The following is a 54,796-nucleotide window of genomic DNA, read 5'->3' as shown; positions in this document are numbered from 1 at the left end:
GCCCATCGCGTGCCAGCGGGCGAGCCGGTCGGAGCCCACGCCGCGCTCCAGCGCGGGGATCCGGGCCATCAACGCGAGCAGCACCGTCATCCCGTACGCGGCCAGCAGGCCGGTGATGCGGCCGGCCCCGGTGAGCCACTCCCCGAGGCCCGCGACGCGCGGAGTGCCGGACCACCACAGGCCCAGCACGGCCGCCGCGCCCACGGCGACGACCGGCAGGACCGCGCCAGGACGGACCCGCACGACTCCGCGCCCCGAAACCCCAGCCCCGGCTCCGGCTCCAGCCTCGACGCGTCCGGTCGAAGCGATGCTCACGATCGTGCCCCCTTTTGCGCGGTGTCCCTTCTCGATCGCGAGCCACACTGCCAGCCAAACTTCTCGTTTCCCTCTGAACCAGGCATATCTCAGCCGCTCAGAGGGTTCTCATAGGCGAGACAGATGGTCCGCACAGCGGACAGGGGGATCCTGACAGCACCATGCGACCGAGTGCCCGTGAACTTCCCGAACTGCGCCGCGTGGACGGCACGCCCGTCCGCGTGCTCGTCGTCGAGGACGAACCCGACCTCGCCGAGGTGCTCGGCACCGTGCTGCGCGAGGAGGGCTGGCAGGTCCGCACCGTGGGCGGCGGCGCCGCCGCCGTGACCGTGGCCCGCGAGTTCCGGCCCGACGCGGTGCTGCTCGACATCATGCTGCCCGACCTGGACGGCCTGGAGGTGCTGCGCCGCCTGCGGATCGACGCCCCGCGGGTGTGCGTGTTGTTCCTGACCGCCAAGGACGCCGTGGAGGACCGGATCGCCGGGATCACCGCGGGCGGCGACGACTACGTCACCAAGCCGTTCAGCCTGGCCGAGGTCCTCGCCCGGCTGCGCGGCCTGCTGCGCCGGGCCGGCATGACCCACACCGCGGAGGGGAACCGGCTGGTCGTCGGCGACCTGACCATGGACGAGAGCGCCCGGGAGGTGACCCGCGCTGGAGAGCTGGTGGAGCTCACCCCGACCGAGTTCGAACTGCTGCGCCTGCTCCTGCGCAACCCGCGCCGGGTGCTCAGCAAGGCCCAGATCCTGGAGCAGGTCTGGTCCTACGACTTCGGCGGCCAGGCGCACGTGGTGGAGCTCTACATCAGCTACCTGCGCAAGAAGATCGACGCCGGACGCCCGCCGCTGATCCACACGGTGCGGGGCGTGGGATACGTACTCAAACCATCATGAGACCTCGTACTCTCCGCGGCCGGCTGATGGCCGGGGTGCTGGTCCTGCTCGCGCTGGCCTGCGCCACGATCGGCGTGGGCACCTCCGTCGAGCTGGAACGCTTCCTGGTGGACCGGCTGGACCAGCAGTTGTCCATGGTGCCCGGCCGGTTTGCCGTCACCCTGGAACACCGCCGGGAGGAGAGGGGCGAGCAGCGCGAGCACGGCGACAGCCGCGGCCAGTCGATCGGCACCCTCGGCGTGCGCATGGTGAACGGCCAGGTGACCGACGCCGCCGTGGTCCGGTCCCGCAGCGCGGCCGTCACCAGGCTCAGCCTGTCCGGGCAGGACGTCGCCGTCCTGGCCGCCGTCCCGGTGGACGGGCGCGGCCAGGTGGTCGAGCTGTCCGAGCTGGACGACTACCGGGTCATGGCGACCCGCGGCAAGGACGGCGACGTGCTCGTCGACGGGCTCCCGATGGAGGGGGTCGAGGCCACGGTGCGCCGGTTGATGGTCGCCGAGCTGGTGGTGTTCGCCGTGGTGATGGCGGCGGCGGGGACGGCCGGGGCGTTGTGGGTGCGGTTGTCCCTGCGGCCGTTGCAGCGGATGGCCGCCACGGCGCAGCGGGTCAGCACGCTCCCGCTGTCCAGCGGCGAGGTGGCACTGCCCGACCGCGTGCCGGTCGAGGACCGGCGCACGGAGCTCGGCCGGCTGAGCGCCGCCTTCAACCGCATGCTCGGCCACGTGGGCGACGCGCTCACCCGGCGGCACGCCAGCGAGCAGCGGATGCGGACGTTCGCCGCCGACGCCGGCCACGAGCTGCGTACCCCCCTGGCCACCATCCGGGCCCACACGGAGCTGGCCCGCCGCCGTTCCGCGGAGCTGCCGCCCGAGGTCGGTCACTCCCTGGAACGCATCGAGGCCGAGTCGGCGCGGATGAGCACGCTGGTCGACGACCTGCTGTTGCTGGCCAGGATCGACGCGGGCCGGACGCTGGCCCGCGAGGAGGTGGATCTGACCCGCGCGGCCATCGACGCCACCGGCGACGCCCGGGTCTCGGCCCCCGGACATCTCTGGCGGCTGGAGCTGCCGGAGGAGCCGGTGACCGTGACCGGTGACGCCGCGCGGCTGTACCAGGTGGTGGTCAACCTGGTCGGCAACGCCGCACTGCACACGCCCGCGGGGACCACGGTGACGGTGTCGGTGCGCGTCCTGCCGGGGGAGGTGGAGCTGACGGTGACCGACGACGGGCCGGGCGTCCCCGAGGAGATCCAGGGGGAGCTGTTCGAACGGTTCGTCCGCGCCGACAAGGCCCGCTCGCGGGCCCTGGGCGGCAGCGGCCTCGGGCTGGCCATCGTCAGGGCCGTGGCCGGGGCCCACGGGGGAGCCGTGTCCGTCCGGAGCCGGCCAGGCCGTACGGCCTTCCGCGTCACCCTTCCCGCCTCCGCGAGCGGACCACCGGACCGTCCGGCAGTGTGAACGCCGCCCCGCCAGGCGTCGTCGCGGAGCTCGGCGGCGGGGGCCGCCAGGGGGCAGCGCGTCCGGGCCGAGGAGGGGAGCGGCCACGCCGTCACGATCCTGGAGTCCCTGGCTCGTTCGTGAACGACGGGCCCTGTCGCGCGGCCGGTCAGCTCTCCAGCCAGGTCAGGTCCGACAGGAGATCCTGCAGCTCGTTGACGAGCCGTGCGGAGTGGAACCCGTCCGCGGCGGCGTGGTGGATCTGTAGCGCGAGGGGGAGCAGGACCCGGCCGTCCCGCTCGGTGTACCGGCCGAGGGTGAAGATCGGGGCGAGGTGGTCCCAGCTCCCGCCGATGTTGAGGTTGAACCCGGTGAAGGACGCCCACGGCAGGCTCGACACGTCGAACGTGTTGTCCGGCGGCGCTCCCTGCGGGAAGAACTCCGTGGCACCGCTGTGCTCCGCGAGCAGGGGAGCGGCGACGTCGTGGAACGCGCCGAAGCCGGGGTCGTACGGTGCCCACACGCACGCGAACGTCTCACGTTCGGGGTTGAAGACCGTGAAGGCCGGATGCGCCACGGGCCGGACGGCCGGCCCGCCCGACGCGGTGAGGCACATCCTGAACTCGTCGTGCCGGTTGACGACCGTGGCGAGCGCCCAGACCTGCGCGATGTAGGACTTGCGCCGCGACCGGCTCAGCGCCGCCGTGAACGCGGTGACGTCGAGCTCCACCGTGATCGAGTACGTGCACGGGACCTGGCGGTAGTGCTCGAAGTGCTGCCGGCGCGGCCACGTGTCGAGATCGATCGGGGTCGGAGCGTCCATCCGCACATCATGCCAGCCCCCGAGCCCCGGCCCGTCCCGCCCTCCAACGAGGCTATGACGGGGACGGGGTCGCGCACCGGGTGGCGAGACCGTCGAGGAGGCAGCCGAGGCCGAACGCGAAGCGCCGCTCGCTCTCGCGTTCGACGTCGATCTCGCCCGTGGCGGCCATCCGGCCGGCCAGCGTCGGGTGGCGCTCGGCGACCTGGCGCAGGTACTCGGCCGCTCGTTCGTCCCAGCCGGACCCGGTCCCGCTCATGCGGGCCAGCGTGTCGCGCCAGGCGACCTCCGCGATGACCGCGCCGACCACGTGGTCGTTGACGGCGGCCATGGCGGCGTCGAGGTCGGAGCCGGCGAATCCGGCACGCTCCAGCAGGCACAGCCCGGTCTCGGCCAGGGCGAGCGCGTTCGGGCCGAGGTTGGGCCTGACGGTCAGCTCGGACAGGGCCCACCGGTGGCGCAGCAGCATGGCGCGGTTGCTGCGGGCCAGCGCCGCCAGGCCGTCCCGCCAGCCGGACGTGCCGGGCCCGGCGCTCACCTCGGCCAGCACGCGGTCGAGGGCCAGCTCCAGCAGGTCGTCCTTGGTGTGGACGTACCAGTACAGCGACCCGGCGGTCACCCCCAGCTCGGTGGCGACGCGCCGCATCGACAGGCCACGGTGACCCTCGGCGTCGAGGACGGCGACCGCCACGCCGACGATCCGCTCGCGGGTGAGCCGGCGGTCGCGCGGCGGTCGCTCGGGACGCAGCCACACGGACCCGCCGGAGGACTCTGACGACGGCACGCGATCACCCTACCCGCCTTGACGTCGCCTTCCGATTCCTTATACAACGTTCAAGACTGTTAAACACTGTTCAAGGAGGAAGCGCATGTTCCGCGCGAACGGCCCGCTGCCGGGCGACGTGCACGTGACCGCGCTCGGCCCCGAGTCCGGGCCGCCGGTGGTCTTCGTGCACGGCTCCACGAGCTGGGGCGACGACCCGGTGCACGGGTTCGCGGCGCAACGCCCGCTGGCCGCCCGGTTCCGGCTGCTCCTGATGGACCGCCGGGGCTACGGCGACAGCCCGGACGCCGGCGACAGGTTCCCCGGCGACTACCTGGCCGACGCCGACGACGTCGCCGAACTCCTCGGCGCCGGCGCGCACCTGGTCGGCCACTCCTACGGCGCCGTCGGAGCCATGATCGCGGCGGCGCGCAGGCCGGAGGCGGTGCGCTCGCTCACCCTGGTCGAGCCGGGCTGCTACCAGGCGGCCGCCGACCACCCCGCCGTGGCCGAGGCGCTGCGCGCCAACCGCGCCGCCTACGCCGACCTGCCCGACCTGACGCCCGAGGAGTGGCTGCGGGCCGCCGCCGCCTCGACCGGCACGCCGGAGCCGGGGACGGGCGACCGGCGATTGCGCGCCGCCGCCACGGCACTGCGCGAACGCGTCTGCTGGGAGGCGGGCCTCCCGCTGCCCGCGCTGCGGGCGGCGGCCTTCCCCAAGCTGGTCCTCTCGGGCACCTGGGAGGGCGCCCCCGGGCCGTACCGGGAGCGCGGCGGCGTCCCTCTCATGGCCTGCGCGCGGGTCACGGCCGAGCGGATCGGCGCCCGCCACGAGCAGGTGCCCGGCAGCGCCCACTACCCGCACGTCGAGGCGCCGGAGCGGCTGAACGCGCTGCTCACCGCCCTCTGGTCCGGCGCCTGAACGGGCGACCGTCCCGGGTCATGACTGCGGCGGCAGGCCCTCGGTGTGCAGGGAGATCGCCCCCGGGGCGGGGAGGCGACGCCCTACGATCGGGTGATGACCGTCCCCGAGCTGATCCGCATCGTGACGCGCTCCTCTCCCATGGCGCTCGCCCAGGTCGAACGCGTACGGCGCGAACTCGCCGAACGTCACCCCGGCATCCGCACCGAGGTCGTCCCGGTCACCACGTCCGGTGACCGGTGGCAGGGCTCGCTGTCGGCGCTGGGCGGCAAGGGCGCGTTCACCAAGGAGGTCGACGAGGCGCTCCTGGCGGGCCGGGCCGACCTGGCCGTGCACTGCATGAAGGACGTGCCCGCCGACCGCCCGCTTCCGGCCGGGACCGTGTTCGCGGCCTTCCTCAAGCGGGACGACCTGCGCGACGCGCTCGTGCACCCCGGCGGCGTCACGCTGGACGCGCTGCCCGAGGGCACGCGGATCGGCACGTCGTCGGTGCGGCGCGTCGCCCAGCTCGCCTCCTCGCATCCGCACCTGCGGTGTGTGCCGATGCGCGGCAACGCCAACCGGCGCCTGGAGAAGCTGGACGCGGGCGAGGCCGACGCGCTGCTGCTGGCGGTGGCCGGGCTGGAGCGGATCGGCCGCCAGGACCGCATCACCGAGGCGCTGTCGCTGGAGACGATGTGCCCGCCGATCGGGGCCGGCGTCCTCGCCCTGCAGTGCCGCGAGGACGACCCGGCGACCGCCGACGCCGTCGCCGGCCTGGGGCACGCCGACACGTGGCGGGAGATCACGGCGGAGCGGATGCTGCTGCACGTGCTCCAGGGCCACTGCAACTCTCCCATCGCCGGTCACGCCCGTGCCGAGCGCGACGGCCGGCTGTCGTTGCGTGCCCGGGTCTTCTCCCCGGACGGCAAGCGCGTGCTGGACGCCCACGAGTGGGCCGGCCCGCTCGATCCGGCGACACTGGGCACCTCCGTCGCGGTCGCGCTGCTCCGCCAGGGCGCCCGCGAACTGATCGACACCATCCCGCACTAGATGAATGAGTCCAAGGGTTGTGGCGCGGACTATCCACTCGTCTAGCGCCAGGGGTTCGGGGGCGGCCGCCCGTTCTACACCGCGCTCGGCGGCAGCGCCGACGCCTAAAGGGATGAGGCTGAGCGGTCCGTCGCGGTGTCAGGGCTGGGTCGCGGACGAGGTTGTCCGTGCAGCGCCGGGAGCCGGGCGACCCATACCCAGGCGCCGACCGATCCGGCTCATCGCCTGGGACATGCGGGACGGGAAGGCATCGGGGGCGGGGATGGTCACCGGCCGCACCCGTCCGTTGTGGATGGCGGAGATCCGCCAGCCCTGTTCGGTGCGGACGACCACGAGGGTCTGCCGAGACAGGCGGCGCTTGGGCAACTTGGAGCGCCAGGGCATCAGTACCGATGCCATGCCGTGAACGATGGCAACGTCCGCGGTGATGTGGCGGATCGACTCCAGGTCGCCGACGAGCGCCGAGCCGGCCAATACGCCGCGGAAGAGCCGGTCGTGGTTGTCCTGGAGGGCCGGCCGGCCGGTCGCGTGGGTGCCGTCATAGGAGACGTAGTCGGCATCGGTGGTGAAGCAGGCGCCGAAGGCGACGGCGTCGTTGGCGGTCCACGCCTGCATGAACCGGTCGAACAACTGCGTGATCTGTTCGTCGCTGGTGGGCATGGCAGCCTCCTTGAGCTATAATTTCGACTATCGAATATTACGATAACAGAAAGATTCGAATGTCGAAAGATGATGACATGCGCGAAGTCGCCGTGCGCATGAGAACGCTTCAGCAGAGCTTCGACGCCTTCGACGAAGCAGCCGCGGCCGCGCTGGGGCTGAACCGCACCGACCTGCGCTGCCTGGATCTGATCCTGGCCCAAGAGCCCATGTCAGCCGGAGAACTCACCACTGCGGCCAAGCTCAGCCCGGCCGCGACGACGACCGCCATCGACCGCCTCGAACGAGCGGGCTACGTCACCCGCAGCCGCCATGCCGCCAACCGGCGGCGGGTTCTGGTCACCGCCACCGAGGCCGCCCGAACTGCCGAGAACGAGGTGTACGGACCCGTCGGCGAGGCCGGGATGCTGGCGCTCCGACGCTACGACGAGCAGCAAATCGCCGTGATCATCGACTTCCTGGAGACGGCCCGCCAGGTCCAGGAAGAACAGACAACGCGCCTCAAAGGTCTACCGGCCGGTGGATGAACGCAGGCATGACCCTGTCCTCGCCCCGGCAGGCACCGGCCCTGCGGTTGACCGTCCGGGCCCCACTCGTTGTTGGCGAATTGGCTGCGCAGGCGGGGCGAGGGCGTCCAAAGTCAGTTTGTGACGACCGAATTGGACACCCTCGCTACGGCACTGTACGTCAAGACCGACGACCTGTTGAAAGCTTCGCCACAGCTCACACCCTGGCGGCCGAAGATCGGGATCTCCCCGAGGCTCAGCGATGCCGAGCTGGTCACCCTCGCAGTGATGCAGGCCCTGCTCGGGTTCACCTTCGAGGCCCGCTGGCTGCGCCACGCCCATGCCCACCTGCGACACCTGTTCCCGTACCTGCCCCAGCAGAGCGGCTACAACAAGCGCCTGCGCCGAGCAGCCGGCCTCATCCGGCATGTCGTCCGGGCACTGGCCATGGACACCACGCTGTGGAGCGACGACGTCTGGGTGATCGACTCCACCCCCGTCGAATGCGGACGCTCCCGGGAGACCGCCAACCGCTCCGACCTGGCCGGATGGGCCCAGTACGGCTACTGCGCCAGCCACTCACGCTACTTCTGGGGCCTGCGCCTGCACCTGGTCTGCACCCTCGGCGGACTGCCGGTCGCCTTCGCACTGACCGGCGCCAAAGCCAACGAACAGCAGACGCCGGCCGACAACCACAGCGTGATCGTCGAGTTCCTGGTGGACGACGTGGACCGCGTGTACGAGAACCTGACCGGCTTCGTCACCGACTTCGTCAACGAGCCCACCACCATGCCCTGGGGCAACCGGTCGCTGCTGTTCCGCGACCCCGACGGCAATCTCGTCAACTTCTTCACCCCGGTCACCCCGGCCGCCGTGGCCAGGTCCGCCCGCTGATCAGTCGGGGTCAGGAGGCGGGGTCAGGGGGGCGGGGTCAGGCGGCGGGGGTGCGGCGGCGGGACTGCCAGGAGACGTGGGCGTCGTGGACCCTGGTCCACAGGGCCTCGCGTTCGGCGCCGCCGACGTCGTCGAGGGGCAGCCCGAACACCTCCTCCAAGGCCCCGTACCACTCCCGGCGCGTGGACAGCTCCCGCTCGGTCCTGCCCTCCGCGCCGATCCGGCGCAGCATGCACCCCACCAGGCAGTCGGCCCCGGTCGCGTCGCGCCGCAGCACGACGGCGGCCCGCACCAGGCGGGACTCGGGCGACGTGCACAGGTACGGATGCCACTCCACGAAGTCCCCGGGCGCGGCGGGCGCCCGCTCGACGTCCAGCCCGGCGATCGATCCGCGCGGGTCGTGGTCGAACCGCCACCCGCCCGGCTCCACGTCCGAGGCGGACAGCCGGAACTCGAACGGCCCCTGGCGGTAGGTCCCCGCCCGCAGCGGCAGCGGCTCGTGCAGCCCGTCCCCGAGCCCGATGTCCACCAGCCAGTCCTGCCCGTCGAGCGCGACGGTGAGGGCCAGGTGCGGGGCGAACGACGCCGGAGAGGCGGGCGCCCGTACGGCGGCCTGCACCCCGGCCCGATGCCAGGTGACGTCGTAGCCGAGCGCGGTCAGCAACGTGGCGAACGCCCCGTTGAGCTGCACGCAGTAGCCGCCGCGCCCGCGCAGCACCCGCTCGACCGACTCGCGCGGGTCCACGGTCGTCGGCCGCCCGAGCTGGACCTCCAGCGTCTCGTACGGCACCCGCTCCACGTGCGCGCGATGCAGTGCGCGCAGCGCCGGGAGCGACGGCTCGCCGGGGTCGCCGACGTCCAGCCGGTCGAGATAGGCGTTCAGGACACGGTCGCGAGTTCGCCGCATGGGCCCTCCCTTCGGTCGCCGCGTCCATCGTGGTCCGCCGCGCGGGCGGCCCGCACCTCGCGGATTGCTCACCGGACGACGGGCCGGGGACGGCGGGACCGCGTACCGCGCAATCCACGAGATGCGGCGGCGCGGGGCGGCGACCGACGATGACCACGATGACGCTGCCCTGAGCGTTTCACCGGGAGGAGACGACCAGATGCGCAACCAGACTGTCGCACCGGAGCGGGTGAGCGCCCGATGGGAGGATCACCTGCCCGACCTGCTGGACAAGCTGGGATTGCCGGCAGAAGGGGCGATCCAGGTGGGCGCGCACCGAGGTCAGGAGGTGGAGGCCCTCACCAGGTGCGGGTTCCGCCGCCTGGTCATGATGGAGCCCAACGGCGACCACCTGCCCGCGCTGCGCGAGCAGCTCCGGCTGCACCACCTGTCCGCCGGGCTGCCCGAGCCCGAGCTCGGCCACCTGGCCCGCGAGGTCGTGGCGGCGTGCGCCGGCCGGGAACGCGGGCAGGCCACGCTCAACGTCACCCCCTACGACAAGCAGTCCAGCATGCTGCCCCCGCTGCTGCCCATGGCCGTCGTCCGGCAGGACGTCGTCCCGGTGATCCCCGTCAGCGAGGTGCAGCACGGCTGCAACGTGCTGGTGGTGGACGCCCAGGGCGCCGAGCTGGAGGTGCTGGCCGGGACCGACCTGAGCCGGCTGCGGCTGGCCGTCATCGAGGGCAGCGAGACGGCCCGCTACAGCGGCGGCTCGACCCTCGACAGCATCGCCGAGCACATGACGGCGCACGGCTGGCGCGAGGTGGCGTCCTGGCCGCACGTGCGTCCCGGCGTCGTGGACGTCGCCTGGCTGGCCCCCTGGCCCACCCCGTTCTGATGGACCGCCCGTCGGACGGGGGCCTGGCGTGCGAGCGCCGCGGCGCGGTGGCCGTCCTGCGGCTCGACCGGCCCCACATGCGCAACGCGCTCGGGTCCGGACTGGTCGCGGCGCTCGGCTCCGCGCTGGCCGCGCTGGACGACGATCCCGGGGTGCGCGCCGCAGTGCTGACGGGCGCGCCTCCGGGGTTCTGCGCGGGTTCGGACCTGAAGGAGCTGGCCGGGATGACGCGTGAGGGCATGGTGCGGCACGAGGCCGACACCGGGCGCGTGGCCAGGGGCGTCCAGCATCTCGGCATCCCCGTGGTGGCCGCCGTCGAGGGCTTCGCGCTCGGCGGCGGTTTCCTGCTGGCCACCGGCTGCGACGTGGTGGTCACCGCCGAGGACGCCCGCTGGCACCTGCCGGAGGTGCGGCTCGGCTGGGTGCCGCCGTGGGGCATCCAGAGCCTGGCCGCCCGGGTCGGGCCGGTCGCCGCGCGCCGGCTGGTCTGGGGCGCCCGTCCGCTGACCGGCCGCGAGCTGCACGCGCTCGGCGGCGCCGACGAGCTGACCGCGCCCGGGGAGGCCCTGGCCTGCGCGCTGGAGGTGGCGGCGGGGCTCGCCGCCCTGCCTGCGCACGCCGTCGCCTCCGCCAAGCGGGCGCTGGCCGACTCGGTGGGCGGGCCCGCCGAGACGCTCGACGCGCGTACCGCTTGGATGTTCGGCGCCGACTGCGCCTCCGCCACGGCCCGCGAGAGCCTGTCCCGCTTCGGAGCCCGCCCATGACCGGCCCGGGCAAGGTGTGCGGGGTGGCCGAGGCCGTCGCGCTCATCGAGGACCACCAGGCCGTCGCCAGCACCGGCGTCATCGGCTGGCTCACCCCCGACGCCCTGCTGGCCGCGCTCGGCGAGCGCTTCGCCACCACCGGGGGCCCGCGCGAGCTGACCTTCTACTTCCCCTGCGCCACCGGGGACGCCGTCGGCATCGGCGGCATGGACCACGTGGCCAGGAAGGGACTGATGCGCCGCATCGTGTCCGCCTCCTTCGTCAACCCCCGCCACCCCGTGACCGGCGCCCGCCCCGCCCTGACCGAGCTGATCCAGAACGACCTCGTCGAGGCGTACAGCTGGCCGATGGGCGCGGCCATGCACTGGCTGCGCGAGGTGGCCCGGCGCGGGCCCGGCTACCTGACGCGCGTCGGCCTCGGCACATACGCCGACCCCCGGCACGGCGGCGGCAAGTTCACCGGCCTGGCCCGGGACGACCTGGTGGAGCTGGTCGAGCTGGGCGGCGAGGAGTACCTGTTCTACCCCTCCTGGCCGCTGCACGCCGGCCTGGTCCGGGCCGGCGCCGCCGACCCCGACGGCAACCTGTCCTTCGAGGACCAGCCGCTGTTCTCCAGCGCGCTGGCGATCGCCCTGGCGGTGAAGGCGTGCGGCGGCACCGTGATCGCGCAGGTGTCGCGGATCGTGCCCGCCGGGTCGTCGCCCGCGCGGGAGATGCGCGTGCCCGGGGCGCTCGTCGACCGGGTCGTCGTCGTCCCCGACGCGCCCATGACCACCGGCGTACGGCACGACCCCGGCTACCTGCGGCACGTGCCCGACGTCGTCGCGCGGGTGCCGCGGCTGCCGTCCGGCCCGGACAAGGTGATCGCCCGCCGGGTCGCCAGGGAGGTCCGGCCGGGGGAGACCTCGATCTTCGGGTTCGGCGCGTCGTCCGACGCCGTCCTGGCCATGGCCGAGGACGGCCTGCTGGACGACGGCCGCCTGGCCGAGCACCTGTTCACCACCGAGCACGGCTCCTTCGGCGGCATCGTGATGAGCGGCTGGCAGTTCTCGGCGAACTACTCGCCGCGGGCGCTGCTCGACGGGCCCTCGCAGTTCGACTTCATCGACGGCGGCGGCTGCCCGTTCGCCGCGCTCGCCTTCGCCGAGATCGACGCCGAGGGCAACGTGAACGTGAGCCGGTTCGGCGCGGCCAACCCGGGCGCCGGCGGGTTCGTGGACATCGCGCACAACGCCACGCGGCTGGTCTTCGCCGGCACGCTGACCACCGACGGCCTGCGCGTGAGCTGCACCGACGGCGAGCTGCGGGTCCTGGCCGAAGGGCGGGTGCGCAAACTGGTGCCGCGGGCCGGGCACATCACGTACCGGCTGGGGGAGGGCGTGCGGCGCGGGCAGTGGGCCCGCGTGGTCACCGAGCGGGCCGTCTTCGACGTCGTCCCCGGCGGGCTGGAGCTCGTGGAGCTCGCGCCCGGCGTGGACCTGCGGCGCGACGTGCTCGACCAGATCGGCTTCCCGGTCCGCCTCTCCCCGTCGCTCGTCCCCATGGACCCGTCCCTCTTCCGCCCCTGACCCCTGCCCGGCTCACGCCTCCGCCTCCGCTCAGGCCGCCCGCCGTACCGCGGCGCCCTCGCCGGCCGTCAGGGCGCGGACCTCCGCGGCGAGCCGGTCCATGGCCGCGTGGAGCTGCGCGTCCGACAGGTACGGCGCCGGCCCCAGCCGCAGGAACTCCCCCCGGCTGTCGGCCTGCACCCCCCGCGCCGCCAGCCCCGCCCGCAGCCGCCCCGCGTACGGCGAGCGCAGCGCGAGGAACCCGCCGAACTCCTCGGGCGCGGCGTCCAGGTCCCGGCTGATCACCCGCGCGGGCGCGCCGAGCTCGTCGAAGCGCGCCGCCAGCAGCCCGCGCTGCCGCAGCGACACCGCCCGCAGCACCTCCGGCGTCAGCCCCTGCCCGGCGAAGAAGTCGAACACGCGGGCCGCCCGGTAGTGGCTCACCGGGTCGTAGGTCGCCCCCGCGAAGCGGGCCGCCCCCGACGGATAGCCGACCCGCCCGCCCGCCCGCGGGTCCTCGGCCAGCTCGGCGAACTCCGAGTACCACCCGGTCACCACCGGCCGCAGCCGGTCGGCGTGCCCCGGCAGCCGCAGCACGCAGTTGCCCTCGCCGAGCTGGAGGTACTTGTACCCGCCGGCCACCACCCAGGCCGAGTCGAGCCCCGCGGTCGAGAAGGGCACCACGCCCAGCGCGTGGTAGGCGTCCACCAGCAGCTCGCAGCCCCGGTGGCGGCAGGCGGCGGCGAGCTCGTCCAGCCCCGGCACGATCCTGGACGTCTCGAACAGCACCGCCGAGACCAGGACCGCGGCCGTGCGGTCGTCGGCCGCCTCCGCCAGCCGCGCGGCCAGCGTGCCCGCCGGCTCCGGCGGGACGACCACCACCTCCACGCCCTCCTCGGCCAGCCGGGCGAGCTGCCGCCGCAGCGTGTGGAACTCGCCGCCGGAGGTCACCAGCCGGGGCCGGCCGCGCAGGTCCAGCGCCGACAGGAAGCGCAGCACCAGCTCGTGCGTGCTGGACCCGAGGGCCAGCTCGGCGTACGGGTCGCCGAGGAAGAGGCGGAACCCCTCCCTGACCCGGTCGGCCTTCTCGAAGGCGGCGGCCCACTTGTCGTCCACGTCCCTGGCGGCGTCGTCGAACGCCTCGATCTGCCCGGCCAGCGCCACGTCCGGCCACGCCTGGTGGGAGTGGCCGGTGAGCAGCAGCCGGTCCGGCGCCCGGAAGGCCGAGTAGTGCGGCGCCAGGCGCCCGGAGATGTCGTTCATGCCCGGCTCCTGACCGCCCACAGGTCGGGGAACGACGGCGCCAGGGAGGCGCGCAGGTACGCCCCGCCGCTGGAACCGCCGGTGCCCGGACGGGCGCCGATGGTGCGCTCGACCATCTTCAGATGCCGGTACCGCCACTCCTGGAGGCATTCGTCCAGGTCCACCAGCCGCTCGCAGAGCTGGGCCGCGCCGGTGTCGTCCCGGTAGACCCGCAGCAGCAGGTCCTGCACCGGCTCCGACGGCTCCAGCGGCAGCCGGACGTCGCGGTGCAGCCGGTCCTGCGGCACCTCGTAGCCGCGCAGGTACAGGTAGGTGAGCAGCGAGTCGTACAGCGTGGGCCTGGCCATCGCGGCCTCGATCCGGGCCCGGGCCGGGGTGCCCTCGGCCTGGCCGAGCAGCATGCGCTCGTCACGCCGGCCCAGCACCGCCTCGATCTCGCGGAACTGCGCCGACTGGAAGCCGCTGCTGGTGCCCAGCTTGCCGCGGAAGGCGGCGAACTGGAACGGCGTCATCGTCTCCATGACGTCCATCTGGGACACCGCGAGTCTCATCAGCTTCAACGACCGGTGCAAAGTTCGCATGGCGTGCGCGGTGAATCCGCCGGCGAGTTCGAGCTGCAGCTCGGCGAATTCGTGCAGCAATTGTTTGAACCACAGCTCGTACACCTGGTGGACGATGATGAACAGGGTCTCGTCGTGGCTCTCGGAAACCGGCCGCTGCGCCGTGAGGATCTCCTCCAGCGCCAGGTAGGACGAGTACGTCAGGACAGTGTCTTCTCTCATGGCCTCAACGATGCGCGCCCGCCGGAAAGGGGACCAGGCGATTCCCGGGCAGCTACCTGCCCCGCCGGGACCGCTTCCTGCAATTCGCCGGGATCGCATGACGGAAGATGTGGAAAAGGCCGTCCGGCGGCACGCGTGACTTCAGCACGACACGAGATGCGGCCGCCCGCGACCCCGCGTGACGATGGCGCCGAGGGGGTGCCGAGCCCCATCAGCGAGCGAACTGCGAGGAAACATGCCATGACCTCACCGGAGATCATCAAGAGGAGCGGCGCCGGCAAACGGGCCCCTCGGCTCGACGGGCTGCGCGGATATCTGGCACTGGGCGTGATCGTCGTGCACGTCGCCTTCGCCGCCGGCGTCATCGGCTTCTACGACAAACCGTCCGTCGGCATCTGGCCCGTGCTGATCCAGGGCCTCAACGTGCTGCTGCCGCCCTTCTTCGTGATGTCCGGCCTGCTGCTGTACCGGCCGTTCGCCAGGGCGACGATCGTCGGCACGCCGCGCCCGGAGCTCAAGGGCTACCTGATCAAGCGCATGCTGCGGATCCTGCCCGCGTACTGGCTGGTGGCCGTGGCGGCGCTGCTGCTGCTCAACCTCAAGAGCGTGGACGGCCTGTGGTACGTGCTCAGCCCCCTGCTGCTCATGCACTACTACGTGCCGGGCCCCGAGGCGGGCTACGCCGGGCTGGAGCCCACCTGGACCGTGCCCGCCGAGGTCACCTTCTACCTGGCGCTGCCGATCCTGGCCTGGATCTTCGACCGGTACGCCAGGAAGGCGGCCGACCCCGGCGCCAAGGCCCGCCGCCTGCTGGTCCCGCTGGGCGTCTTCGTGCTCGTCGGGCTGGCCTGGACGGCGTACACGCACCTGGAGTCGATGGGCCCCTTCCCTTATGAGTACTTCTGGGTGATCGGCTTCACCGGTTTCCTGGCCATCGGCATGGGCCTGGCGATCCTGTCGGCGTACGCGGAGGCCAAGGACACCACGCCCGCCTTCTACCGTCTGGTGGCCCGGCGGCCGCTGCTGTTCTGGCTGGGCGCGGCCGTCGTCTACGTGATCAACTGCATCCGGCCGTTCGGCAAGCCCGGCATGGCCGACTACGCCACGGTGCCCGAGGCCATGGCCGAGATGGTGCTGTTCCTGATCTTCGCGCTGCTGGTCATCGCCCCGGTGGTGGTGCCCGGCGTGCACTCGAAGGTGATCGACGCGGTGCTCACCAACCGCCCGATGCGCTTCTTCGGCCGCATCTCCTACGGCGTCTACCTGTGGCACTTCATCCTGCAGTACCTCTGGCTCCAGAACGGCAGCGTCTTCGGCGCGGCCCCGGTGCCGATGCCGGTGGTGATGGGCAAGTCCGGCTTCTGGGAGCTGCTGGCGGTCGTGCTCGTCGGCACGGTGGCCGTCGCGACGGTCAGCTACTACCTGGTCGAGCTGCCCGCGATGCGGCTGCGCGAACGCCTGGTGGCCCGGCGCGCCGAGGCCGAGCCACGCCGGACGGCCGAGAGCCCGCGGGTCCCGGTCTGACGGCTGCGGTGGATCAGGGGCGAAACCGGATGACCAGGTCGGCCGGGGTGACCGCCTCCTTGGCGCGCGCGTCGATCGCTCCCGAACAGACGGCGAGGGCGAGCCCGGCGGCGGCCAGCACGGCGCCGACGGCATTGGGACCGGTGTAGCCGAACCCGGCGCTGATCACCAGCCCGCCGAGGAAGGCGCCGAGCGCGTTGGCGACGTTGAACGCCGACAGGTTCAGCGCGGAGGCGAGGGTGGGGGCGCCGGCGGCCTTGTCCAGGATGCGCATCTGCAGAGCGGGGACGGTCGCGAAGCCGAACAACCCCAGCAGGAACAGCGTGCAGGCAGCCAGAACCCTGCTGTGCGCCGTCACCACGAACAGGCTCAGCACGACGGTGAGCCCGGCGAGGAACACGTACAGGCTGGGCATGAGCCGCCGTCCGGCGAAGTGGCCGGACAGCAGGTTGCCCGCGGCCATGCCCAGCCCGAAGACGACCAGCAGCGCCGTCATGCTGGAGCCGCTGAAACCCGCGACCCGGGTCATCATCGGGGCGACGTAGGTGAAGGAGGCGAAGACACCGCCGAAACCGGCCGTCGTCACGGCCATCGCGAGCCAGACCTGCGGCCGGCGCAGGGCCGACAACTCCGAGCGCGGCCCGGCCTCGGCCTCGGGACGCAGCCGGCGGGGCACCAGCGCCGCGATGCCCACGAGCGACAGCGCGCCGAGCGCGGCGACGGCCCAGAACGTGGCCCGCCAGCCAGCGGCCTGCCCCAGCCAGGTCACCAGCGGCACCCCGGCCACGTTCGCCAGGGTGAACCCGCCGAACATGATCGACATCGCCCGTCCGCGCCGTTCCGGCGGAACGAGCCCGGCCGCCACCACCGCCCCCACCCCGAACAGCGCGCCCTGCGGGACACCCGCGACCACCCTGGCCACCATCAGCGTGCCGTAGCCGGGCGCGACCGCCGACAGGACGCTGCCCGCCGTCAGCAGCGCCGCGACGATCAGCAGGGTCGTGCGGCGCGGCAGGCGGGCCGAGAGCGCGGTCAGCAACGGCGCGCCCACGATCACGCCGACGGCGTACCCGCTGATCAGCACGCCGGCGGCCGGGATCGACACCCCGACCCCCGCGGCGACCTGCGGCAGCAGGCCCATGATGGCGAACTCCGAGGTTCCGACGGCGAAACCCGCGACGGCCAGGGCCAACAGAGCCAGCGGCATGGCATTGCGCTCCTCATCTCATCGGGACGAACGCCTCCAGCCTGGCCGCCGGGCCCGTCGAACAGTGAGTGGCAGAAACGCCCATGTGGGATAGTTTTCCGCCATGCGCAGTGTGGGGATCCTGGTCACCGAGCACGTCCGCGTCTTCGACTACGCCGTGGCCGCCGAAGTCTGGGGCCTGGACCGGACCGATCGCGGCGTCCCGGCGTTCGACCTGCGCACGTGCGGGCCGCGCGGCCCCGCGCTGCCCATGGGCCCGGGCGTGACCTGCGTCCCCGATCACGGCCTGGACGGCCTGGACGAGTGCGACCTGGTGGTCGTTCCCGGCGTCCAGGACCCGGCCCGGCCCGTCCACCCGGACGTGGTCGCCGCGCTTCGCGCCGCACACGGTCGGGGCGCGACCGTCGCGTCCCTGTGCTCGGGCGCGTTCCTGCTGGCCGCCGCGGGCCTGCTGGACGGCCGCAAGGCCACCGCTCACTGGCTCGACGCCGAGCAGCTCGCACGCCGCCATCCCGAGGTGACCGTCGACCCCGACGTCCTGTTCGTCGGAGACGGCACCGTGTGGACCTCCGCGGGCGTGGCCGCGGGCATCGACCTGTGCCTGCACCTGGTCCGCCGCGACCACGGCGCCGCCGCCGCGGCCGAGATCGCCCGCACCATGGTCACCGCGCCGTTCCGGCCGGGCGGCCAGGCGCAGTTCATCACCCGGCCCGTCCCGACCGGCCGGGGCACGTCCGACAGCCTGACGGGGCTGCGCGAACGCATGCTCGACGATCTGGCCCATCCCTGGACCGTCCCGGAGCTGGCGAACCTGGCTCACATGTCCGAACGCAGCTTCGCCCGCCGCTTCGTCCAGACCACCGGCGACACCCCCTTGCAATGGCTGCTGACCCAGCGCGTCCTGGCCGCCCAGCACCTGCTGGAGGTCAGCGATCTGCCCATCGCCGCCATCGCCGGCCGCTGCGGATTCAGCACTCCGCTGACCCTGCGCCACCACTTCACCCGCCACGTCGGCCTGCCGCCCCGCGACTACCGCCTGGCCTTCGGCAGGCGCCCCGAGGCGGAACAGGACAGACCCAAGGCGGAACAGGACAGAACGGCGAGGTAGCCGACCCGGGCCGGCCACCGCGAGAGGGCGGCCAGGACGTCACGACATCAGGCCGGAGTGCTAGCCCGCCCGGGTCATGGTGGCCTCGTAGCCGCCGCCCGGCCACTCCCAGCGTCCGCTGATGGTCCGGCCGTCCTCGCTGAACGCGCCGCTGAACCCGGCCGGCGAGCCCTCCGCGCCGAACCAGATGTCGAGCTCGCGCCCGTCCAGCTTCCACACGTAGACGAAGGAGTTGCCGGTGCTGTCGAAGTAGTGCGACCGCAGCGCGCCGCTCTCGGGATCGTGGCCGATGTACTCCACGCCGGTCATCGTGCCGCCGCCGTGGCTCATCTCGACGCGCTGGATCAGGAAGAAGCCGCCGTCCATCCACTCGAAGACGAGCCGGCCGCCGGTCGCCTCGCCGGTGCCGAAGTCCTTGCCCGTCATCTCCCACGTCCCGACCAGCGGTTGCAGGGTCTGGAGCGAGGGGTCGGGGGTGGGGAGCCGGTTCTGCGGGTTCGCTGTCTCGGTCATGTTCCCTCCACGGGACAGGTCGATGCCCGGTACGCCGATCGCGTACCGGGCGGGGGTGAGCTCACTTGGCGCCGAAGAACGCCCTGACCCGGGACCAGCGGCCCCAGACGACCAGCGCCAGGATGACCAGCAGGACGGCCTCGATCACGGGGACGCCGCCCAGCACGATCGCGTTGGTGCCGGCCGCGCCGATCATCAGGCCGATCAGCGCGAGCGCGGCCACGCCGCTCAGGCGCGGGATCAGCAGCCCGATCGCGCCGGCGATCTCCAGCACGCCGACCACGTAGCGGAACCACTGGCCGGCGCCGATGTCCTCGAACATGGTGACCATGGTCGGGTCGCCGGCGAGCTTGAGCACGCCGCCCAGGCCGACCTGGAACGCCAGAAGGACCTGGGCGACCCAGAGGGCGATGTTGACGCCGCGGCCGGTGGACCGGCCGACGGCGGTCGTGCTGTTCGTGGTGCTCATGCAGTCCTCCCTGAGGAACTAGTTGACGATCTCCATCTGGCCCATCATCCCGATGGCCGAGTGCTCCAACATGTGACAGTGGTAGACGTATCGCCCCAGGTAGTCGCCGAAGCTGGCCTGGAAGCGCACGGTCTCGCCCGGCTGGATGAGCACCGTGTCCTTCCATCCCGCCTCGCCCGGCTGCGGCGGCGTGCCGTCGCGGTCCAGGATGCGGAACTGGGCGAGGTGGGTGTGGAAGTTGTGCGGGACGCCGAAGCCCGACCCGCCGACGTCGGTGTCGGAGTTGGTGACCTCCCAGATCTCGCTGGATCCCCGCCTGACCTGCATGTCCACCCGGTTGGCGTCGAACGCCCGGTTGTTGATCAGGGCCTGGATGTTGACCGGGTCCAGGCTGAGGGTGAGCTGCCGGGTCTGCGCGGCCGCGGCCAGCGGGACCATCGCGCGCAACTGGTTGGGGACGCGGCTGCGGTCGACGGCCCGCCGTACGACGTCGAAGCGGAGCACGGACCCGCTCACGTCCTCAAGGGTCACCTGCGTGCCCAGCGGGAACGCGCCGAAGTCGATCACGACCTCGGCCCGCTCGCCCGAGGAGAGCACCAGCTTGGACGTCGGCACCGGCGCCGCCAGCATCCCGCAGTCCGTGGCGATCTGCGTCATCTGGGCGCCGTTGCTCAGGGACAGCTCGAAGATCCGGTGCGTGGAGCCGTTGAGCAGGCGCAATCGGTACTTGCGGGCCGCGACCCTGAAGTACGGCTGCGCCTTGCCGTTGGCCATCAGCGTCGGCCGGTTGTAGGGGTCGGCCGGGTCGAAGACGAGCCCGCCCTGGTCGTCGAAGAGCGCGTCGCGCAGCAGGATGGGCACGTCGTAGGCCCCGGACGGCAGGCCGAGCTGCTGCTCGTCGGCGCCCTCGACCAGGTAGAAGCCGTGCATGCCGCGGTAGACGTGCTCGGCCTCCATGTGGTGGGTGTGGTCGTGGTACCACAGGGTGGCGCCGGCCTGGGCGTTCGGGTAGTCGTAGGTCTTCGACTTGCCGTCGGCGATCAGGTCCATCGGGTAGCCGTCGCTGGCGGCCGGCACGCGGCCGCCGTGCAGGTGCACGTTCGCCTCGTGGCCGAGCTTGTTGTCGAAGGTGACCAGCGCCCTGCGGCCCTGCCGGGCGCGGATGGTGGGGGCGGTGAACTGGCCGCCGTACGTCAGTACGGGCGTGCTCACGCCGGGCAGGATCTCGGTGGTCGCCTGCTGGATGGACAACCGGTAGAAGTCGATGCCCGGCAGGGTGGCCACGGGGGCCAGCACCGGGGGCACCGGCATGGCGACGCTGAAGGGCGCCGCGGTGGCGCCGGTGCGGACCGCGGGGACCCGGCCCCCGTGGTCGTGCATGCGCATCATGTGCTGTGGCTGCGCCTGCTGCTCCGGCTCGCTGAACAGCCCCCGGGTCACCGGGGTAAGCGCGGCGCCTCCTGCCAGGCCACCGAGAACGATCAAGCGCCGTCGGCTTAACATACGGGAACTCCCATCGCCATGTCCGAGCGTGGCATCGCCCGCCGGCACGGTCTTCTTCTGAAGTGCTCACTTCACGGGCGGATGCCGTGGGAGCGGTGCCGCCGCCCGGGAGGCGGCGGTGGTTCAGCCCACGGACAGGCGTCGCGGGGTGCGCCCGTCCAGGCAGTCGGCGTTGTACGCGTCGAGCAGGCCCTGCGCCCGCTCCGACGCCTCGGTGAAGCAGTCGTGGGGGTCGGCGCCGTCCAGCACCCGGGCCATGGCCCCGGTCATCAGGTCCTGGATCCCGGCGAAGTCCCCCAGCACCGCGCCCAGCGCCGCGGGGGAGCCGTCGGCCGCGCGGAGCTGGGCGGTGGCGGCCCGGTGCACCGGGTGCCGCTCGAACCAGCCCTCCTCCTCCAGCAGGCCGGCCGCGGCCCGGGTGACCGGCAGGAACCCGGCCGCCCGGTGCCACTGCGCCGCGTTGCCCGCGCTCAGCAGATGCTGGACGAACGCCAGCGCGCCGTCCCGCCGCTCCGGCGGCAGCCCGTCGGTCAGCCACAGCGCCTGGCCGGAGACCAGGTGCCCGGCGCGCGGCAGGCTCTCGTTGTGCGGCAGCGGGCTCGCCGTCACCTCGAACCCGGCCTCCCGCCCGCGCTCGGCGATCATGCCGGCCACCACGGAGGACGCGACCGTGAACGCCACCCGCCGCTCCAGGAACGCCCCCAGCGCCGGACCCCAGTCACCGGGCTCGCCCGCGCGCAGGTAGTGGCCCTCGTCGTGTAGGCGCCGCCACCAGGAGGCGTAGGCCAGCGACTCCTTGGAGGCGAGGTCCACCCGTCCGGCCCGGCCGGAGCGGCCGTTGTCCCGGTCGGCCAGCAGGCCGCCCTGCCCGGCGACGGCCTGCTGGAACAGCCAGCCGTGGTTGGCCCAGGAGACGCCGTGCGGCGGCCCGCCGGGCAGCGCCCGCACCGCGGCGCAGGCGCGCTCCAGCTCCTCCCAGGTCGTCGGCGGCGCGTCGATCCCGGCCGCGCGCAGCAGGGTGGCGTTGCCGAGCAGCACCGCCGTGGTCGCCGTCGCGGGCGCGGCGACGAGTTCGCCGCGGTAGGTGTAGTGGCCGCGTACGGCCGGTTCGAGGTCGGCGAGCACGACCGGCTCGCCGAGGATCTCCGCGCGGCCGGCGACGGCGCGCTCGATCGGCGTGAACAGCGGCACGCCGGAGCGCGACCGGGTGTCGAGCGCCAGCCGGGTGGCCGTGGCGTAGTACTCCGCCAGGTCCGGCGGCTCGCCGCGGCCGGCCGCGGCGGCTACCTCGGCGGGCAGCTCGCGGAAGCCGTGCCCGGTGATCTCGATCCGGAGGTCCGGGTGCGCGGCCTCGAAGTCGGCGGCCATCCTCCTGATCGGGCCCAGGTAGTCCGGCAGGGGATGCTCGGCGATCCAGACGCTGATGACCGTTCTCATTCGCCTCATGATGAGCGCGGCCACCCCGCCGCACATCTTGTGAAATGCGGTGTTTCGTCAGCTCAGACAGCAATTCAAAGGATGTGGGCCCCTCGACGTGAATGTGACCCTGACTCCGAGTCGCAGAGCGGCGAAACGGAGGAGCACGGTGATCAATACTCATGACGAGTTCGACGTTGTCGTGATCGGCGGAGGCCCTGGCGGCTCGGGTACGGCGGGACTGCTGGCCCAGCGCGGGCACCGGGTTCTGGTGCTGGAGCGGGAGAAGTTCCCGCGCTACCACATCGGCGAGTCGCTGATCACGGGATCCATGCCCACGCTGGAGGAGCTGGGACTGAAGGACAGGCTCGACCAGATGGGGTTCGTCAAGAAGTACGGCGGCACCCTGCTGTGGGGCAAGAACCAGGGCACCTGGGACTTCCGCTTCGCCGAGGCGTCCAACTACGAGTACGCCTACCAGGTCCGCCGCGCCGACTTCGACTCCCTCCTGCTGGCCAGGGCCAGGGAGCTGGGCGCGTCGGTGCTGGAGGAGGCCACGGTCAAGGACCTGGTGTTCGACGGCGACCGCGTCACCGGCGTCGTGTACACGGTGAAGGGCGACACCGAGCAGCGCACCGCCCGCTGCCGCCTGCTGATCGACGCCACCGGGCAGCAGCACCTGCTGGCCCGCCGCTTCGACCTCATCGAGTACCACGACGACCTGCGCAACATCGCGGTCTGGTCGTACTGGCAGGGCTGCAAGCGCTACGGCGGCACGCGCTTCGGCGACACCGTCACCGAGAACCGCCCCGCGGGCTGGTTCTGGTTCATCCCCCTGCACGACGGCACGGTGAGCGTCGGCTACGTCACGCCCATCGAGGAGTACAAGAAGTCCGGCAAGAGCCTGGAGGACCTGTACGCCTCCGAGCTGGCCGCCGCCGAGGAGGTCAGGGCCCTGACCGAGGGCGCCACCCGGGTCAGCGGCTTCCGCAGCATCCGCGACTGGTCCTACACCTGCACCAGCTTCCACGGCCCCGGCTGGGCCCTGGTGGGCGACGCGGCGGCCTTCATCGACCCGCTGCTGTCCACGGGCGTCGGCCTGGCGCTGCGCGGCGCCCACGGGCTGGCCGGCGCGGTGGACGAGATCCTGAACGACCCGGCCTCGGAGGAGGCCGTGCTGGCGCGCTACGAGAAGGACTACCGCGAGTTCCTGGACTCCCTGCTGGACTTCGTCCGCTTCTTCTACGACCGCACCAAGCACAAGGAGGAGTACTGGGACAGGGCGCAGAAGACGCTCGACCCCAGCAAGCTCCGCCCCCGCAAGATCGACTTCGCCACGATGCTCTCGGGCGTCTCCGGCATCCACGCCATCTTCCACGACGACTGAGGAACCCGTTGATGTCGCCTACAACTGTGCACGGACACGTCGCCGAGCAGGCCAGGCGCACGCCCGACGCGGTCGCGGTGTCGGCGGGCCCGGTGCGGCTGACCTTCCGGGAGCTCGACGAGCGGGCCAACCGCCTCGCCCACCGCCTGCGCGGGCTCGGCGCCGGCCCCGAGACGCCGGTCGCGGTGCTGATGGAGCGCTCGGCCGAGCTGGTCGTCACGCTCCTCGCGATCCTCAAGACGGGCGGCTGCTACCTGCCCGTCCACAGCGCCTACCCGGCCGACCGCCGGCAGTGGATCGTCGACTCGTCCGGGACGCCCGTCCTGGTCGCCGACCGCGCCAAGGCGGCCGAGGGCCTGCCGTCGGCCCCGGCGGTCCTGCTCGCCGACGACGACCCGGCCACGTCCACAGAACCGGCCACTGATCCCGGCGTCGTCACCGACCCCGGCGACCTGGCCTACGTCATCTACACCTCGGGCTCGACCGGACACCCCAAGGGCGTGGCGGTCACCCACCGGGACGTGCTCGGCCTGGCCCTCGACCCCTGCTGGGACACCGGCGCCCACGAGCGCGTCCTGATGGTCGCGCCGTACGCGTTCAACGTCTCGACGTACGAGCTGTGGGTGCCGCTGCTGCACGGCGGCACGACCGTCGTGGCGCCGCCCGGCGAGCCGGACCTCGACACCCTGCGCCGGCTGATCCGCGAGGAGCGGATCACCGGGCTGCACCTGACCGCGGGGCTGTTCCGGGTCGTGGCCGAGGAGGGGGCGGACTGCCTGGCCGGCGTCCGCGAGGTGCTCACCGGTGGCGACGTCATCGTCCCCGCCGCCGTGCGCCAGGTGCTGGCCGCCTGCCCCGGCACGACCGTGCGGGCCATGTACGGCGCCACCGAGGTGACCCTGTTCTCCACCCACGCGCCCCTGACCGCCGGGACCGAGCTGGGCACGAGCGTGCCGGTCGGCGGCCCGATGCGGGACGTGCGGCTCTACGTGCTCGACGACCGCCTCAGCCCGGTCCCCGGCGACCTGGAGGGCGAGCTGTACATCGCGGGCAGGGGAGTGGCGCGGGGCTACTACGGCCGTCCGGACCTGACCGCCGAGCGGTTCGTCGCCGACCCGTTCGGCGGGCCCGGCGAGCGCATGTACCGCACCGGCGACCTGGTCCGGCGCAACGACGACGGGCAGATCGAGTTCATCGGGCGGGCCGGCGACCAGGTCAAGATCCTGGGCTTCCGGGTGGAGCTGGCCGAGGTGGAGGCCGTGCTGGCCGCCTATCCCGGGCTGGCGCACGTCGCCGTCGTGGCCGGGCAGTCGAGGCAGGGCGACAAACGCCTGGTCGCCTACGTCGTCCCCGCCGCCGACGCCCCCGACCCGGCCGCGCTGCGCGCCCACGTCAAGACGTCGCTGCCGGACTACATGGTGCCCACGGCGTTCGTCGTGCTGGACGCGCTGCCCCTGACCGCCAACGGCAAGGTGGACCGCGCCGCCCTGCCCGACCCCGACAACGAGCCCGGCTCGGCCTACCGCGCGCCGCGGAACCCCCGCCAGGAGGTCCTGTGCACGGTGTTCGCCGAGGTGTTCGGCGTCGAGCGGGTCGGCGTGGACGACAGCATCTTCGACCTGGACGTCCAGTCGCTGCTGGCGATGCGGCTGGTCAGCCGCATCCGCGCGGCGCTGGGCGTGAACCTGTCCATCGGCGACCTGTTCGACGCGGCGACCGTGGCCGGCCTGGACGAATGGCTAGAGGCCGGCGCGCGCACCCAGTGAGAGGGACGAGATGAGCAACCCATTCGACGACCGGGACGCGGCCTTCCGCGTGCTGGTGAACCAGGAGGGCCGGCACTGCCTGTGGCCCGCCTTCGCCGACGTGCCCGCGGGGTGGGAGGTCGCCTTCGGCCCGGCCGTCCGCGACGCCTGCGTGCAGTACGTCACCACCCACTGGACGGACCTGCGCCCGCGCGGTCTCGCCGTCCGGACGGACGCCGGATAGCCCATGACCGACACGATGATCTTCGACGACCTGCGCCTGGACCACATCGGCTTCTACGTCGGCGACCTGGAGACCGAGACCGCCCGGCTGAGCGACACCCTGGGCCTGACGGCGTACGCCGTGGCCGAGGACGACGGGGCCCGCTCGGCCGCCCTGGGCGCCAACCGGATCAGGCTCGTGCTCACCCAGCCGCTCACCGCGGACCACCCCGGCGCCGGATACCTCGACCGGCACGGCGACGGCGTGTGCGACGTCGCGCTGGGCGTGCCCGACGCCGCGGGCGCCTACCACGAGGCGGTGCGGCGCGGCGCCCGCCCGGTCTCGGCCCCCGCCGGACGCGACGGCGTCGTCACGGCCGCGATCCACGGCTTCGGCGACGTGCTGCACACGTTCGTGCAGCGGCCGGCCGGGGCGGGTGAGCGCGTTCTGCCGGGCTTCCGGAGCACCGCCACGCGGCCGGCCGGCTCCGGCCCCGGGCTGCTGGAGGTGGACCACCTGGCCGTGTGCGTCCCGGCCGGGGAGCTCGACGCCACCGTCGAGTGGTACCGGCGGGTGCTCGGCTTCGAGTTCACCTTCGCCGAGCGCATCGCCGTCGGCTCGCAGGCCATGACCACCAAGGTCGTCCGCAGCCGCGGCGGCGAGGTGACGTTCACGCTCATCGAGCCGGACGTGACCAGGACACCCGGCCACATCGACGAGTTCCTGCGCGATCACGGCGGCGCGGGCGTGCAGCACCTGGCGCTGTCGGCCGCCGACATCGTGGCCGCCGTGCAGTCCACCGCCGACCGCGGGGTGGAGTACCTGACCGCCCCCGACGCCTACTACGGCCTGCTCGCCGAACGGGTCAGGCCGGTGAAGTACCGGCTGGAGGACCTCGGACGGCTCAACATTCTGGTCGACGAGGACCACGACGGGCAGCTCTACCAGATCTTCGCCCGTTCGACCCACCCCCGCGACACCTTCTTCTTCGAACTCATCGAGCGACTGGGCGCCCGCTCCTTCGGCAGCGGCAACATCAGCGCCCTCTACCGGGCCGTGGAGCTCCAGCGCAGCGGCCAACGCGATGCCCGCACGGAGGCGGCAGCATGACCATTTCACCGCCGGCGATCCGGTACCCCCTGTCCTACACCCAGCACTTCCTTCGCCTGTTCGACCAGGGCGACGCCCAGGGGCCCTTCAGTGCCCGCTACAACATCGTCGTCGGCTGGCGCCTGCGTGGCCGCATCGACGTCGACACCCTCCAGCTCGCCATGGACGACGTGGCCGACCGGCACGACGCACTCAACATGACGATCACCCGGGGGGAGGGGGAGGCGTACCAGGTGCGGCAGCCGTCCGCGCCCGCCCGGCTGCTCGTGGTGGACCTGCCGGCCACCGCCCCCGAGGAGCGCGCGCCGCGGGCCGAGGAGCTGCTGACCGAGGTCGAGGCCGGCTCCTACAGCCTCCAGGAGCTGCCGCACCTGCGCGCCATCCTCGGCCGGTTCGACGACGAGGACGCGGTGCTCGCGCTGATCGTGCACCACACCGCGGGCGACGGCTGGTCCATGCAGCTCCTCATCCGCGACATCGTCACCCGCTACGCCGAGCGCCGCGGCCACGCCGTGCCGCCGCTGCCGGAGCCCCGGCCCTATCACGAGTACGCCGGCCGGCAGCAGGAGCAGGCCGGCAGCGCCGAGACCCAGGCCGCCCGCGACTTTTGGGGCGAGCGGCTGCGCGGCGCGCGCATGCTGGCCGTCCCCACCGACCACGCGCGGTCGGCCGGGCTGGCCAAGGTCTGCCCGGTCCACCGGTTCTCCCTGCCCAAGGACGTCTCCACGCGGGTGATCGGCTACGCCAGGACGATGCGCAGCTCGCCGTTCATGGTGCTGCTGGCCGCCTACAACGTGCTGCTCAGCCGGATCACCGGGGCCACCGACCTGGTCGTCCCGGTGATCAGCTCCGGACGCGGGCAGCCGGAGTTCCAGGAGACCGTGGGCCCGTTCTTCAACTTCCTGCCACTGCGCACCGGCCTGGACGGCTGCGCCACCTTCCGGCAGGTCGTCGAGCGCTCCCGCAGGACCTGCATGGACTCCTACGCCAACGAGATCCCGTTCCTGCAGATCGTGGCCGAGGCGCCCGAGCTGATGGCCGACGCCGCGCTGGAGAGCAAGGCGCTGTGCGCCCTCCAGGTCTGGCAGTTCGCCACCGGCATGGACGGCGAGCGCGTCGGCGACCTGGAGATCGCCGAGGTCCGCGAGCGCCTGCTGGACCAGCCCAACGGCACCGACATCCCCGACGGCGCGCTGCTCACCTTCGACATCGCCCCCTCCGGCGAGATCTTCGGCAACTTCGCCTACAACAGCAACCTGTTCCTGGAGAGCACGATCGCGACGATGGTGGCCGACTTCGGCGAGATCCTGCGCGCCGGCCTGGCCGCCCCCGACTCCCCCCTGGAGTGACCGCCATGCGCGTGATGTTCACGGTCTTCCCCGCGACGGCGCACTTCCTGCCGATCGTGCCCTACGCCTGGGCGTTGCAGGCGGCCGGGCACCAGGTGGTGGTGGCGGCCCCGCCGGGCGTCGACACCGGGGTCTCGGTGCCCGACTTCCACCGGTCGGTGAACGCGGCCGGGCTGACCGCGGTCTCCTGCGGCGCGCCCGAGCCGCTGTCCGTGCACGACCGCGGCTACCCGGGGTTCGCCGGGCTGATCCCCACGATCGAGGAGTCCGAGCGTCTGGTCGCCGCGCTCGGCCTCACCGAGGCCGAACGTCCGCCCTGGGATGTCTTCTACCATTTCGCGCTGCTCACCATGCGTAACTACCATCCGCCGGCGCCCCGCCAGGACGTCCAGGCCGTCGTCGAGTTCGCCCGTGAGTGGCGGCCCGACCTCGTCCTGTGGGACCCGTGGTTCCCGTGCGGCGCGGTGGCGGCCCGGGTCAGCGGCGCCGCCCACGCCCGTACGCTGCTGGCGCCCGACTACACCGCCTGGGCCGCGGAGAAGTTCGCCGGCAGCGGCGAGGAGAACCCCATGACCGGGGTGATCGGCCCGCTGGCCGACCGGTACGGCGTGACGGTCGACGACAACCTGCTGCTCGGCGACTGGACGGTGGACCCGTTCCCGCCCGGGATGAGCCTGCCCACCGGCGTGCGCCGCCTGCCCGTCCGGTACGTCCCCTACACCGGGGCGAGCGTCGTCCCCGAGTGGCTGCGGCGACCGCCGGACCGGCCGCGGGTGGCGATCTCGCTGGGCGTGTCGATGCGCACGTTCTTCAAGGGCGACTGGGGCCGCACCGCCAAGCTCATGGAGGCCGTGGACGGCCTGGACGCCGAGGTCGTCGCCACCCTGGACGCCAACCAGCTCCTCGACCTGGACGGCCCCCTCCCGGCCAACGTGCGCGTGTTCGACTACGTGCCGCTCGACCAGCTCCTGCCGACCTGTTCGGCGATCGTCCACCACGGCTCGATCGGCACCTTCGCGGCCGCCTCGGCCATGAACGTCCCGCAGATCGTCTGCGACACCGACGAGCACAACCGGCTCGTCGGCACCCCCGTCGAGGACGGCATCGACTGGCGGCTCCAGTGCCAGAAGCAGCTCACCTCGACCCGCACCTCCCGGTACGTCACCACGCGCGGCGCCGGCGTGCGGATCAACCACCAGACGCAGTCCGCGGCCGAGATCCGCGACGAGCTGCTGCGCGTGCTGAAGGACCCCTCGTTCACCAAGGGCGCGGCCGCCATCCACGAGGAGTGGCTGGCCACGCCGAGCCCGACCGACATCGTCGCGGAGCTGGAGCGGCTGACCGCCGCCGCCCGGTAGCCGTCGACCCCTCAGACAGGAGGCGGACAGTTGCGGATCCTGGTCACCGGCGGTGCCGGTTTCATCGGCTCGGAGTTCGTCAGAGCCACGCTGCGCGACTCGCCGGGCACGCGGGTCACCGTCCTGGACAAGCTCACCTATTCCGGCAACCTGGAGAACCTCGCCCCGGTGGCCGGCCACCCGGGGCTGCGTTTCGTGCAGGGCGACACCGCCGACCCGCTGGTGGCCGACGAGGTGGTGGCCGGGCAGGACGCGATCGTGCACTTCGCCGCCGAGACGCACGTCGACCGGTCGATCGTCAGCGCCACCGGCTTCGTGCGCTCCAACGTGCTGGGCACCCAGACCCTGCTGGAGGCGGCCCTGCGGCACGGCGTCGGCCGCTTCGTGCACGTCTCCACCGACGAGGTGTACGGCTCCATCGCCGAGGGCTCGTGGACCGAGGAGACGCCGCTCGCGCCGAACGTGCCGTACGCGGCGTCCAAGGCCGGCTCGGACCTGCTCGCGCTGGCCTTCCACCGCACGCTCGGCCTGGACGTCGTGATCACCCGCTGCACCAACAACTACGGCCACTACCAGTTCCCCGAGAAGGTCATCCCGCTGTTCGTCACCAACCTGCTCGAAGGCCGCCGGGTCCCCCTGTACGGCGACGGCGGCAACCGGCGCGACTGGCTGCACGTCTCCGACCACTGCCGGGCCATCCGCATGGTCCTCGACCGCGGCCGGGCCGGCGAGGTCTACCACATCGGCGGCGGCAGCGAGCTGAGCAACCTGGAGCTGACCGCCCGCCTGCTGGAGGCGTGCGGGGCGGGCTGGGACATGGTCGAGCACGTCCCCGACCGGCCGGGGCACGACCTGCGCTACTCCCTCGACATCTCCAAGATCGAGCGGGAGCTGGGCTACGCGCCGGCGGTCGACTTCGAGACCGGGCTGGCCGCGACCGTCGCGTGGTACCGGGACAACCGGTCCTGGTGGGAACCGCTCAAGCACCGCGAGCTCGCCGTGGCCGCCCACTGAAGAGCATGAGGAGAAGCCATGCAGGACATTGTCCGACGTCTTGACACGTGCCGGGTCTGCGGGCGCGACGACTGGCTGGAGGTCACCTCCTTCGGGTCGGTGCCCCTGGCCAACGGCTTCCTCGACCCCGCCGACCTCCCGGCCGAGGAGCCCGCCTACCCCGTGGACGTGATCGTGTGCCGCAACTGCCGGCTGATGGCCATCCGGCACGTGATCCGGCCCGACGTGCTGTTCCGCCACTACGTGTACGTCACCTCCGAGTCCGACCAGATGACCGGCCACATGCGGCGCATCGTCGGCTGGTGCACCCGCCGGGCCGGGCTCGCGCCGGGCGAGCTGGTCGTCGAGCTGGGCAGCAACGTCGGCCTGCAGCTCGCGCTCTTCCAGGAGCAGGGGCAGCGCGTCGTCGGCGTGGACCCGGCCGAGAACCTGGCCGAGATCGCCAACGCCCGCGGCGTGCGCACGCTGCCCGAGTTCTTCGGCGCCGACCAGGGCCGCCGCATCCACGCCGAGCAGGGCGAGGCCAAGCTGGTGCTCGGCCGCCAGTGCTTCGCCCACATCGACGACGTGCACAACGTGCTGGACGGCGCCACCGCCGTGCTGGCCCCCGACGGGCTGGTCGCGATCGAGGTCCCGTACCTGCTGGACCTGCTGGAGGAGAACCAGTTCGACACGATCTACCACGAGCACCTGTCGTACTACTCGGTCACCACGCTGACCCATCTGTTCGCGCGGCACGGCCTGCGCATCGTGGACGTCGAGCGGGCGGCCGTGCACGGCGGCTCGATCGTCGTCTTCGCCGCCAGGGACGGATCGGCCCACCCCACCCGCCCCTCGGTGAACCGGCTGCTGTCGCTGGAGCGGCAGAGCGGCCTCGACACCGACGACGCCTACCTGGCGTTCGCCGCCCGCGCCCACCAGGTCATCAAGGAGATCGGCGACCTCGTCCGCGACCTGGCCGGCCGCGGCCTGACCGTCGCCGGGTACGGCGCGCCCTCCAAGGGCACCACCCTGCTGCAGTTCTGCGAGCTCGGCCCCGCCGAGGTGCGCTTCTGCAGCGACACCACCAGCCTCAAGCACGGCAGGCTGCTGCCCGGCACCCGCATCCCGTGCCGCTCGCCCGAGCAGGCCCGCGACCAGCAGCCCGACTACTACCTGCTGCTCGCCTGGAACTACGCCGACGAGATCATCGGCAAGGAGCGGGACTTCCTGCGCCGCGGCGGCAAGTTCATCATCCCCATCCCCCAGCCGAGGGTCGTGACGGCCGAGCCCGTCCCGGCGGTGGCCTGAAGGAGATCTGCATGGAATACGGATCCGACCACGCCGAGTACTACGACCGCGTCTTCCGCAGCCGCGGCAAGAGCTTCGAGGGTGAGGCCCGGGAGCTGGCCGACATCGTCAAGGGCCGGTCGCCCCAGGCGTCCTCGCTGCTGGACGTGGCCTGCGGCACCGGCGCCCACCTGGAGACGTTCGTCAAGATCTTCGACCGCGTCGAAGGGGTCGAGCTGTCGCCGGACATGCGGGAGGTGGCCGCCCGGCGGCTGCCCGGCGTGCCGCTGCACGCCGGCGACATGCGCGACTTCGACCTCGGACGCACCTTCGACGCCGTGACCTGCATGGGCAACGCCGTCGGCGAGCTGGGCTCCTACGACGAGCTGGTGGAGGCCGTCGGCCGCATGGCGGCCCACCTGGCGCCCGGCGGCGTCCTGGTCGTCGAGCCCTGGTACTTCCCGGAGAACTTCCTCGACGGGCACGTCGGCGGCCACACGCTGGTGGAGGAGGGGCTCGTCATCTCCCGCATGACGCACTCGCGCAGGGAGGGCGACAAGAGCCGGCTGGAGGTGCGCTTCAGGGTCGCCGACGCCTCGGGGTTCAAGGAGTTCGCCGAGGTCCTCTACTCCAGCCTGTTCACCTGCGACCAGTACCTGGAGGCGTTCGCCAAGGCGGGCTGCCGGGCCGAGTTCCGGCCCGCGTTCAAGCTGGCCGACGGCCGGCCCAACAGTCCCGGGCTGTTCGTCGGCGTGCGCGAGGAGGGGGCCGGCGATGGCCTTCGGTGACCCGCTCGTCGTCGGCCGGCCGAACGCGGGGGAGCGGGCGCGCCTGCTGGAACGGCTCGGCGGCGTGCTCGACCGGCTCTGGCTGACCAACAACGGGCCGCTGGTGCGCGAGTTCGAGGCGCGCCTGGCCGACCTGACCGGCGCCCGGCACGCCGTGGCCACCTGCAACGCCACCACCGGCATCCAGATCGCGGCCAGGGCCGCCGGGCTGCGGCCGGGCGACGAGGTGATCGTCCCCTCCTTCACGTGGGTGGCCACCGCCCACGCGCTGGAGTGGATCGGCATCGTCCCGGTCTTCTGCGACTCCGACGAGATCACCGGCAACGCCGACCCCGACCACGTCGAACGCCTGATCGGCCCGAGGACCCGCGGCATCCTCGGCGTGCACGTCTTCGGCTACCCCTGCGACGTCGACGCGCTGACCCGCCTGGCCCGCGCGCACGGGCTCGTCCTGCTGTTCGACGCGGCCCACGCGCTCGGCTGCACCTACCGGGGCAGACCGATCGGGACGTCCGGGGACGCCGAGATCTTCAGCTTCCACGCCACCAAGTTCGTCAACAGCGTCGAGGGCGGCGCGATCGTCACCGACGACGACGAGCTGGCCGCGCGGGTCAGGGAGCTGCGCAACCAGGGCATCGACGCGTCCGGGCACATCTCCGGGGCCGGCACGGTGGCCCGGATGAGCGAGTTCCACGCGGCCATGGGGCTGACCTCGCTGGAGGCCATCGACACCGTCGTCGAGGCCAACCGGCGCAACCAGCGGGTCTACGAGGAACAGCTCGCCGGGCTGCCGGGCGTCGTGGTGCGCGGCCAGGCGCCCGGCGAGCGGGCCAACTTCCAGTACCTGGTCATCGAGGTGGACGAGGCCGTCGCCGGCGTCTCGCGGGACGCGGTGCTGGAGGCGCTGCTCGTGGAGAACGTGCACGCGCGCCGGTACTTCTCGCCCATCTGCCACCAGGTCGAGCCGTACCGGTCGGACCCGGCCCGGCACTTCCCGCTGCCCTTGCCGCGCGCCGAGGGGCTGGCCGCCCGCGTCCTGTCCCTGCCGACCGGGCCCACGGTGGACGCGGGCCACATCGCCGGCATCTGCCGCGTCGTCCGGGAGACCGTGCACGCGGCCGAGCGCCGGCTCGTCGCCTGAACCAGCGACGAGGGCGCCTCCTTCGCGGGGGGCGCCCTCGTCTCCGGTCAGGCCGTGCGCTCCTGCGCGAGGTCCGGGGTGGTCTCCGGGTGGGCGGTGACGCGGCGGCGTACGGCCAGGCCGAACAGGGCGACCAGCAGGCCGCACGCGCCCGACAGCGCGAAGGGCGCGGCGGGACGCCACAGGTCGTAGAGCCAGCCGCCGACGCCGGAGATGACGAAGATCCCGATCGCGCCGCAGAGCGTCTGGACGCCGAAGCTGGACCCCCGGTAGCGGGCCGGCACCTGCTGGGCCAGCAGCGGGCCCGCCGTGGTGATGACGCCGATCTCGCCCAGCCCGATGGCCGCCGCCACCAGCATCATCCCCGGCCCGAGCGGGTCGCCGACCAGCAGCGTCGACAGGTACGCGGCCGCCGCCAGCGCCTGGGCCAGGATCACCACGTCCTGCCGGCGCATCCGGTCGCCGAGCCAGCCGAACAGCGGCGCGCCCACCACGATCACCATGTACGCGATGCCGACGATCGCGCCGCTCTTGGCCAGGGCCTCGGTGGCGGACATGCCGCGCACGGCCTTGGCGTGGTCCACGATCCACAACGACAGGAAGCTCGCCACCAGCGCCAGGTCGGCCCTGGCCACGAAGGACGCCGCGTACGACAACGCCACGCCGGGGTCGCGGGCCAGCCGCACGCCCTCGCCGACCAGCCGCGCCAGCCCGACGCGCTGCTCGACCGGCGCGGCCGGGCCGGACGCGAGCGTGCCGCGCAGGGCCAGCGCGCCCAGCAGGACCAGGCCGGCGACCACCAGGAAGCCCACCCGGGCCGCCGTGGACGGGTCCATGCCGCCGTTCTCCAGCATGTTCGGCAGGCGGACCAGCACCAGCACCGCGATCACCGCGCCGATGCCGCTGAACAGGCCGAGCCAGCCGTAGGCCTTGCCGCGCGCGTGGTCGCGCACGTAGTCGGCGGTGATCGCGGACATGGTGACGTTCAGGGCGGCGATCCCGAGGGCGAACAGGACCCGCAGCGCGACCAGGACGGCGACGTTCCCCGCGAACGGGTAGAGCGCCGCGCCGGCCGCGCACAGCAGCAGCCCCGCCACGGCGACCGGCCGCCGGCCGATGCGGTCGGCGAGCGCGCCGTACCAGACCAGGCTCAGGATGAGCGCCGCCTCGGCGGCGATCTGCAGGTAGCCGGTCGTCCGGCCGAGCTCGTCGCCGGACAGCCCCAGCGCGTCGGTGAGCAGGTACGGCTGGGCGGCCGGCAGGAACGTGATGACCGCCGTGCCCAGGAGGCCGAGCCCCATGCATGCCCAGAGGTTGGTCCTGCTGATGCCCGTCGAGGCGTCGAGACCTAACATGGCAGAGATCATCCCAACGTCAGCCCTAGATCGTCTAGGTTTGGGGCATGATGAGTGACCGAGTCCCGCCGGGCGTCAGCGCCGCGGTGCCCAACGTGGCGCGGATGTACGACTACTACCTCGGCGGGAAGGACAACTTCGCGTCCGACCGGGACGCCGCGGAGAAGGTGCTGTCGATCATCCCCGAGATCAGGGGCGATGCGCGCAACAGCCGGGCCTTCCTGCAGCGCGCCGTACGCCACCTGCGGCAGGAGGGCGTCGACCAGTTCCTCGACATCGGGTCGGGGCTGCCGACCGCCGGCCACGTCCACGAGGTGATCGAGGACGCGAAGATCGTCTACGTAGACAACGACTCGGTCGTGCTGACCCACTCGCGCGCCCTGCTCGGCCGTTCGCCCGACGTCACCGTCCAGGAGGGCGACCTGCGGCGGCCGGAGGCCGTCATGGAGCGGGCGGCCGAGGTACTGGACTTCTCCCGGCCGATCGCGCTGCTCGTGGTGTCGCTGCTGCACTTCGTCACCGACGACGAGGACCCGGTGGGCATCGTCCACCGCTACCGCGACCTGCTGCCGGCGGGCAGCCACATCGTCCTGACGCACGTCGCCCCGGACACCATGCCGACCAAGGCCGACGACGTCAGCGCCGTCTACCGCAACGCGACCTCGCCGTTCACGGCCCGCAGGCGGTCGGTGTTCGCCTCCCTCCTGGACGGCTTCGACCTCCTGGAGCCGGGCATCGTCAACACCCGCGAGTGGCGTCCCGACCCGGACACCGACCCGTCCCCGATCGACGGCGACTACCACCTGTGCGCGGTGGGCCGCAAGCGATCCTGACTCCCGCGAGGCTTCCGTCCCCCACAACTCCGTTTCGAACATGTGATCTAAAAGCCGTGGGCTTCCGCCGTCGGTCGTGCTTACGATCGACGGCCGGACCCACTGGTGCAGCGGCACCTCGGTGCAGTCGAACTACCGCAACCTCGTCGCCACCGCGGGCCACTGCGTGCTCGACATCGAGGCCCCGGCCGGCGCGCTCGGCAAGTGGGTCTTCGTCCCGGCGTACTCCGACGGCGCCACCCCCTTCGGCCTGTACGTCGGCAAACAGGGCATCTCCCACTACGACTTCGACGACATCCGCGACTTCGACCGGGACTACGCCTTCGCCACGGTCCACAGCGGCGTCGTCCTGTCCGCCCCGGACGTGCTGACCCACGTCGGCCGCCTGGGCGACCAGGTCAGCGGACTGGGGTTGGCGGTCAACCAGCCGCTGTCGCCCGCGGTCGACGTCTTCGGCTACCCCGCCGGGGTCCACCCCGACGGCACCGGCCCGTACACGGGGCAGACCCTCGAACTCTCGACCGGGCCGGCGTTCGCCGTGCGCACCGCCGGGCTGCCCGCCGACCGGCCCGTCGGCGTGGACTCGCCGTTCACGGGCGAGGGCTCGCTGGGGTCGGCGTGGGTGAGCGGGTACGACGGTGAGACCCGCACCGGCTACCTGACCGGCCTCACGATCAGCGTCGCCGACACCGACGGCGACGAAAGGTACGACACCGGCATCTCCCCGTACTTCGACAGCGCGCTGTTCCAGGTCTACCGGGACGCGGCCAACCGCTGGACCGGCGCCATCACCTCCATCTCCGGCTGATCCGCCCATCCCGGCAGGGGCGGTTGTGGCGCACGTCACGACCGCCCCCTGTCACGTCCCGCCCGCGCGATCCGGTCACCGGGGCATCGATCCCGCGGGCGCCGGCCGGCACACCGAGTGCCGGGCCCTGTGGGCTCGCGGCCCGGCCACCCCCGTGGACGTCCTCGGCCTGCGTCCCGCTGCCGGGGCGGGGCGGGGCTCGTGGCCGCGGCGTGCGAGGATCGGGCTCCCTTTGCAGGTGCTGTGGTGACTGGAGGCGACGCGTGCTGAACGAGCGGGAGACGACGCGAGGTGCCCGGGTGGGGTTACGTCCGAGGCTGGTGGCGGCGGGCCGGGACTACCTGGTGATCGTCGCGTGGCTGGTCCTGCTGGCCGTGGTGTTCGTCCCGCTGCGCCTGGCGGGGGTGGGGGTGTTCGACGGGCTCGGCACGGTGGGCACCGATGTGCTGATCACCGCGCTGAGCGTGCTGCCCGTGGTGGCGTACCTGACCATGGGCGAGGCGGGGCGGCGTCAGGCCACGTGGGGCAAGCGGCGAGCAGGGCTCGTCGTGGTCCTGGCCGGTGGCGGGCGGCCCGGTACGGCGCGGATCGTGGCGCGCGGCCTGGTCAAGCTGCTTCCGTGGCAGTGCGCTCACATGGCGGTGTCCCGGCTGGTCCGCGACCAGGAGCCGGCCGTCGCCATGCCCCTTCTGATCGCGGCGTACGCCCTGGCGGGCGCCTCGATCGCGCTGGTGCTGGTACGCCGCGACCGGGCCGCCCTGCACGACCTCGTGACGGCCACCCGGGTCGTGCCCTCGCCCTGACGCCTGCCCTCCGGAGGCGGCCGAGGGAGGCCGCCGGTCAGAACCGGTAGCGGAGGATGCGCACGCCCTGCCGCGACAGGGCCGTGCTGCGGGCGGTGAGCCGGGTGAGCGCGCGAAGCGGCTGCGGGAACAGGGCGACCTCCGGCGCGCGGGTGAGGATCTGTTCCTCGGCCAGGTCGAGACCGGCGCCCCAGGACTCCGGCTCGCGGGGGGCGTCGAAGCCCTGGGCCGCCTTGATGCCGAGCACCCTGATGGTCGGGTGGTACTTCATGGCCCAGGCGGCGAAGCGGGTGTAGCCGTTGATCGCGAGCTCGCCCGAGGGGAGGTGGCGGGTCAGCCCGCGGGTCATCGCCTGGAAGGAGTCGCCGGGCATGAAGGGCAGCAGCCCCTCGGCGACGATCATCGCCGGCCGGTCGCCGGGGACGGCCGCGAGCCAGCCGGACGAGGTGAGATCGGCTCCCACCAGGTGCGAGCCGCCGGGCAGGCACTCGGACCGCAGGTCCACCACTTCGGGGAAGTCGACGTCGTACCAGTCGACGCCCGGCGGGGGATCGCAGCGCGACATCCTGGTGTCCAGGCCGCAGCCCAGGTCGATCACCACGCATCCGGGATGGCCGGCGACGAAGGCGCGGACGGCGTCGTCGAGCTTCTTCGCGCGCAGTGCGGTGGTGGCGACCAGGTCGGGCTTGACCTTCAGCCTGCCGAAGTCGTAGTCGATGCGGGCGGCCAGGTCGGCGGAGAGCTCGTCGCCCAGGATCGGGCGGGGCAGCCCGGCGTCCAGGGCCCTGGCGTGGAGGGTGAGCAGCAGCGTTTCCTGGATCAGCCCGAGTTCGGGTCGTAGGCGGTGCACGGGTTGTCCTAACGGCGTGGCGGACGACGGGCCGCGAGGTCCTGCAGCCACGTCAGGGAGTCGTGGGCGGCCTTGATGCGCTCGGCGCGGTGCCCCTCGCCGCCGACGAGGCCGAGCCCTTCGTCGGCGATCTCGCCGAAGGCGCTCAGGCTGTCGAGCTTGCGCTGGATGACCTTCTGCCAGGCGTCGTCCTCGATGCGGTAGTAGGAGGTGCGGTCGGCGGGCCTGCGTGTCTTCTTGACCAGGCCGATGGCGGTGAGGAAGCGCATGTTCGAGGTGAGCGAGGCCCGGCTGGCCCGGATCGCCTCGGCGATCTGACCGGCGGACTGCTCGGCGGGGTCGCAGATCATGAGCCAGCCGAGGATGCGTCCGGTGATGGGGGGCAGTCCCCACTCCTCGACGCAGAAGGCGGTCACCCGCTCCACCCATCGAAGCAACCGGTCGCTCTGTTCCTCGGTGCTCATCGTCACCCGTCCTTCGTCGTCGATCGTGTGCCGGCAGCCGGGTCCTGCGCGTGAGCCAAGTTGCTAGTTGTTTCAACCGTGACTGAAATGACTGGCAATGTCAAGGGCGGGGCTTGCCGTGGAGACGGCCGCGCGCGGCCCCGGAGTGAGTGTCCCCGTCGGCGCGGGGGAGTGGTGGGGCCGAGGCAGCAGCCGAACCCCGACGGCGAGGCGCCTCAGGCGGGCGCCGCTCGGGCGGGATCACTCCGAGCGGCCTCGGGTGGTTCACACCTCCGGCAGGGAGGGATCGGGCGTCCAGGGGGTGGGTGCGGTGATGGACCAGCGTTCGTGGTCGCGCCAGGCGCCGTCGATGTAGAGGTAGGCGGGCGACAGCCCCTCGTGACGGAAGCCCAGACGCCGGGCCAGGGCCAGGGACGCCTTGTTCGCCGGCTGGATGTTGGCCTCCAGACGGTGCAGCCGCAGGTCGGTGAAGGCGTGCTGGAGGGCGAGGGTGAGCCCGTCCGTCATGTAGCCCTGCCCCGCGGAGGGGGCGAAGGCCGCGTAGCCGAGGGACGCGCCCTGGTAGCGACCCCGGATGATCGAGTTGATGTTGACCGTGCCGGCGGCGGCGCCGGTCTCCCGGACGCGGATCAGGAAGCCCAGGTTCAGGCCGTCGTCGAAGCGGTGCATCCAGGTCTGGAACTGCTCCGCGGTCGAGGGCAGCTGCATCCACGGCTGGTGCAGCTCGGCGCTGGCCCGTACCAGCGAGCAGAATTCGTCCTGGTCGGAGCGGGTGAGCGGGCGCAGTTCGACCCGAGGTGGCATTTCGGACATGGGGCAACACTAGGGCCTGTCATCGGAAGCGGCCCGCCCGAGCGGCCGGGAACGGTCAGGCGGAGGTGTTGCTGCCCGTGGTGGTCCAGGCCCGGTGGGCCGTCTCGCGGATCTCCTCGTCGGCGGTCTGCTCCACCCGGGCCATCGCCACGCGCAGGATGGGCGGGGTCATCAGCGAGGTGACGATCGCGACCAGCACCACCAGCGTGTACGCCTCGACGCTGAGGATGCCCAGCCGCAGGCCGACCATGGCGACCACGACCTCGATCACGCCGCGCGCGTTGAGCCCGGCGCCCAGGGCCAGGGCCTCCCAGCGGTTGAGCCTGCTCAGCCGGGCGCCGGCGTACGCGCCGACGAACTTGCCGACGATCGCGACGGTCAGCACCGCGAGCCCGGCCAGCAGCACCGGCGGGCGGGTCAGCGCGGTCAGGTCCATCCGCAGGCCGGCGGTGGCGAAGAAGACGGGAGCGAAGCCGTACAGCGTGACCGTGCGCAGCGGCGCCAGCCGGGCCGGGTCCACGCGGCCCGCGCTGCCGATGAGCATGCCCATCACGAACGCGCCGAAGACCGACTCCAGGCCCAGCGCGTGCGTCCCGGCCGAGGCCAGGACGAGGAGCACGATCGCCGTCCCGACCGTCGGGCCCGCCTCGGGCGACCTGGCCGCCAGCCGCATCGCGCCGCGCACCAGCGGACGCCCGACCGTCAGGGCCAGCACGACGATGACCGCGAGGTAGGCCAGCGAGGTGAGCACGGTGCCCGTGGTGACCGCGTTGACGGCCATGGCGCTGACGATCGAGAGCATGAACCAGCCGAACGCGTCGTCGATCATCCCCGCGGTGAGGGTGAGCTGGCCGATGTTGCGATGCAGCAGCCGCATGTCCATCAGCGTCTTGGCCAGCACGGGAATCGCGCTCACGCACATCGCCACGCCCATGAACAGCGCGAACACCGTCATGTCGGTGCCGTCGGGGACGATGGTCCTGGGCAGCAGGAACCCGGTCGCGATGCCGAGCCCGAGCGGGATGATCAGGCCGCCCGCGCTGACCCCGGCCGCGGTGGCCGCCCGCCGGCGCACCAGGTTCAGGTCCATGTGGATGCCGGTCAGCCCGACCAGCAGCAGCACGCCGATCTGCCCGACGGCGTCCAGGAGGTGGAACTGGCCCGGGTCGGCGGGGAAGAGCCAGCGCTGGAGGTCCGGCGCGACGTGCGCCAGGATCGAGGGCCCGAGCACGACGCCGGCGAACAGCTCGCCCACCACGGCGGGCAGCCGGAACCGGGCCGCCAGCGACCCGAGTCCCAGGGCGAGCGCGAGCATCAACGCGATCTGCAGCAGAAACACGAGCATGCTGTGCGCGCCTATGGGGGCAATGGGCGTCTGCATGAATATCCCCTGGAGGTCGATCCGGTTCCCGAGCCTGGATATTCAGCTAAAAACACCCGGCGTAGCCGCCGCAATGGACCCGTTCGGATGCGGCACTCTCTGAGAAACCGGCCCTCGAAGCTGCGCACGCTCGGATAAGCCGGACGGCCCGTACGGGACGGGCTCAGCCGGTGGCGCGCGGGCCGAGCAGCACCGGCAGGGCTCGCACGCCGTTGTCCAGCAGGGAGGTCAGCCGGGGCAGGTCGTCGAGCGGCCCGGCGGCCCGCATGCCGGGGAACGTCGCGAACAGGGCCGGCAGCGCGACCTCGGCCTGCAGCCGGGCCAGCGGCGCGCCCAGGCAGAAGTGCGGCCCGTGCCCGAACGCGAGATGCGGCACGGGCGGCCTGGTCACGTCGAAGTCGGCGGCGTTCTCGCCGAACCGCCCGGGGTCGCGCCCGGCGGCGGAGAAGCAGGCGAGCACCGCCTCGCCCGTCCGCAGCCGGACGCCTTCGATCTCCAGGTCCTCCATGGCGTAGCGCATCGGGAAGTAGGCGTTGGGCGACTCCCAGCGCAGCGCCTCCTCCACGGCCGCGCTCCACGGCACGGCCCCCGAGCGCAGCAGCTCAAGCTGCTCGGGCCGGCCCAGCAGGGCGCGCACGGCGTGCGCGATCAGGTTGATCGTGGTCACGTGTCCGGCGATCAGCAGCACCTGCACGGTGTCGCGCAGCTCCGCGTCGTCCAGCCGCCCCTGCTCGTGCAGCGCGATCAGCTCGCTCGTCAGGTCCTCGCCGGGCGTGCCGCGCCGCAGCTCGATGATCTCGCCGACCAGCTCGAACAGCGCCCTGCGCCCCTGCGGGCTGTCCGGCGGGCACCGGTCGAGCTGCACCACCTGGTCGGTGAGCGCGCGCAGGCGCTCGCGGTGGGAGTCGGGCACGCCCAGCATCTCGACGATGACGCGCAGCGGCAGCGGGTAGGCGTACTCGGCCCGCAGGTCGACCGGCTCGCCCGGCGGCCTGGCGGCCAGGTCCGCCAGCAGGTCGCCGACGATGGAGGTGATCCACGGCTCCATCCGCTGCACCTGGCGGGCGCTGAACAGTTTGACCAGCGGGCCGCGCAGCCGCCGGTGCTCCTCGCCGTCGGCGTTGAGCATGGACGCGTCGGTGACGAGCCGCATCAGCGAGGTGTCCTGGGGGGCCTCGGCACGCGCCTCGGGGTCCCAGTACCGGATGTCGCGCGTCATCGCCGGGTGCGACAGCACCGCCTCCAGCGTCGCGTGGCTGGTGGCGGCCCAGGCCCGCACCCCCTCGACCCGTACGGGGACGAGCGGCCCTGCCCGGCGCAGCCGCTCGTCGCTCTCGTGCAGGTCGAGGGTGGCCGGGTCGAGAACGAACTCGGGATCCATGGTCATCCTGTCTGTCTTGTACGGTCTGACGGTCATCGGCTCGCCGTCGCCCCGCTGAAGCGGCGGGGCAGGACCATGACCGGGTTGTCGTCGAGGATCACGTCCGGCGGCCCGAAGCGCTCGGCCACCCGGCGGATCTCGGGGTCGTCGAGCAGCAGGAGCCGGCCGTCGAGGACGAGCGGCTCGTCGTCGGCGTACAGGGTGGGCCGGTCGACCTGGCAGTCGCAGTGGGCGAAGCCGGGCGCGGTGGTGACGGGCACCCCGTCGGTGAGCGCGTCGAGCCCGCAGTAGAACGCGCCGGCGTGCTTCTCCCGCTCGAACTGGGTGCCGCCCGCCACCCGCACCTTCGGGTTCAGCCCGATCAGCGCGTGCCGCAGGTAGTAGCCGCCGGGGGAGAAGCGGCGCAGCCGGTCGGCGGCCGTCCCGCCCTCGATCTTCTGCACCACGTTGCCGGCCAGGATGACGCTCAGCGGCTCCTCGGGCACGCCGGTCACCGTGCAGTCCTCGACGACGAGCACACCCTCGGTGTCGGCGGGCCAGAAGTTGACGCCCCCGTACGGGAAGGGCCGCCACTGGCCGGGGCCCGGCGGCTCGGCGTCCGGCATGAGGGTCAGCCCGGACAGCGTGAGGTCGGTGCCCGCCGTCGAGGTGACCCGGATCTTCGTGGCCGCGCCCAGCTTCTCCAGCGTGCGGTGGGCCAGGGCGTAGAAGACCTCGTTGGGCAGGCGGGCGCCGGTGAGCAGCGCGCCCGCCGTGGCGCTCATGTGCAGGGACGCGAACCTGACCGGCAGCGCCGCGATCTCGTCGAAGAACAGCGGCGCGGTATGCACCTCGCCCCACCAGGTGCAGGCGATGACCACGTCGGACGCCCCGACGGCGGCCCGCTCGACGTGGTGCCCGGCCCCGCTGTCCCATCCGCCGGGGCTGAACGGCGCCACCGACAGGATGTGCACGTCGGCGTCGCGGTAGGCGGCCGCGGCCGCGATGGCCTGGACGACGACCGGGTCGACGGTGTGCTCGGCCAGCACCAGCACCCGCTCGCCCGGCGCCACCCGCAGGTAGTGCACCAGGTTGCGGGCGCCGGGCATGAGCTCGACGATCGAGTACGGCGCGGCCGTCGGCTCGGCCGCGTAGCCGAAGGGCGAAGTGGCGTACGGATTCGTGGTCATCGTGGTCTCCCCCCAGCGCGGTTCAGCGTGAGCGGCGCCGCGCGCCGGCCGACAACGCGGCCGGGTCGAAGCCGAACGCGTCCGCCGGGTCGTGGCCCAGGTACAGGTCGCGGACCAGTTCCCCGGCCGCGGGGGCGTTGCACAGCCCGTGGCCGGAGAACCCGGTCGCGTACAGGAACGCCGGCGAACCGGGCAGCCGGCCGATGAAGGCCGACCGGTCGGGGCTGGCGTCCCTGGGGCCGCGCACCGCCGTCTCCAGCCCGGACAGGTCCAGGCCGGGGTAGGTGGTGGCGAGCTGCGACCTGGCCCTGACGAACCAGGCGTCCCGGTCGGTGCCGGGGTTGCCCATGCCGATCAGGATCCGGTCGTCGCGCCGGCGGATCAGCAGCCCGCTGGCGGCGTGCAGGGTGACCGGCATGTCAGGTATCTCGGGCAGTGGCCCGGTGGTGAGCAGTTCCTGCACCGCCGGACCGGTCAGCGGCAGGTCCACGCCCGCCGCCGACGCGATCCACCCCGACCAGGCCCCGGCCGCGCACACGATCGCCTGCGCGGTGAGCGTGCCGTCCGCGGTCTCGACCCGCCCGGTGGCCGGGTCGACGGCGGTGACCGGGCAGCCGGTGCGCAGCGTGGCCCCCGCCCGCGCCGCCCCCTCCGCGTACGCCTGCACGATGGCGGACGTGTCGCTCACGAACGCCTGCGGCGACCACGCGGCCGCCAGCAGCGACGGCTCCTCGACCAGCGGGTTGAGCCGCCGGGCCTCCTCCGGGCCGATCAGCGACACGTCCACGCCGGCGGCCCGCTGCGCGGGCAGCTCGGCCTCGAACCTGTTCACCTGCTCCCGTTCGGTGAACAGCACGAGATAGCCCACCTGCCGCATCGGCAGCGCGGCGCCGGGCCAGCTCGGGAACGACTGGTAGGCCGACAGGCTGCGCACCGCCATGGCCGAGCTGACCGGGTCGCCGGAGAAGTAGGCGCGCAGCACGTCCGCGGTGGCCCGCGAGGCGCCGGAGGCCAGCCCGTCGCGTTCCAGGACGACGGTCTCGATCCCGGCCTCGGCCAGGTGGGCCGCGATCGACAGCCCGATCACCCCGCCCCCGATGACCACCACCTCGGCCTGGTCGGCCTGGCTCATGCCGGGGCCACCGTCCCGCCCTCGAAGGGGGCCAGCAGCGAGCCGGTGACCGGGGCCACCGAACCGTCCGCGCGCAGGTGCTCGTCCACCTGCCACGGGAAGAGCTGGAGGTTCCAGGCGCCCAGGCAGTTGACGTACAGGGCCATGTGGCTCATGAGCGCGACGAAGTCCTCGCGGTCCTGGAGCTGGTCGGCGACCTCCAGCGCGCGCTCGGTGAACTGGTGCAGCTTGTTCAGCCCGCAGTAGCCGAGGAACTCGGCCGGGGTGGCGGCCATGATGCGCGCCATCTGCTGCAGGAACTCCAGCGGGAGCTGCTGCTGCTGGGCGGCCCTGACCAGGCCGGAGTAGCAGCAGTAGCCGAGCGGGCGGGTCTCGCCGTTGACGAACAGCATCGTGGTCAGGGTGGTGCCGAAGCTGCCCGCGCCCGAGGCGATCCGGCCCTCGTGCAGGTCGACGAGCTCCTGGGGCGGGTCGAGCCAGATGCGCTCGATCTCGTCGTGCAGCTCGGCGAGGAGCCGGTCGGCCTCGGTGTGCTGGGCCGTCGGGCGCCGCAGCTGGTGGCCGCCGCCGTCGCCGGCCCTGCGCACCTCGACGATCACGGGCTCGCCGCCGGAGTACACCGACTGCCACACCGCCTGCCCGGCTTCGGCGAGCGCGTCGAGGTCCTCCTCGCGGACGGTGCCGATGGGCGTGGCGGGCATCGGCTCGCTCAGCGGGCCGTACTTGATGCCGAGGTGCTGGAGGCGGGAGCAGAACACCGAGCCGTCCGGCGCGATCCGCCGGTCGATCTTGTGGACGCCCGGGACGTGCAGCAACTCGGGCATCGGGGCCAGGTGGTAGAGGTGGTGGCCCGCCACGAGGGCGTGGCCTTGCAGGCTGCGGTAGGGCAGGGTGTGCCACAACGCGTCGGCTAGGTCGCGGTTGCGTCCGTCGAGGTCTGCTGTGACCGATACGCCGATGGTGGGCCAGAGAATTTCGATCTGCCGCTCAGTGGCCGATTTGTTCATAACGCGGACAGTAACACAGCCGTTACGATTCGTAATCGAGGGGGTCGAACGTCACCCGGAGGGGGAGTTGTCCGGGGAGAAGGCGCCGTGGGCGGTCGTCGCGCGCGCCGGCGGAGGAAGTTTGGCGCCCCAGTCGTTTCCGACTGGGGCGATGCCAACATTAGGGCGTTTTGTCTGGTTTGTACAGGTTCTTTACGTGAACATGCGGGCCGCGCCTGGACGCGACCCGCACGAGAGATTCGTCATACCCGCGTCGCGGGCGGGACGATCAGAAGATGTTCACCCCATAGGCGCTCAGCGCCTCGGTGACCGGTTGGAAGAAGGTCGTGCCGCCGCTGGAGCAGTTGCCGCTGCCGCCGGAGGTCAGGCCGAGCGCGATGCCGCCGGAGAACAGCGCGCCGCCGCTGTCGCCGCCCTCGGCGCAGACGTTCGTCTTGATCATCTGGCGTACGGTGCCCTCGGCGTAGTTCACGGTGGCGTTGAGCGCCGTCACCGAGCCGCTGTGCACGTGCGTCGTGCTGCCGCTGCGCTGCACGGACTGGCCGACGTAGGCGTTGCCCGCGCTGGTGATGTCACGCGAGCCGCTGTAGAGGTCCACGCCGCCCGGGTGGGCGATGCTGGTGTTGGTGTAGCGGACGATCGCGTAGTCGTTGCCCGGGAAGCTGGAGCCCGTCGTGTTGCCCAGGGTCGTGGTGTGCCCGGAGTTGGAGTACCACGTGGAGGCGATGTTGCCGCAGTGGCCGGCGGTCAGGAAGTAGTACGTCGAGCCGCTGACCACGTTGAAGCCCAGCGAGCACCGGTACTGGCCGCCGTAGATCGCGTCGCCGCCCTGGATGAAGAGGCTGAACGTGCCGGGCTCGTTCTCCACGCGTACGGCGGGCGTGGCCGCCTCGGCGCTCTGGCCCTGCGCGGCGGCCGCCTGGGTGTTGGCCTGCTGGACCGCGATCTGGACCTTGGTGCGCGCGCTGCCGGCGACGGTGCTGTCCACCCAGACGACGACCTGGTTGCCGGCCGGGTCGACGGCCCACGCGGTGCCGGGGACGGCGGCCGTGCGGTCGAGGAAGGACATGATGGCCTCTAGCGCGGGGCCGCTGCGGGACACGACACGCGGCACGGCGCCCGAGGCGGCGATGGCCGGGGCGTCGGCGGGATCGGTGGTGGTGACCACCATCTTGCCCTGTGCCTGGTCGAAGTAGGAGCCGGCGGTGCGGGCGCCGAGCTGCCCCTCCATCCTGGCCGCGGCGGCGGCCGGGTCGGCGGCGGGCTGGGCCGGCGCGGGCGATGCCTGGGCGGGTACGCCCGTGAACGCGCCGGTGAGAAGTCCGGCGGTGGCGACGATCAGTGCGGCGCGCCGGATCCGTAAGCCATGGATGCTCACTGGAGCCTCCTGAGGTGGGGTGACTTGCCCGCAAATATGAACAAAATCCGTAAGGAGGGCAAGAGGCTGTCATACTGATTTTTTGACCGCCAGTAAGAGATCAGAGAAGGATCGTCACCGCCCCCGGCAGGTCACTGACCTGGCCTGACGCCTCCGCTGAAGAAGATCGCACCGGCCCGAGCAGGACTCATGAAAAGTTCGATTCGGCATTTTCGGCGATGTCAGGAAAGATGTTTACGCCCTGTAAGAACGTCGCGGCGAAGACGTCCTGGCCCAGCGCGGCGACGGCGGACGCGGTGATCCTCTCGACGCCGCCGCGAACCGCGTCGATCGCCGCCGCCGCCGGCGGCCCCGCCCCGGACCGGGCGGAGACGGAGGCCGCGCCGGACGCCCTGGACGAGATCGCCGCCCGGGTGCGGGCGCCCGGCCGCCCGGCGAGCCGGGGCTGCCCTGCGAAGGCCCGCTCGACCGCGTCTGCGACGCCGTCAAGGGGCTGTGCGACGCCCTGGCCGACAAACGCCTGTGACGGAATTTCCCGGTCCGGACGCGGGTTGCCCGGGGTGATCGTCCGTACCCGATGAGGAGAACCCATGAACGACCACCCCGACGCCCCGGCCGTCCGACAGCTCCGGCTGGTCGTCGAGGCGGAGGACTACGAGGCGGCGCTGACCTTCTACCGCGATGTGCTCGGCCTGCCCGAGGAGGCCGCCTACTCCTCCGGCGACGGCGCCCGCGTGGCCATCCTCGACGCGGGCCGGGCCACGCTGGAGATCGCGAACCCGGCCCAGAAGAGGATGATCGACGACGTGGAGGTGGGGCGGCAGGTGGCGCCGAGGCTCCGGGTCGCGTTCGAGGTGGACGACTCCCGCGAGACCACCGCCCGCCTGGTGTCGGCCGGCGCGGCCGAGGTCGCCCCGCCCACGCTCACACCCTGGCAGTCGCTCAACTCCCGCCTCGACGCGCCCGCCGGGCTGCACATCACCGTCTTCCAGGAGCTCGCCACCACCGAGGAGCGCGAGAAGCTGGACGGCTTCGGCACCTCCTGACCGGCGGCTCACCCGGTGGTGGGGCGGGCGCGAACGTGCAGGCGCTCGCCCTGGCTGCCGAACAGCGCGAGCACCTCCGTGGGATCGGGGCCGGGGTTGGCGAACGCGTGCGGCACGCGGGTGTCGAACTCGGCCACCTCGCCCGCCGTCAGCACCACGTCGTGCTCGCCGAGCAGCAGGCGCAGCCGGCCCGACAGCACGTACAGCCATTCGTAGCCCTCGTGGGCGCGCTGCTCGTACTCGCCGTGGGGCCAGCCCGGCGGGTAGATCTGCTTGTACGCCTGGATCCCGCCCGGACGCCGGCTCAGCGGGATGTACGTCATGCCGTGCCGCGACATCGGCCGCAGGTGCACCCGCGGATCGCCGGTCGGCGGCGCGTCGATCAGCTCGTCCAGCGGCACCTGATGGGCGCGCGCCAGCAACAGCAGCAGCTCCAGCGTGGGCCTGCGCCCGCCCGACTCCAGCCGCGACAGCGTGCTGACCGAGATCCCCGTGGCCTCGGCGAGCTGGGCCAGCGTCACGCCCCGCCGCTGCCGCAACGCCCGCAGCCGCGGCCCCACCGCCTCCAGGACCCGGTCGAGATCCGGTGTCTCCTCCATGCGCCCAGCTTGCCATTTCGGCAACGACATTTGTCAACCTCGTCGCGCGGGACGCACAGTGTGCCATCGGCACGTCTCTGGAGGAACACGATGGACGAGAAGTACGACGTGGTGGTCGTCGGCGGCGGGGCCGCCGGGCTGAGCGGAGCCCTGACCCTGGGCCGGGCCCGCCGCAGGGTGCTGGTGATCGACGAGGGCCGGCCGCGCAACGCCCCGGCCGGCGGCGTGCACACCTACCTGGGCCGGGAGGGCACCCCGCCGCTCGATCTGCTCGCCACCGGCCGCGACGAGGTGACCGGGTACGGCGGCGAGCTCGTCACCGGCACCGCCGTGTCGGCCGAACGCCTGGACGCCGGCGGTTTCCGCGTGCGGCTGGCCGACGGGTCCGCGGTCGCGGCGGACCGGCTGCTGGTCACCACGGGCCTGGTGGACGAGCTGCCCGACCTGCCCGGCGTGGCCGAGCGGTGGGGCCGGGAGGTGCTGCACTGCCCGTACTGCCACGGGTGGGAGGTGCGCGACCAGCCGATCGGCGTGCTGGCCGCCGGCTCGATCGCCGCGCACCAGGCGCTGCTGTGGCGGCAGTGGAGCGCCGAGGTGACCCTCTTCACGCACACCGCCCCGCCGCTCGGCGAGGAGGACCTGGCCAGGCTGGCCGCGCGCGGCGTCACCGTCGTCGAGGGGCGCATCGCCGGCCTGTCGCCGGAGGAGGGCCCGCTCACCGGCGTCACCGTGGAGAACGGCGACGTCGTCCCGTGCCGGGCCTTCGTCGTCGCCCCGCGCTTCGTCGCCCGTTCGGCCCTGCTCGCCGGGCTCGGCGTCGAGACGGCCGAGCAGCTCATGAACGGGCACGTCATGGGCACCCACGTGCCCGCCGACCCGACCGGCGCGACCGGCGTCCCCGGCGTGTGGGTGGCCGGGAACGTGGCCAACCTGGGCGAGAACGTCATCGGAGCCGCCGCGGCGGGCGTCAGGGCGGCGGCGGCGATCAACGCCGACCTGATCGAGGAGGAGGCCCGCCGCGCCCTGGCGGCCCACGCGGGTGCGCCGGTCTCCGGCGAGCGGTTCTGGGACGACCGCTACGGGCAGTCCGAGCGGATCTGGAGCGGCGCCCCCAACGCGCGCCTGGTCGAGGAGATCGCGGACGCCGAACCCGGCACCGCGCTGGAGCTGGGCTGCGGCGAGGGCGCCGACGCCGTGTGGCTCGCCCGCCGCGGCTGGCGGGTCACCGCCGCCGACATCTCCGGCGTGGCCCTGGCCCGCGCCGCCGCCCACGCCGCGGACGAGGGCGTGGCCGAGCTCATCGACTGGCAGCGCCACGACCTGGTCGAGTCCTTCCCCGAGGGCGAGTACGACCTGGTCGCCGCGAGTTACCTGCACTCGCCCGCCGAGCTGTCGCGCGAGAAGGTCCTGCGCGCCGCCGCCGCGGCCGTCGCGCCCGGCGGCCAGCTCCTGGTGATCGGGCACGCCGGCCCCCCGCCGTGGGAGCCCGACGCCCACCCCGGCGTCCACCTGCCGACGCCGTACCAGGTGCTCGACGTGCTGGAGCTCGCCGAGGGGGAGTGGGAGGTGCTGCGGGCCGAGGAGTTCGAACGCGTCCAGACCGCTCCCGGCGGTGCGCCGGCCGTCCGGACCGACAACGTGCTGAGGGTGCGGCGGCTGCGCTGACCGGCGTGGTCAGCCAGACGCCGGGAGGCGCCGGTCGAGGGCCGTCGTCAGCGGGCCGCGCGCGGCCTCCTCCAGCAGGGGGACGGTGACGGCGAGGTCGGAGAAGGCGTCGATGAAGGCGTCGACGGGGTGCGGGGCGAAGTCGGCGGGCTCGCGCAGCCCGCTCTGCATGCAGGCCACGAACCGCAGGCCGGCGCCGGTGGCCGCCTGGGCGTCGGTGGGGGAGTCGCCCACGTAGAGGCATTCGCCGGGGGCCAGGCCGGTGGCGGCCAGCAACTCGTCGAAGGCGCGCGGGTCGGGCTTGCCGAAGCGCGTGTTGTCGGCGTGGTAGACGGCCGTGATCCGGCCGTCGAGCACGTGGCCGGGCGCCATCAGGTGTTCCATCTCGGCCTCGGTGCGCGAGGTCAGCAGCATGACCGCGCGCCCGGCCGCGTTGAGCTCGTCGATCGCGCGCAGGTTCTCCCCGGGGACGACGTCGACCAGCCCGGCCGCCACGTACTCGCGCAGCACGGCGTGGTGCAGGGGGAGGTAGGCGGCCAGGTCGAGGCCGGGCGAGCGCCGCGGCATCGCGTCGTGCAGCGGCCGGCCCCAGGTCGCCACGTGCACCGCCCTGGACATGGGCCCGCGGCCGAGGCGCGACAGGACCTCGTTCTCCAGCTCGAAGCACGCCGCCTCGGTGAGGCACAACGTGTCGTCGACATCAACCACCACGGCACGGATCACAGGCCACACCATAACCGGTGGCCGCGTCAGGAGCCGACGGCGGCGGCGCGCAACGCGCCCGCGAGGTGCGCGAGCGGCGCCCGCGTCCGCGGCGAACTGCTCGACGTGGCCGACGCCGAGCTCGCCGGCCTGCTGCGCGAGCGGCACGGCGGCGTGGACGTCGTCGTCGTCAGCTCGCTGGGCACGCTGAACCACCTGGCCCCCGTCCTGCACGACCGCTTCGACGGGGCTGGCCGGCCTGGAGGAGGTGGACGCGCGGGTGGCCGCCTGGCGCGACGCGGTCAAGGACGGCAGCGCCCGCGCCCAGGCCCGGCCGGGGTTCGTCTGCCCGGGAATGATCAACACTCCGACGTCCGGCCTCTGGTGGGACGTCAGCGGCGCCCCTTCGCCGGAGCAGGCCGCCGTCCCCCTGCTGGATCTGGCCCTCGGCCCGGTGGACCCCGGCCACTACGGGGAACTCGTCCGGTTCGGACGGGTCCTCCCGTGGCGGCCGGAGCGGCGGGCGGCTAGTTGATCGTGACGATCGTCCCGGCGCCGTTGGGGTACTCGACGTAGCCGGTGTTGACCCGCGGCGTCGCCCCCGTCCAGGACGCGGTCAGCGTGACCGGCGTGCCGACGCTCGCCTTCGGCTTGGCCGGCGTGACGGTGAGCGCGCCGCGCGCGTGGCCCGTCTCCACGATGTCGGCCTGGGTGGTGAACGCCGTGGACGTGGTCCCCGGCAGGTCCCCGAGGGAGAGCACGAGCAGGATGTGCCGGCCGGGCCGGGGACGGGACAGCACCAAGCGGTGGTCGCCGTCCGGGGCGGACACCCACGACTCGAACTCGCGCCCGCCCTTGCCTTCGTAGAGGAGCACGCCACCCACCTGGGCCTCCGGGTTCACCGCCTTGATACGGAACGCGGCGGCCTTGGCGCCCTCGGGCACCGTGATGGCGATCTCGCGGCCCCAGATCTCGTCCTGGCTGACCGTGCCCGGCGTCTCCGCTCCCGAGACCGGCCCGTACGGGGTGACCTGGAACTTCCGCAGCGCCGGCGTCACCTCGAAGGAGAGCGAACCGGCCGCGCCCGTGCCCCGCACCTCGGCGGGCGCCCTGGCGCCCAGCGGCGTGGCCACGACCGCGCTGCGCACGCTGGTGCCCGCGCCGGTCCAGGTGAGGTGCCCGCTCACGGTGTCCCCGGTGGCCTCGGGCAGCGTCTCCAGCGTGACGGTGAACTCCTTGGCCTGACCGGCCTCCTTGAACACCAGCGTGGACGGCTTGACCTTCGCCCGGAACCCGGGCAGCTCGATCGAGGCGTGGTAGACGCCCGGCGTGAGCGCCGTCACCCGGCGGGTGACCGTACGGGAGCCGAACAGCTCGCTCACCGAGATCGTCGGGTAGTTCAGGTCGGAGGCGGCCAGCGGCCTGACGCCGGTGCCGGTGGCGACCCCGAGGCCCTCCAGGAACCCGTACCAGTCCGCGGCCCCGGCGTCGTAGACCAGGCCGGGGGTGAACATGCGGGACGGGTCCACGTGACCGGCGCCCTGGGCGAAGACGTCCGGGGTCTTGGTGTCGTACGCGGTGGTCATCATGGCCGACTTGATCGCCATCGGCGACATCTGCGGATGCCGGCCGAGGTAGAGGGCGGCCAGGCCGGCGATGTGCGGGGTGGCCATCGAGGTGCCGGAGTAGAAGTCGAAGTCCTTGCCGTCGTTGCCCGGAGGCGCCACGGCGGCCAGGATCGCCGCGCCGGGGGCGGTGATGTCCGGCTTGAGCAGGTCACCCTTGGCGGACAGGGCGGGGCCGCGCGAGGAGAAGCTGGTGACCTCGGGATAGGCCACGCCGTCGGCGGGGGCCGGGAGCAGGGTGGCGGTCGCGCCCGGCGTGGCCGCGTACGCCGCGATCTTCTCGGCGTCGGGCGCGTCCACGTGCACGGTCGGCACGGCGTGCAGGTCGGCGTCGGTGGACTGGGCGGTCGGGTTGCCGAGCACCATGCCCACGCCGCCGGCCCGCCTGACCTCGGCCGACTTCTCCACGCGGAGGGTCGTCCCGCGCGCGCAGTAGACGATCTTCCCGGCGGCCTTGGCCGGGTCGAGCGAGCCGGCCGCGCACACCTCGGCGTCGGCGTCGGCGGCCTGGCCGGCCTTCACCGACACGGCGGTGACCAGCGGCTTGGGGCCGACCGGTGCGACGACCGTGGTGCTGGTGCCGCGGTAGGCGGCGCCGTCGCCGAGCCGGACCTCGCCCTGGCGGGGCGCGATCGTGCCGGCGGCGACGGTCGTCGTCCAGGGCGCGGTGTTGTCCAGCGTGGAGGCGTCGGGGCCGGAGTTGCCGCCCGCGGTCGAGACGAAGACGCCGGCCTGGGCGGCGGCGAGGAAGGCGAGCTGGATCGGGTCGCCCGCGGCCGACTCCGACATCTCGTTGCCGATCGAGTAGTTGAGCACGTCCACGCCGTCGGCCACCGCCTGGTCGATGGCCGCGATGAGGTCGGAGCTGTAGCCGCCGGTCGTGCCGCCGTTCTTGCCCTGCCACAGGGCCTTGTAGACGGAGATCGCCGCGCCGGGCGCGACGCCGGAGACCGCGCCGAAGTCGATGCCGTTGGCGGCGGCCGGGACGCCGTTGTTCCCCGCCGCGGTTCCGGCGGTGTGCGAGCCGTGGCCCTGGGCGTCGCGCGGGGACGCGAAGTCGTCGCGCTGCTCCGGCGGGTTGTACCGCAGCCACTGCTCGCCGAAGTAGCGGGCGCTGATCAGCTTGCCGTTGCACAGGTCGGCGGTGAAGCGCTCGCCGGTCTGGCACACGCCGGTGAACGTGGAGCCGTCGGCCTTCTTCATGACCGTGGCCCCGTCCTTGAGGTAGGGCCGGTACGGGTCGGCGTCGGCGGGCGGTTCCGTGCCGAGGGCCGGGCCCGCGAAGGACGGGTTCTCCGGCCAGATGCCGGTGTCGACGACGCCGACGACCACGCCCTTGCCCGCCTTGCCCGTGCCGCCGAGCCGGGCCCACAGGCCGCGGTCGCCGGACAGGCCGAGGAAGTCGGTGGAGTCGCGGTCGTCCAGGGCCTTGTGCAGGACGTCCGGGGTGACCGACAGCACGCCCCGGGTGGCGTGCAGCCGCAGGGCCTGGGCGGGGGTGAGGTCGGCGGTGAAGCTGTTGGAGGCCACCACGTGGTGGGCGGTGGCGGACGCGCCGACACTGCGGGCCACCTCGTCCTGCCGGCCGGTCAGCCGGTCACGGTAGCGCTTGGCGTGGGCGCTGGTGGTGTCGACCTTCCTGCCCTTGCCGCCCTTGGTGGGCGCGATGCCGGTCACGCCGCCGTCATAGGTGGCCAGAGGCGACTCGGTCAGGGTGACGACGTAGGGGGACGGGCCGGGGGAGGGGGCGGCGGGCGGGGTGGAGGCCGCCGCGGGGCGGGCCACTGCCGGGACGGCGGCGGTGACCGCCAGCGCGGCGGCCAGCGCCAGGACGCGGTGAACGCGGGTGTTGCGGGACATTGCTCCTCAAGGGGGACGAGCCTGGTCACCCGTCCGGGGAGGATCACCGGAGGGCCGCCTTGGAGTCAAGCGGCCGGTGGAGAGCGGTGTCGAGATATAGTGCTGACATTTTCGGCCATGTGACCAAAAACGACATTTTCGGAAGGTGCTTCTTGGGGGACGGGTCAGTACTCGGCGCGGTCGGGCTCTCGGACTTCGACGAGCGGCTGTACCGGCTGCTGCTGCGCCGGCCCGGTCTGCGCACGGCCGAGGCCGCCGCCGCGCTGGAGGTCCGCCCCGCCCGGCTGCGCCCCGCGCTGGCCCGCCTGGCCGACGCCGGGTTGCTGCGCCGTACCGGACCCGGCCGCTACGACGCCGTGCCCCCGGAGGCGGCGATCGAGTGGCTGCTGGACCGCCGGCGGCTGGAGACCGAGGCGCGGC

General features: G+C 72.9%; 55 protein-coding genes (2 of these 55 only partly in view). 28 read left to right on the top strand and 27 right to left on the bottom strand.

Translation table 11 applies throughout. From position 1 onward, the window contains the following. Positions 1 to 243: the beginning of a ferric reductase-like transmembrane domain-containing protein gene (locus tag ACIHAD_RS34670; protein ID WP_397358935.1), read on the bottom strand. The gene continues 1,071 nt to the left of window position 1, outside the view; the window shows 243 of its 1,314 coding nt (coding positions 1–243); its start codon is at positions 241 to 243; the stop codon falls past the left edge of the window. A 233-nt stretch (positions 244 to 476) separates the two neighbouring features. Between ACIHAD_RS34670 and ACIHAD_RS34665 the strand changes: the two genes are divergently transcribed. Next, positions 477 to 1,208: a response regulator transcription factor gene (locus ACIHAD_RS34665; RefSeq protein WP_397358934.1), complete on the top strand. Its 732-nt coding sequence runs from the start codon at positions 477 to 479 to the stop codon at positions 1,206 to 1,208. Further along, positions 1,205 to 2,665 (top strand): sensor histidine kinase, encoded by a 1,461-nt coding sequence (locus tag ACIHAD_RS34660; RefSeq protein WP_397358932.1) that lies wholly within the window; start codon positions 1,205 to 1,207, stop codon positions 2,663 to 2,665. The genes ACIHAD_RS34665 and ACIHAD_RS34660 overlap by 4 nt, the downstream gene beginning before the upstream one ends. 148 nt (positions 2,666 to 2,813) lie before the next feature. Here ACIHAD_RS34660 and ACIHAD_RS34655 read toward each other — a convergent pair whose 3' ends face one another. Together ACIHAD_RS34655 and ACIHAD_RS34650 are read right to left on the bottom strand one after the other, a co-directional pair. Beyond that, entirely contained in the window at positions 2,814 to 3,467 is a 654-nt protein-coding gene (locus ACIHAD_RS34655) for a chloramphenicol acetyltransferase (protein ID WP_397358931.1), read from the bottom strand. 52 nt (positions 3,468 to 3,519) lie between these two features. Further along, a complete protein-coding gene (locus ACIHAD_RS34650) occupies positions 3,520 to 4,248 on the bottom strand; it encodes a TetR/AcrR family transcriptional regulator C-terminal domain-containing protein (protein ID WP_397358930.1) in 729 nt (242 codons plus the stop codon). 85 nt (positions 4,249 to 4,333) lie between these two features. Between ACIHAD_RS34650 and ACIHAD_RS34645 the strand changes: the two genes are divergently transcribed. Further along, entirely contained in the window at positions 4,334 to 5,149 is an 816-nt protein-coding gene (locus tag ACIHAD_RS34645) for an alpha/beta fold hydrolase (RefSeq protein ID WP_397358929.1), read from the top strand. 96 nt (positions 5,150 to 5,245) lie between these two features. Further along, a complete protein-coding gene (hemC, locus tag ACIHAD_RS34640) occupies positions 5,246 to 6,181 on the top strand; it encodes a hydroxymethylbilane synthase (RefSeq protein ID WP_397358928.1) in 936 nt (311 codons plus the stop codon). Positions 6,182 to 6,319: 138 nt separating this feature from the next. On the opposite strand, the gene ACIHAD_RS34635 is transcribed toward hemC, so the two are convergent. Further along, positions 6,320 to 6,841, bottom strand: a complete 522-nt coding sequence (locus ACIHAD_RS34635) for an SgcJ/EcaC family oxidoreductase (protein ID WP_397358927.1) — start codon at positions 6,839 to 6,841, stop codon at positions 6,320 to 6,322. A 77-nt stretch (positions 6,842 to 6,918) separates the two neighbouring features. Between ACIHAD_RS34635 and ACIHAD_RS34630 the strand changes: the two genes are divergently transcribed. Together ACIHAD_RS34630 and ACIHAD_RS34625 are read left to right on the top strand one after the other, a co-directional pair. Next, positions 6,919 to 7,368, top strand: coding sequence for a MarR family winged helix-turn-helix transcriptional regulator (locus ACIHAD_RS34630; protein ID WP_397358926.1), 450 nt, complete (start codon positions 6,919 to 6,921; stop codon positions 7,366 to 7,368). A gap of 120 nt (positions 7,369 to 7,488) precedes the next feature. Then, on the top strand, positions 7,489 to 8,241 hold the full coding sequence (locus ACIHAD_RS34625; protein WP_397358925.1) for a VOC family protein: 753 nt from the start codon (positions 7,489 to 7,491) through the stop codon (positions 8,239 to 8,241). A gap of 37 nt (positions 8,242 to 8,278) precedes the next feature. On the opposite strand, the gene ACIHAD_RS34620 is transcribed toward ACIHAD_RS34625, so the two are convergent. After that, the gene (locus tag ACIHAD_RS34620; RefSeq protein ID WP_397358924.1) at positions 8,279 to 9,148 is read right to left on the bottom strand and encodes an arylamine N-acetyltransferase; all 870 of its coding nucleotides are present in this window, start codon (positions 9,146 to 9,148) and stop codon (positions 8,279 to 8,281) included. Between the two features lie 199 nt (positions 9,149 to 9,347). Here ACIHAD_RS34620 and ACIHAD_RS34615 point away from each other — a divergent pair, with 199 nt between their 5' ends. From ACIHAD_RS34615 to ACIHAD_RS34605, 3 genes are read left to right on the top strand one after another with little or no spacing between them, the layout of a single operon-like run. Beyond that, a complete protein-coding gene (locus tag ACIHAD_RS34615) occupies positions 9,348 to 10,025 on the top strand; it encodes an FkbM family methyltransferase (RefSeq protein WP_397358923.1) in 678 nt (225 codons plus the stop codon). Further along, entirely contained in the window at positions 10,025 to 10,789 is a 765-nt protein-coding gene (locus ACIHAD_RS34610; protein WP_397358922.1) for an enoyl-CoA hydratase/isomerase family protein, read from the top strand. Before ACIHAD_RS34615 ends, ACIHAD_RS34610 begins: the two co-directional genes overlap by 1 nt. Further along, complete coding sequence (locus ACIHAD_RS34605) at positions 10,786 to 12,357, top strand: CoA-transferase (RefSeq protein ID WP_397358921.1); 1,572 nt, start codon at positions 10,786 to 10,788, stop codon at positions 12,355 to 12,357. Before ACIHAD_RS34610 ends, ACIHAD_RS34605 begins: the two co-directional genes overlap by 4 nt. 30 nt (positions 12,358 to 12,387) lie before the next feature. Here ACIHAD_RS34605 and ACIHAD_RS34600 read toward each other — a convergent pair whose 3' ends face one another. Beyond that, positions 12,388 to 13,599 (bottom strand): aminotransferase class V-fold PLP-dependent enzyme, encoded by a 1,212-nt coding sequence (locus ACIHAD_RS34600; RefSeq protein WP_397358920.1) that lies wholly within the window; start codon positions 13,597 to 13,599, stop codon positions 12,388 to 12,390. Then, positions 13,596 to 14,381: a tryptophan 2,3-dioxygenase gene (locus tag ACIHAD_RS34595; RefSeq protein ID WP_397358919.1), complete on the bottom strand. Its 786-nt coding sequence runs from the start codon at positions 14,379 to 14,381 to the stop codon at positions 13,596 to 13,598. Before ACIHAD_RS34595 ends, ACIHAD_RS34600 begins: the two co-directional genes overlap by 4 nt. A gap of 240 nt (positions 14,382 to 14,621) precedes the next feature. Here ACIHAD_RS34595 and ACIHAD_RS34590 point away from each other — a divergent pair, with 240 nt between their 5' ends. Further along, the gene (locus tag ACIHAD_RS34590) at positions 14,622 to 15,905 is read left to right on the top strand and encodes an acyltransferase family protein (RefSeq protein WP_397358918.1); all 1,284 of its coding nucleotides are present in this window, start codon (positions 14,622 to 14,624) and stop codon (positions 15,903 to 15,905) included. Positions 15,906 to 15,918: 13 nt separating this feature from the next. On the opposite strand, the gene ACIHAD_RS34585 is transcribed toward ACIHAD_RS34590, so the two are convergent. Continuing rightward, on the bottom strand, positions 15,919 to 17,112 hold the full coding sequence (locus ACIHAD_RS34585) for an MFS transporter (RefSeq protein WP_397358917.1): 1,194 nt from the start codon (positions 17,110 to 17,112) through the stop codon (positions 15,919 to 15,921). A gap of 103 nt (positions 17,113 to 17,215) precedes the next feature. Between ACIHAD_RS34585 and ACIHAD_RS34580 the strand changes: the two genes are divergently transcribed. After that, positions 17,216 to 18,220: a GlxA family transcriptional regulator gene (locus ACIHAD_RS34580; RefSeq protein WP_397358916.1), complete on the top strand. Its 1,005-nt coding sequence runs from the start codon at positions 17,216 to 17,218 to the stop codon at positions 18,218 to 18,220. 60 nt (positions 18,221 to 18,280) lie between these two features. Here ACIHAD_RS34580 and ACIHAD_RS34575 read toward each other — a convergent pair whose 3' ends face one another. The 4 genes from ACIHAD_RS34575 to ACIHAD_RS34560 all read right to left on the bottom strand — a co-directional run bounded on the left by ACIHAD_RS34575 (position 18,281) and on the right by ACIHAD_RS34560 (position 22,142). After that, positions 18,281 to 18,733, bottom strand: a complete 453-nt coding sequence (locus ACIHAD_RS34575; protein WP_397358915.1) for a DUF1579 family protein — start codon at positions 18,731 to 18,733, stop codon at positions 18,281 to 18,283. A 61-nt stretch (positions 18,734 to 18,794) separates the two neighbouring features. Beyond that, entirely contained in the window at positions 18,795 to 19,202 is a 408-nt protein-coding gene (locus ACIHAD_RS34570) for a DoxX family protein (protein WP_397358914.1), read from the bottom strand. An 18-nt stretch (positions 19,203 to 19,220) separates the two neighbouring features. After that, positions 19,221 to 20,642 carry a multicopper oxidase family protein gene (locus ACIHAD_RS34565; protein WP_397358913.1) on the bottom strand — a complete coding sequence of 474 codons (1,422 nt, stop codon included), beginning with the start codon at positions 20,640 to 20,642 and terminating at the stop codon, positions 19,221 to 19,223. Positions 20,643 to 20,828: 186 nt separating this feature from the next. After that, positions 20,829 to 22,142: an extracellular solute-binding protein gene (locus ACIHAD_RS34560; RefSeq protein WP_397358912.1), complete on the bottom strand. Its 1,314-nt coding sequence runs from the start codon at positions 22,140 to 22,142 to the stop codon at positions 20,829 to 20,831. A gap of 148 nt (positions 22,143 to 22,290) precedes the next feature. Here ACIHAD_RS34560 and ACIHAD_RS34555 point away from each other — a divergent pair, with 148 nt between their 5' ends. From ACIHAD_RS34555 to ACIHAD_RS34510, 10 genes are read left to right on the top strand one after another with little or no spacing between them, the layout of a single operon-like run. Next, complete coding sequence (locus ACIHAD_RS34555) at positions 22,291 to 23,508, top strand: NAD(P)/FAD-dependent oxidoreductase (RefSeq protein ID WP_397358911.1); 1,218 nt, start codon at positions 22,291 to 22,293, stop codon at positions 23,506 to 23,508. 11 nt (positions 23,509 to 23,519) lie between these two features. After that, positions 23,520 to 25,274 (top strand): amino acid adenylation domain-containing protein, encoded by a 1,755-nt coding sequence (locus tag ACIHAD_RS34550; RefSeq protein WP_397358910.1) that lies wholly within the window; start codon positions 23,520 to 23,522, stop codon positions 25,272 to 25,274. 10 nt (positions 25,275 to 25,284) lie between these two features. Further along, positions 25,285 to 25,497, top strand: a complete 213-nt coding sequence (locus ACIHAD_RS34545; protein WP_397358909.1) for an MbtH family protein — start codon at positions 25,285 to 25,287, stop codon at positions 25,495 to 25,497. Between the two features lie 3 nt (positions 25,498 to 25,500). Then, complete coding sequence (hppD, locus tag ACIHAD_RS34540) at positions 25,501 to 26,586, top strand: 4-hydroxyphenylpyruvate dioxygenase (protein ID WP_397358908.1); 1,086 nt, start codon at positions 25,501 to 25,503, stop codon at positions 26,584 to 26,586. Further along, positions 26,583 to 27,935: a condensation domain-containing protein gene (locus ACIHAD_RS34535; protein ID WP_397358907.1), complete on the top strand. Its 1,353-nt coding sequence runs from the start codon at positions 26,583 to 26,585 to the stop codon at positions 27,933 to 27,935. The genes hppD and ACIHAD_RS34535 overlap by 4 nt, the downstream gene beginning before the upstream one ends. A gap of 5 nt (positions 27,936 to 27,940) precedes the next feature. Continuing rightward, a complete protein-coding gene (locus ACIHAD_RS34530; RefSeq protein ID WP_397358906.1) occupies positions 27,941 to 29,293 on the top strand; it encodes a nucleotide disphospho-sugar-binding domain-containing protein in 1,353 nt (450 codons plus the stop codon). A gap of 30 nt (positions 29,294 to 29,323) precedes the next feature. Continuing rightward, positions 29,324 to 30,307: a dTDP-glucose 4,6-dehydratase gene (rfbB, locus tag ACIHAD_RS34525; RefSeq protein WP_397358905.1), complete on the top strand. Its 984-nt coding sequence runs from the start codon at positions 29,324 to 29,326 to the stop codon at positions 30,305 to 30,307. A gap of 18 nt (positions 30,308 to 30,325) precedes the next feature. Further along, the gene (locus tag ACIHAD_RS34520) at positions 30,326 to 31,597 is read left to right on the top strand and encodes a class I SAM-dependent methyltransferase (RefSeq protein ID WP_397358904.1); all 1,272 of its coding nucleotides are present in this window, start codon (positions 30,326 to 30,328) and stop codon (positions 31,595 to 31,597) included. An 11-nt stretch (positions 31,598 to 31,608) separates the two neighbouring features. After that, positions 31,609 to 32,364, top strand: a complete 756-nt coding sequence (locus ACIHAD_RS34515; protein ID WP_397358903.1) for a class I SAM-dependent methyltransferase — start codon at positions 31,609 to 31,611, stop codon at positions 32,362 to 32,364. Continuing rightward, positions 32,351 to 33,505, top strand: a complete 1,155-nt coding sequence (locus tag ACIHAD_RS34510) for an aminotransferase class I/II-fold pyridoxal phosphate-dependent enzyme (protein WP_397358902.1) — start codon at positions 32,351 to 32,353, stop codon at positions 33,503 to 33,505. Before ACIHAD_RS34515 ends, ACIHAD_RS34510 begins: the two co-directional genes overlap by 14 nt. Positions 33,506 to 33,552: 47 nt before the next feature. On the opposite strand, the gene ACIHAD_RS34505 is transcribed toward ACIHAD_RS34510, so the two are convergent. Beyond that, positions 33,553 to 34,860 carry an MFS transporter gene (locus ACIHAD_RS34505; protein ID WP_397358901.1) on the bottom strand — a complete coding sequence of 436 codons (1,308 nt, stop codon included), beginning with the start codon at positions 34,858 to 34,860 and terminating at the stop codon, positions 33,553 to 33,555. 47 nt (positions 34,861 to 34,907) lie between these two features. Between ACIHAD_RS34505 and ACIHAD_RS34500 the strand changes: the two genes are divergently transcribed. The 3 genes from ACIHAD_RS34500 (at position 34,908) to ACIHAD_RS34490 (ending at position 37,304) form a co-directional block, all read left to right on the top strand. Further along, positions 34,908 to 35,693, top strand: a complete 786-nt coding sequence (locus ACIHAD_RS34500) for an SAM-dependent methyltransferase (RefSeq protein ID WP_397358900.1) — start codon at positions 34,908 to 34,910, stop codon at positions 35,691 to 35,693. A 76-nt stretch (positions 35,694 to 35,769) separates the two neighbouring features. Continuing rightward, a complete protein-coding gene (locus ACIHAD_RS34495) occupies positions 35,770 to 36,501 on the top strand; it encodes a trypsin-like serine peptidase (RefSeq protein ID WP_397358899.1) in 732 nt (243 codons plus the stop codon). Positions 36,502 to 36,800: 299 nt separating this feature from the next. Beyond that, complete coding sequence (locus ACIHAD_RS34490; RefSeq protein WP_397358898.1) at positions 36,801 to 37,304, top strand: RDD family protein; 504 nt, start codon at positions 36,801 to 36,803, stop codon at positions 37,302 to 37,304. Positions 37,305 to 37,341: 37 nt separating this feature from the next. On the opposite strand, the gene ACIHAD_RS34485 is transcribed toward ACIHAD_RS34490, so the two are convergent. The 10 genes from ACIHAD_RS34485 to ACIHAD_RS34440 form a co-directional block, all read right to left on the bottom strand. Beyond that, positions 37,342 to 38,154: a class I SAM-dependent methyltransferase gene (locus ACIHAD_RS34485; protein ID WP_397358897.1), complete on the bottom strand. Its 813-nt coding sequence runs from the start codon at positions 38,152 to 38,154 to the stop codon at positions 37,342 to 37,344. Positions 38,155 to 38,162: 8 nt separating this feature from the next. Further along, positions 38,163 to 38,618, bottom strand: coding sequence for a GbsR/MarR family transcriptional regulator (locus ACIHAD_RS34480; protein ID WP_397358896.1), 456 nt, complete (start codon positions 38,616 to 38,618; stop codon positions 38,163 to 38,165). 264 nt (positions 38,619 to 38,882) lie between these two features. Next, on the bottom strand, positions 38,883 to 39,431 hold the full coding sequence (locus ACIHAD_RS34475) for a GNAT family N-acetyltransferase (RefSeq protein ID WP_397358894.1): 549 nt from the start codon (positions 39,429 to 39,431) through the stop codon (positions 38,883 to 38,885). Between the two features lie 55 nt (positions 39,432 to 39,486). After that, positions 39,487 to 40,776, bottom strand: coding sequence for a cation:proton antiporter (locus ACIHAD_RS34470; protein ID WP_397358893.1), 1,290 nt, complete (start codon positions 40,774 to 40,776; stop codon positions 39,487 to 39,489). A 199-nt stretch (positions 40,777 to 40,975) separates the two neighbouring features. Beyond that, entirely contained in the window at positions 40,976 to 42,193 is a 1,218-nt protein-coding gene (locus ACIHAD_RS34465; RefSeq protein ID WP_397358892.1) for a cytochrome P450, read from the bottom strand. Between the two features lie 32 nt (positions 42,194 to 42,225). Then, positions 42,226 to 43,362, bottom strand: coding sequence for a hypothetical protein (locus ACIHAD_RS34460; protein ID WP_397358891.1), 1,137 nt, complete (start codon positions 43,360 to 43,362; stop codon positions 42,226 to 42,228). 22 nt (positions 43,363 to 43,384) lie between these two features. Further along, entirely contained in the window at positions 43,385 to 44,494 is a 1,110-nt protein-coding gene (locus ACIHAD_RS34455; protein WP_397358890.1) for an NAD(P)/FAD-dependent oxidoreductase, read from the bottom strand. Then, positions 44,491 to 45,501, bottom strand: a complete 1,011-nt coding sequence (locus ACIHAD_RS34450; protein WP_397358889.1) for a hypothetical protein — start codon at positions 45,499 to 45,501, stop codon at positions 44,491 to 44,493. The genes ACIHAD_RS34455 and ACIHAD_RS34450 overlap by 4 nt, the downstream gene beginning before the upstream one ends. A 268-nt stretch (positions 45,502 to 45,769) precedes the next feature. Beyond that, complete coding sequence (locus ACIHAD_RS34445) at positions 45,770 to 46,879, bottom strand: S1 family peptidase (protein WP_397358888.1); 1,110 nt, start codon at positions 46,877 to 46,879, stop codon at positions 45,770 to 45,772. A 187-nt stretch (positions 46,880 to 47,066) separates the two neighbouring features. Continuing rightward, on the bottom strand, positions 47,067 to 47,471 hold the full coding sequence (locus ACIHAD_RS34440; RefSeq protein ID WP_397358887.1) for a hypothetical protein: 405 nt from the start codon (positions 47,469 to 47,471) through the stop codon (positions 47,067 to 47,069). Between ACIHAD_RS34440 and ACIHAD_RS34435 the strand changes: the two genes are divergently transcribed. After that, on the top strand, positions 47,470 to 47,925 hold the full coding sequence (locus tag ACIHAD_RS34435; protein WP_397358886.1) for a VOC family protein: 456 nt from the start codon (positions 47,470 to 47,472) through the stop codon (positions 47,923 to 47,925). The genes ACIHAD_RS34440 and ACIHAD_RS34435 overlap by 2 nt on opposite strands. 8 nt (positions 47,926 to 47,933) lie before the next feature. On the opposite strand, the gene ACIHAD_RS34430 is transcribed toward ACIHAD_RS34435, so the two are convergent. Beyond that, positions 47,934 to 48,524 carry a helix-turn-helix domain-containing protein gene (locus tag ACIHAD_RS34430; RefSeq protein WP_397358885.1) on the bottom strand — a complete coding sequence of 197 codons (591 nt, stop codon included), beginning with the start codon at positions 48,522 to 48,524 and terminating at the stop codon, positions 47,934 to 47,936. Between the two features lie 90 nt (positions 48,525 to 48,614). Here ACIHAD_RS34430 and ACIHAD_RS34425 point away from each other — a divergent pair, with 90 nt between their 5' ends. Beyond that, positions 48,615 to 50,189 (top strand): FAD-dependent oxidoreductase, encoded by a 1,575-nt coding sequence (locus tag ACIHAD_RS34425; RefSeq protein ID WP_397358884.1) that lies wholly within the window; start codon positions 48,615 to 48,617, stop codon positions 50,187 to 50,189. 9 nt (positions 50,190 to 50,198) lie between these two features. Here the strand turns inward: ACIHAD_RS34425 and ACIHAD_RS34420 are convergent, their stop codons facing one another. Together ACIHAD_RS34420 and ACIHAD_RS34415 are read right to left on the bottom strand one after the other, a co-directional pair. Then, entirely contained in the window at positions 50,199 to 50,900 is a 702-nt protein-coding gene (locus tag ACIHAD_RS34420) for an HAD family hydrolase (RefSeq protein WP_397358883.1), read from the bottom strand. A 38-nt stretch (positions 50,901 to 50,938) separates the two neighbouring features. Then, positions 50,939 to 51,097 (bottom strand): hypothetical protein, encoded by a 159-nt coding sequence (locus ACIHAD_RS34415; protein ID WP_397358882.1) that lies wholly within the window; start codon positions 51,095 to 51,097, stop codon positions 50,939 to 50,941. A 62-nt stretch (positions 51,098 to 51,159) separates the two neighbouring features. Between ACIHAD_RS34415 and ACIHAD_RS34410 the strand changes: the two genes are divergently transcribed. Further along, on the top strand, positions 51,160 to 51,426 hold the full coding sequence (locus tag ACIHAD_RS34410) for a hypothetical protein (protein WP_397358881.1): 267 nt from the start codon (positions 51,160 to 51,162) through the stop codon (positions 51,424 to 51,426). Here ACIHAD_RS34410 and ACIHAD_RS34405 read toward each other — a convergent pair. Continuing rightward, positions 51,419 to 54,376: a S8 family serine peptidase gene (locus ACIHAD_RS34405; RefSeq protein ID WP_397358880.1), complete on the bottom strand. Its 2,958-nt coding sequence runs from the start codon at positions 54,374 to 54,376 to the stop codon at positions 51,419 to 51,421. The genes ACIHAD_RS34410 and ACIHAD_RS34405 overlap by 8 nt on opposite strands. 152 nt (positions 54,377 to 54,528) lie before the next feature. Between ACIHAD_RS34405 and ACIHAD_RS34400 the strand changes: the two genes are divergently transcribed. Further along, positions 54,529 to 54,796 carry the start of a hypothetical protein gene (locus ACIHAD_RS34400; protein ID WP_397358879.1) on the top strand. It continues 731 nt past the right edge of the window, so only the first 268 of its 999 coding nucleotides appear in the window; its start codon is at positions 54,529 to 54,531; its stop codon lies off the right edge, out of view.

This window comes from Nonomuraea sp. NPDC052265, assembly GCF_044547985.1.
Taxonomy (GTDB): Bacteria; Actinomycetota; Actinomycetes; order Streptosporangiales; family Streptosporangiaceae; genus Nonomuraea.
Note: the sequence above shows the minus strand (reverse complement) of the source record. Positions and strands in the feature narration are given on the sequence as shown.

What these genes read in the sequence shown, in the direction of transcription:
- ACIHAD_RS34440 (WP_397358887.1), bottom strand. Translation starts at nt 47,471, where the DNA reads ATGGGTTCTCCTCATCGGGTACGGACGATCACCCCGGGCAACCCGCGT.
- ACIHAD_RS34605 (WP_397358921.1), top strand. Translation starts at nt 10,786, where the DNA reads ATGACCGGCCCGGGCAAGGTGTGCGGGGTGGCCGAGGCCGTCGCGCTC.
- ACIHAD_RS34510 (WP_397358902.1), top strand. Translation starts at nt 32,351, where the DNA reads ATGGCCTTCGGTGACCCGCTCGTCGTCGGCCGGCCGAACGCGGGGGAG.
- ACIHAD_RS34550 (WP_397358910.1), top strand. Translation starts at nt 23,520, where the DNA reads ATGTCGCCTACAACTGTGCACGGACACGTCGCCGAGCAGGCCAGGCGC.
- hemC (WP_397358928.1), top strand. Translation starts at nt 5,246, where the DNA reads ATGACCGTCCCCGAGCTGATCCGCATCGTGACGCGCTCCTCTCCCATG.
- ACIHAD_RS34620 (WP_397358924.1), bottom strand. Translation starts at nt 9,148, where the DNA reads ATGCGGCGAACTCGCGACCGTGTCCTGAACGCCTATCTCGACCGGCTG.
- ACIHAD_RS34630 (WP_397358926.1), top strand. Translation starts at nt 6,919, where the DNA reads ATGCGCGAAGTCGCCGTGCGCATGAGAACGCTTCAGCAGAGCTTCGAC.
- ACIHAD_RS34470 (WP_397358893.1), bottom strand. Translation starts at nt 40,776, where the DNA reads ATGCTCGTGTTTCTGCTGCAGATCGCGTTGATGCTCGCGCTCGCCCTG.
- ACIHAD_RS34660 (WP_397358932.1), top strand. Translation starts at nt 1,205, where the DNA reads ATGAGACCTCGTACTCTCCGCGGCCGGCTGATGGCCGGGGTGCTGGTC.
- ACIHAD_RS34435 (WP_397358886.1), top strand. Translation starts at nt 47,470, where the DNA reads ATGAACGACCACCCCGACGCCCCGGCCGTCCGACAGCTCCGGCTGGTC.
- ACIHAD_RS34460 (WP_397358891.1), bottom strand. Translation starts at nt 43,362, where the DNA reads ATGACCACGAATCCGTACGCCACTTCGCCCTTCGGCTACGCGGCCGAG.
- ACIHAD_RS34585 (WP_397358917.1), bottom strand. Translation starts at nt 17,112, where the DNA reads ATGCCGCTGGCTCTGTTGGCCCTGGCCGTCGCGGGTTTCGCCGTCGGA.
- ACIHAD_RS34500 (WP_397358900.1), top strand. Translation starts at nt 34,908, where the DNA reads ATGATGAGTGACCGAGTCCCGCCGGGCGTCAGCGCCGCGGTGCCCAAC.
- ACIHAD_RS34615 (WP_397358923.1), top strand. Translation starts at nt 9,348, where the DNA reads ATGCGCAACCAGACTGTCGCACCGGAGCGGGTGAGCGCCCGATGGGAG.
- ACIHAD_RS34600 (WP_397358920.1), bottom strand. Translation starts at nt 13,599, where the DNA reads ATGAACGACATCTCCGGGCGCCTGGCGCCGCACTACTCGGCCTTCCGG.
- ACIHAD_RS34570 (WP_397358914.1), bottom strand. Translation starts at nt 19,202, where the DNA reads ATGAGCACCACGAACAGCACGACCGCCGTCGGCCGGTCCACCGGCCGC.
- ACIHAD_RS34545 (WP_397358909.1), top strand. Translation starts at nt 25,285, where the DNA reads ATGAGCAACCCATTCGACGACCGGGACGCGGCCTTCCGCGTGCTGGTG.
- ACIHAD_RS34505 (WP_397358901.1), bottom strand. Translation starts at nt 34,860, where the DNA reads ATGTTAGGTCTCGACGCCTCGACGGGCATCAGCAGGACCAACCTCTGG.
- ACIHAD_RS34595 (WP_397358919.1), bottom strand. Translation starts at nt 14,381, where the DNA reads ATGAGAGAAGACACTGTCCTGACGTACTCGTCCTACCTGGCGCTGGAG.
- ACIHAD_RS34590 (WP_397358918.1), top strand. Translation starts at nt 14,622, where the DNA reads ATGACCTCACCGGAGATCATCAAGAGGAGCGGCGCCGGCAAACGGGCC.
- ACIHAD_RS34455 (WP_397358890.1), bottom strand. Translation starts at nt 44,494, where the DNA reads ATGAGCCAGGCCGACCAGGCCGAGGTGGTGGTCATCGGGGGCGGGGTG.
- ACIHAD_RS34530 (WP_397358906.1), top strand. Translation starts at nt 27,941, where the DNA reads ATGCGCGTGATGTTCACGGTCTTCCCCGCGACGGCGCACTTCCTGCCG.
- ACIHAD_RS34665 (WP_397358934.1), top strand. Translation starts at nt 477, where the DNA reads ATGCGACCGAGTGCCCGTGAACTTCCCGAACTGCGCCGCGTGGACGGC.
- ACIHAD_RS34575 (WP_397358915.1), bottom strand. Translation starts at nt 18,733, where the DNA reads ATGACCGAGACAGCGAACCCGCAGAACCGGCTCCCCACCCCCGACCCC.
- ACIHAD_RS34405 (WP_397358880.1), bottom strand. Translation starts at nt 54,376, where the DNA reads ATGTCCCGCAACACCCGCGTTCACCGCGTCCTGGCGCTGGCCGCCGCG.
- ACIHAD_RS34430 (WP_397358885.1), bottom strand. Translation starts at nt 48,524, where the DNA reads ATGGAGGAGACACCGGATCTCGACCGGGTCCTGGAGGCGGTGGGGCCG.
- ACIHAD_RS34520 (WP_397358904.1), top strand. Translation starts at nt 30,326, where the DNA reads ATGCAGGACATTGTCCGACGTCTTGACACGTGCCGGGTCTGCGGGCGC.
- ACIHAD_RS34635 (WP_397358927.1), bottom strand. Translation starts at nt 6,841, where the DNA reads ATGCCCACCAGCGACGAACAGATCACGCAGTTGTTCGACCGGTTCATG.
- ACIHAD_RS34645 (WP_397358929.1), top strand. Translation starts at nt 4,334, where the DNA reads ATGTTCCGCGCGAACGGCCCGCTGCCGGGCGACGTGCACGTGACCGCG.
- ACIHAD_RS34655 (WP_397358931.1), bottom strand. Translation starts at nt 3,467, where the DNA reads ATGGACGCTCCGACCCCGATCGATCTCGACACGTGGCCGCGCCGGCAG.
- ACIHAD_RS34465 (WP_397358892.1), bottom strand. Translation starts at nt 42,193, where the DNA reads ATGGATCCCGAGTTCGTTCTCGACCCGGCCACCCTCGACCTGCACGAG.
- hppD (WP_397358908.1), top strand. Translation starts at nt 25,501, where the DNA reads ATGACCGACACGATGATCTTCGACGACCTGCGCCTGGACCACATCGGC.
- ACIHAD_RS34515 (WP_397358903.1), top strand. Translation starts at nt 31,609, where the DNA reads ATGGAATACGGATCCGACCACGCCGAGTACTACGACCGCGTCTTCCGC.
- ACIHAD_RS34425 (WP_397358884.1), top strand. Translation starts at nt 48,615, where the DNA reads ATGGACGAGAAGTACGACGTGGTGGTCGTCGGCGGCGGGGCCGCCGGG.
- ACIHAD_RS34535 (WP_397358907.1), top strand. Translation starts at nt 26,583, where the DNA reads ATGACCATTTCACCGCCGGCGATCCGGTACCCCCTGTCCTACACCCAG.
- ACIHAD_RS34580 (WP_397358916.1), top strand. Translation starts at nt 17,216, where the DNA reads ATGCGCAGTGTGGGGATCCTGGTCACCGAGCACGTCCGCGTCTTCGAC.
- ACIHAD_RS34480 (WP_397358896.1), bottom strand. Translation starts at nt 38,618, where the DNA reads ATGAGCACCGAGGAACAGAGCGACCGGTTGCTTCGATGGGTGGAGCGG.
- ACIHAD_RS34560 (WP_397358912.1), bottom strand. Translation starts at nt 22,142, where the DNA reads ATGAGAACGGTCATCAGCGTCTGGATCGCCGAGCATCCCCTGCCGGAC.
- ACIHAD_RS34450 (WP_397358889.1), bottom strand. Translation starts at nt 45,501, where the DNA reads ATGAACAAATCGGCCACTGAGCGGCAGATCGAAATTCTCTGGCCCACC.
- ACIHAD_RS34475 (WP_397358894.1), bottom strand. Translation starts at nt 39,431, where the DNA reads ATGTCCGAAATGCCACCTCGGGTCGAACTGCGCCCGCTCACCCGCTCC.
- ACIHAD_RS34610 (WP_397358922.1), top strand. Translation starts at nt 10,025, where the DNA reads ATGGACCGCCCGTCGGACGGGGGCCTGGCGTGCGAGCGCCGCGGCGCG.